The organism is Hymenobacter roseosalivarius DSM 11622 (assembly GCF_900176135.1).
GTDB classification, from domain to species: domain Bacteria; phylum Bacteroidota; class Bacteroidia; order Cytophagales; family Hymenobacteraceae; genus Hymenobacter; species Hymenobacter roseosalivarius.
Genome location: NZ_FWWW01000074.1, coordinates 1 through 56,080 on the forward strand (window position 1 = coordinate 1; position 56,080 = coordinate 56,080).

At 56.9% G+C, this 56,080-nt stretch carries 41 protein-coding genes and 1 tRNA gene; 21 read left to right on the forward strand and 21 right to left on the reverse strand.

The annotated features are described in order from the left end of the window. Window positions 1-39: 39 nt before the first annotated feature. The 3 genes from B9A24_RS12425 to B9A24_RS12435 form a co-directional block, all read right to left on the reverse strand. The gene (locus B9A24_RS12425; protein ID WP_084446328.1) at window positions 40-921 is read right to left on the reverse strand and encodes an SDR family oxidoreductase; all 882 of its coding nucleotides are present in this window, start codon (window positions 919-921) and stop codon (window positions 40-42) included. Between the two features lie 76 nt (window positions 922-997). After that, window positions 998-1,867, reverse strand: coding sequence for a hypothetical protein (locus tag B9A24_RS12430; RefSeq protein ID WP_084446330.1), 870 nt, complete (start codon window positions 1,865-1,867; stop codon window positions 998-1,000). Between the two features lie 216 nt (window positions 1,868-2,083). Then, window positions 2,084-3,079, reverse strand: coding sequence for a ComEA family DNA-binding protein (locus tag B9A24_RS12435; RefSeq protein WP_084446332.1), 996 nt, complete (start codon window positions 3,077-3,079; stop codon window positions 2,084-2,086). A 238-nt stretch (window positions 3,080-3,317) separates the two neighbouring features. Here B9A24_RS12435 and B9A24_RS12440 point away from each other — a divergent pair, with 238 nt between their 5' ends. From B9A24_RS12440 to B9A24_RS12455, 4 genes are all read left to right on the forward strand, one after another. Then, window positions 3,318-3,926, forward strand: a complete 609-nt coding sequence (locus B9A24_RS12440; protein ID WP_084446334.1) for a DinB family protein — start codon at window positions 3,318-3,320, stop codon at window positions 3,924-3,926. A 288-nt stretch (window positions 3,927-4,214) separates the two neighbouring features. Then, window positions 4,215-9,980 (forward strand): alpha-2-macroglobulin family protein, encoded by a 5,766-nt coding sequence (locus B9A24_RS12445; protein ID WP_084446336.1) that lies wholly within the window; start codon window positions 4,215-4,217, stop codon window positions 9,978-9,980. Between the two features lie 23 nt (window positions 9,981-10,003). Beyond that, a complete protein-coding gene (locus tag B9A24_RS22340; RefSeq protein ID WP_262490596.1) occupies window positions 10,004-10,420 on the forward strand; it encodes an alpha-2-macroglobulin family protein in 417 nt (138 codons plus the stop codon). 151 nt (window positions 10,421-10,571) lie between these two features. After that, window positions 10,572-10,988 carry a hypothetical protein gene (locus B9A24_RS12455; RefSeq protein ID WP_143434922.1) on the forward strand — a complete coding sequence of 139 codons (417 nt, stop codon included), beginning with the start codon at window positions 10,572-10,574 and terminating at the stop codon, window positions 10,986-10,988. Between the two features lie 137 nt (window positions 10,989-11,125). On the opposite strand, the gene B9A24_RS12460 is transcribed toward B9A24_RS12455, so the two are convergent. From B9A24_RS12460 to B9A24_RS12485, 6 genes are all read right to left on the reverse strand, one after another. Continuing rightward, entirely contained in the window at window positions 11,126-11,455 is a 330-nt protein-coding gene (locus B9A24_RS12460; RefSeq protein ID WP_084446342.1) for a 2Fe-2S iron-sulfur cluster-binding protein, read from the reverse strand. Between the two features lie 194 nt (window positions 11,456-11,649). Further along, window positions 11,650-12,666, reverse strand: coding sequence for an NAD(P)/FAD-dependent oxidoreductase (locus B9A24_RS12465; RefSeq protein WP_084446345.1), 1,017 nt, complete (start codon window positions 12,664-12,666; stop codon window positions 11,650-11,652). Window positions 12,667-12,866: 200 nt separating this feature from the next. Beyond that, window positions 12,867-13,742, reverse strand: a complete 876-nt coding sequence (locus tag B9A24_RS12470; protein WP_084446347.1) for a hypothetical protein — start codon at window positions 13,740-13,742, stop codon at window positions 12,867-12,869. Between the two features lie 4 nt (window positions 13,743-13,746). Further along, window positions 13,747-15,150 carry an MBOAT family O-acyltransferase gene (locus B9A24_RS12475; protein ID WP_084446349.1) on the reverse strand — a complete coding sequence of 468 codons (1,404 nt, stop codon included), beginning with the start codon at window positions 15,148-15,150 and terminating at the stop codon, window positions 13,747-13,749. A 245-nt stretch (window positions 15,151-15,395) separates the two neighbouring features. Beyond that, window positions 15,396-15,469, reverse strand: a tRNA-Arg gene (locus B9A24_RS12480). A gap of 115 nt (window positions 15,470-15,584) precedes the next feature. Then, entirely contained in the window at window positions 15,585-16,304 is a 720-nt protein-coding gene (locus tag B9A24_RS12485) for a TVP38/TMEM64 family protein (RefSeq protein ID WP_084446351.1), read from the reverse strand. 228 nt (window positions 16,305-16,532) lie between these two features. Here B9A24_RS12485 and B9A24_RS12490 point away from each other — a divergent pair, with 228 nt between their 5' ends. From B9A24_RS12490 to B9A24_RS12500, 3 genes are all read left to right on the forward strand, one after another. Next, on the forward strand, window positions 16,533-17,708 hold the full coding sequence (locus B9A24_RS12490; protein WP_084446353.1) for a cystathionine gamma-synthase: 1,176 nt from the start codon (window positions 16,533-16,535) through the stop codon (window positions 17,706-17,708). A gap of 130 nt (window positions 17,709-17,838) precedes the next feature. Further along, entirely contained in the window at window positions 17,839-18,372 is a 534-nt protein-coding gene (locus B9A24_RS12495; RefSeq protein WP_084446355.1) for a superoxide dismutase family protein, read from the forward strand. A gap of 388 nt (window positions 18,373-18,760) precedes the next feature. Beyond that, window positions 18,761-21,586 (forward strand): TonB-dependent receptor, encoded by a 2,826-nt coding sequence (locus tag B9A24_RS12500; RefSeq protein ID WP_084446357.1) that lies wholly within the window; start codon window positions 18,761-18,763, stop codon window positions 21,584-21,586. A gap of 77 nt (window positions 21,587-21,663) precedes the next feature. On the opposite strand, the gene B9A24_RS12505 is transcribed toward B9A24_RS12500, so the two are convergent. Further along, entirely contained in the window at window positions 21,664-22,656 is a 993-nt protein-coding gene (locus B9A24_RS12505) for an OmpA/MotB family protein (RefSeq protein WP_200813919.1), read from the reverse strand. A gap of 173 nt (window positions 22,657-22,829) precedes the next feature. On the opposite strand from B9A24_RS12505, the gene B9A24_RS12510 reads away from it, so the two are divergent. The 7 genes from B9A24_RS12510 to B9A24_RS12540 all read left to right on the forward strand — a co-directional run bounded on the left by B9A24_RS12510 (window position 22,830) and on the right by B9A24_RS12540 (window position 29,246). Beyond that, window positions 22,830-23,879: a class I fructose-bisphosphate aldolase gene (locus B9A24_RS12510; RefSeq protein WP_084446358.1), complete on the forward strand. Its 1,050-nt coding sequence runs from the start codon at window positions 22,830-22,832 to the stop codon at window positions 23,877-23,879. A 131-nt stretch (window positions 23,880-24,010) separates the two neighbouring features. Next, entirely contained in the window at window positions 24,011-24,919 is a 909-nt protein-coding gene (gene accD, locus B9A24_RS12515; protein WP_084446359.1) for an acetyl-CoA carboxylase, carboxyltransferase subunit beta, read from the forward strand. A gap of 212 nt (window positions 24,920-25,131) precedes the next feature. Continuing rightward, the gene (locus B9A24_RS12520) at window positions 25,132-25,884 is read left to right on the forward strand and encodes a YiaD family glycine zipper/OmpA-like lipoprotein (protein WP_200813920.1); all 753 of its coding nucleotides are present in this window, start codon (window positions 25,132-25,134) and stop codon (window positions 25,882-25,884) included. Window positions 25,885-26,071: 187 nt separating this feature from the next. Continuing rightward, a complete protein-coding gene (locus B9A24_RS12525; RefSeq protein ID WP_084446360.1) occupies window positions 26,072-26,374 on the forward strand; it encodes a YMGG-like glycine zipper-containing protein in 303 nt (100 codons plus the stop codon). A 267-nt stretch (window positions 26,375-26,641) separates the two neighbouring features. Next, on the forward strand, window positions 26,642-27,346 hold the full coding sequence (locus B9A24_RS12530) for a YiaD family glycine zipper/OmpA-like lipoprotein (RefSeq protein WP_084446361.1): 705 nt from the start codon (window positions 26,642-26,644) through the stop codon (window positions 27,344-27,346). Between the two features lie 123 nt (window positions 27,347-27,469). Further along, window positions 27,470-28,231: an endonuclease III domain-containing protein gene (locus tag B9A24_RS12535; RefSeq protein ID WP_084446362.1), complete on the forward strand. Its 762-nt coding sequence runs from the start codon at window positions 27,470-27,472 to the stop codon at window positions 28,229-28,231. A gap of 31 nt (window positions 28,232-28,262) precedes the next feature. Then, complete coding sequence (locus B9A24_RS12540; RefSeq protein ID WP_084446363.1) at window positions 28,263-29,246, forward strand: radical SAM protein; 984 nt, start codon at window positions 28,263-28,265, stop codon at window positions 29,244-29,246. Between the two features lie 9 nt (window positions 29,247-29,255). Here the strand turns inward: B9A24_RS12540 and B9A24_RS12545 are convergent, their stop codons facing one another. Next, window positions 29,256-29,750 (reverse strand): hypothetical protein, encoded by a 495-nt coding sequence (locus B9A24_RS12545; RefSeq protein ID WP_084446364.1) that lies wholly within the window; start codon window positions 29,748-29,750, stop codon window positions 29,256-29,258. Between the two features lie 58 nt (window positions 29,751-29,808). Here B9A24_RS12545 and B9A24_RS12550 point away from each other — a divergent pair, with 58 nt between their 5' ends. Beyond that, complete coding sequence (locus tag B9A24_RS12550; protein ID WP_084446365.1) at window positions 29,809-30,324, forward strand: gamma carbonic anhydrase family protein; 516 nt, start codon at window positions 29,809-29,811, stop codon at window positions 30,322-30,324. A gap of 116 nt (window positions 30,325-30,440) precedes the next feature. Here B9A24_RS12550 and B9A24_RS12555 read toward each other — a convergent pair whose 3' ends face one another. Beyond that, window positions 30,441-31,775, reverse strand: coding sequence for a hemolysin family protein (locus B9A24_RS12555; protein ID WP_084446366.1), 1,335 nt, complete (start codon window positions 31,773-31,775; stop codon window positions 30,441-30,443). Between the two features lie 202 nt (window positions 31,776-31,977). Here B9A24_RS12555 and B9A24_RS12560 point away from each other — a divergent pair, with 202 nt between their 5' ends. From B9A24_RS12560 to B9A24_RS12570, 3 genes are all read left to right on the forward strand, one after another. Continuing rightward, a complete protein-coding gene (locus B9A24_RS12560) occupies window positions 31,978-34,191 on the forward strand; it encodes a protein-disulfide reductase DsbD family protein (RefSeq protein ID WP_084446367.1) in 2,214 nt (737 codons plus the stop codon). Between the two features lie 454 nt (window positions 34,192-34,645). Then, complete coding sequence (locus tag B9A24_RS12565; protein WP_084446368.1) at window positions 34,646-35,110, forward strand: Lrp/AsnC ligand binding domain-containing protein; 465 nt, start codon at window positions 34,646-34,648, stop codon at window positions 35,108-35,110. Window positions 35,111-35,234: 124 nt separating this feature from the next. Further along, window positions 35,235-36,197, forward strand: a complete 963-nt coding sequence (locus B9A24_RS12570) for an energy transducer TonB (RefSeq protein WP_084446369.1) — start codon at window positions 35,235-35,237, stop codon at window positions 36,195-36,197. An 81-nt stretch (window positions 36,198-36,278) separates the two neighbouring features. On the opposite strand, the gene trxA is transcribed toward B9A24_RS12570, so the two are convergent. Both trxA and dnaE read right to left on the reverse strand, forming a co-directional pair. Beyond that, the gene (gene trxA / locus B9A24_RS12575; RefSeq protein ID WP_084446370.1) at window positions 36,279-36,611 is read right to left on the reverse strand and encodes a thioredoxin; all 333 of its coding nucleotides are present in this window, start codon (window positions 36,609-36,611) and stop codon (window positions 36,279-36,281) included. A gap of 709 nt (window positions 36,612-37,320) precedes the next feature. Further along, entirely contained in the window at window positions 37,321-41,004 is a 3,684-nt protein-coding gene (gene dnaE / locus B9A24_RS12580; protein ID WP_084446371.1) for a DNA polymerase III subunit alpha, read from the reverse strand. 239 nt (window positions 41,005-41,243) lie between these two features. On the opposite strand from dnaE, the gene B9A24_RS12585 reads away from it, so the two are divergent. Further along, window positions 41,244-42,341 (forward strand): fatty acid desaturase family protein, encoded by a 1,098-nt coding sequence (locus B9A24_RS12585; RefSeq protein ID WP_084446372.1) that lies wholly within the window; start codon window positions 41,244-41,246, stop codon window positions 42,339-42,341. Between the two features lie 208 nt (window positions 42,342-42,549). Here the strand turns inward: B9A24_RS12585 and B9A24_RS12590 are convergent, their stop codons facing one another. The 7 genes from B9A24_RS12590 to B9A24_RS12620 all read right to left on the reverse strand — a co-directional run bounded on the left by B9A24_RS12590 (window position 42,550) and on the right by B9A24_RS12620 (window position 52,576). Continuing rightward, window positions 42,550-44,829 (reverse strand): LysM peptidoglycan-binding domain-containing protein, encoded by a 2,280-nt coding sequence (locus B9A24_RS12590; RefSeq protein WP_084446373.1) that lies wholly within the window; start codon window positions 44,827-44,829, stop codon window positions 42,550-42,552. A gap of 183 nt (window positions 44,830-45,012) precedes the next feature. Continuing rightward, entirely contained in the window at window positions 45,013-47,895 is a 2,883-nt protein-coding gene (locus B9A24_RS12595; protein WP_143434923.1) for an outer membrane beta-barrel protein, read from the reverse strand. Between the two features lie 237 nt (window positions 47,896-48,132). After that, window positions 48,133-48,777 (reverse strand): O-methyltransferase, encoded by a 645-nt coding sequence (locus tag B9A24_RS12600; protein ID WP_084446375.1) that lies wholly within the window; start codon window positions 48,775-48,777, stop codon window positions 48,133-48,135. Then, window positions 48,774-49,580 carry a DUF4184 family protein gene (locus tag B9A24_RS12605; protein ID WP_084446376.1) on the reverse strand — a complete coding sequence of 269 codons (807 nt, stop codon included), beginning with the start codon at window positions 49,578-49,580 and terminating at the stop codon, window positions 48,774-48,776. Before B9A24_RS12605 ends, B9A24_RS12600 begins: the two co-directional genes overlap by 4 nt. A 74-nt stretch (window positions 49,581-49,654) precedes the next feature. Continuing rightward, window positions 49,655-50,116 carry a YDG/SRA domain-containing protein gene (locus B9A24_RS12610; protein ID WP_084446377.1) on the reverse strand — a complete coding sequence of 154 codons (462 nt, stop codon included), beginning with the start codon at window positions 50,114-50,116 and terminating at the stop codon, window positions 49,655-49,657. A gap of 9 nt (window positions 50,117-50,125) precedes the next feature. Next, window positions 50,126-51,358: a M16 family metallopeptidase gene (locus tag B9A24_RS12615; protein ID WP_084446378.1), complete on the reverse strand. Its 1,233-nt coding sequence runs from the start codon at window positions 51,356-51,358 to the stop codon at window positions 50,126-50,128. Window positions 51,359-51,535: 177 nt separating this feature from the next. After that, window positions 51,536-52,576, reverse strand: coding sequence for a glycosyltransferase family 9 protein (locus B9A24_RS12620; protein ID WP_084446379.1), 1,041 nt, complete (start codon window positions 52,574-52,576; stop codon window positions 51,536-51,538). A 304-nt stretch (window positions 52,577-52,880) separates the two neighbouring features. Here B9A24_RS12620 and B9A24_RS12625 point away from each other — a divergent pair, with 304 nt between their 5' ends. Both B9A24_RS12625 and B9A24_RS12630 read left to right on the forward strand, forming a co-directional pair. Next, window positions 52,881-54,170, forward strand: coding sequence for an aminopeptidase P N-terminal domain-containing protein (locus B9A24_RS12625; RefSeq protein WP_084446380.1), 1,290 nt, complete (start codon window positions 52,881-52,883; stop codon window positions 54,168-54,170). Between the two features lie 317 nt (window positions 54,171-54,487). Continuing rightward, the gene (locus B9A24_RS12630) at window positions 54,488-55,975 is read left to right on the forward strand and encodes an OmpA family protein (protein ID WP_084446383.1); all 1,488 of its coding nucleotides are present in this window, start codon (window positions 54,488-54,490) and stop codon (window positions 55,973-55,975) included. Window positions 55,976-56,080 lie beyond the last annotated feature (105 nt).

Consider the following 56,080-nt stretch of genomic DNA (forward strand, 5'->3'; position numbering starts at 1 on the left):
GGGCTTTTTAGGCGGCCGAAGTAGTGGTTTTGAAGCGGCCTAAGAAGCAGGCTGAAAATGGCGTTGGTAGTCGTGGGCAAACTGCTCGATGGTGTGGGGCGCATGGCCTGTAAGTTCCTGCACCGTGGGAGTGGTATCGGCCGCGTAGCCGGCCTTGCTGATGGCGTGCAGCTCCAGCAAAGCATCGGTCATCCAGGCTGGTAGCTGGGCCATTGCCTGCCGGGCAGCGACTTCGGGTACATCCACGTATCCCACTGCTTGGCCTCTGGCCTGACCGATAGCCTGCGCCACTTCCTGCCCGCTCAAAGCCGCTGGTCCGGTCAGGGTGTAGGCTTGGCCATTGTACTGGTTTATGTCGGCCGTCAGAATGGTGGCGGCTACCGCGGCAATATCGCGCACATCAATGTAAGCGACTTTGGCCTCCCCCAGGGGCAGGTAAAACTTGCTCTCGTGCCGGATGGACTCGCTGTATTGCTCCACAAAATTCTGCATAAAGCTGCTCGGCCGTAAGATGCTGTAGGCCAGGCCGCTTTGCTCCAAGTGCTTTTCTATGTCGCGGTGCCAGCGCCCTAGCTGAATTCCCGGCTCGGCCTCGGCCCCAGCCGCCGATAGCCGCACGAGTTGGCGCACGCCCGTCTGCCGGGCAATATCAATGAATTGCTTGCTGATAGCCACCTGATCGTCGGTGAAGGGCGTAATCATAAATACGCGCTCTACGCCGGTAAGCGCGACGTGCAGGGTTTCGGGCTTATGAAAATCCATTTCCACCAGCTGCACGCCGGAGGTAATGTGGCTGAACCGGTCGCCTTTGATAATAGAATGCACGCCAGCGCGCACTGTCACGCCACGATTGGCCAGGGCCAGAACCAGCTCCGAGCCCACGGTGCCCGTTGCGCCAGTAACCAGAATTGTATGAGACATTTGATAGGTGTTGAGGGGATGAAGTTGAAAGTGCAGGTAGCGAGTTGAATGTACTGATTGCTGCCCTAAGCGTTTATTATTTCTCCTTATAAGTAGCCCGGAAGATTTTACCCTTCTCATTGCTCAGTAAAAAATCGTGGTCGTTAATAAACACGATGGCTTCGGCCTGGCCGGTTTGGGGCATTGGCAGGCAGCTTTTGGCGCCATCAAACAGCTTAGTGCCCGCCGTGCGCTCAATCAGGTAAGTAAAACCGTAGCCCAGCAAAGCCACCGTCCGTCCATCGGGGCTGATATCGGCGGCCGTAATCCAGGTATTGGTTTGCATGCTGTCCACGAGGCGGGCAGTGTAAGTACCAGGCTGCGCGGGCAGCACATAATACTTAACCCATTTACCCTCCCCACGGTTTTTGGTAAATAGGTGCAGGCTGTCCTGATAAAAGAAAAATGCCTCACAGTCGAAGTTGCGGGCAATTTTCTTGGGCGGAAACTGGCGTTGGTCGGGGTACTCAAACTGAATGGTATCGACTTCCCGCAACTCAGGGCCGCTGAGGCGATAAATGGCCAAGTTGCGGCGCTTATTCTGGTTGTTGCCAAAGTCACCGATGTAGATGCGCCCGTCCTCATCCCGCGCCAGGTCTTCCCAGTCGATATTGGTCAGCGGCGCCAGATTCAACGCTTGCAGCCGGTCGCCCTGCATGGTTACTTTGTAGAGCTTAGCAGTATTGCCGCCGTCGCCGTGGGTCCAGAGGTCACCTTCGTCATTGGCAATTTCCAGCCCGGAGCTTTCCACTACCTGGGCTTTCGGCATGCGGCCCACCTGTTTTACCTGATACGTCTGACTAACCCGCTCAAAGTCGCCGCGCCCTTTGTCATTGGCGCAGCCGCAGAGGACAGTCTGAAAAAAAACGAAGAGGGGGAAAAGCTTGTCGCGTAGCAGGAAGGTCATGAGATAGGGAGTTAGCAAAACGCTGCGCGCTTTGCGCCTGAACTGTTGGCGTCCGGCGTTGGCCACCCATACGAAAAGCCTACCCAAATGGGCGAAGTAAGGCGCGAAAGGGCACAGGATTGACGTAGGCTACACGCTCTGCTGGTTAGTATGAAACCCCATGGCGCGCCTCAGCAAAGCTTTTCTAATGACTGCGCTCCCGCACGAGCACTAAAGCTAAAACCGCAGGTAAGGCTGAAGTTTTTCAAACGTGGCGTCGTCGAGGATACGGATTTTGCGCAGGTCAGTGGCTTGCTGGTACGGGCCGTGCTGCTGCCGGTAGGCTACCAGCACGCGCCCCAGGCGCAAGCCCACGTACGGATGGTCTTTCAACTCGGCCAGCGTGGCGTTGTTTACGTCAATGGGAGTAGGCGCAAAGCCCGCCGCGACGAACGTGTACTTGCGCAGGCTATCCACGAGGTCGGGGGGCAAATTATAGATTTCGCCCAGCTGCTCTTCCCGCGAAAAGCCCCCCAGGCGCGCCCGATACGCCACCACCCGGCCCGACAGCCCCCGCCCGATACCGCGAATCTGCATGAGCTGGGTGGTGTCGGCCGCGTTCAGGTCGAAGGGCGCCAGGTTGGTCGGCTTACGCGGAAACTTGCTGGCCGGGAAGGGCGCAGACCGCTCCGGGTAGCGGTTTTTGGAGGTGGCGTAAGCGGCGCGGACTGGCAGCTCATCGGGGAGCCGCATGTAAGGCGCGAGGCGAGCGTACACTGAATCGGCGAGGCCGTAAGTGCGACGTATTTGCGCTTTGGCTTTGAAGCCCCGAATAATGTCACGGTACTTCACCATGCGCTGGGCCACGTAGCGGGGTACCCCCCGCGCCTCCCAGTCCGTTGCCGACAAGGCATTTGGGTCGAAAGGAGCTAGGGCTACCTGCGCTACGGCTGGCTGGGGGGCTTTTCGGCGCGGATAGCGACTGGCGTAGATGCGGGGCTGACGGGCAGCGGCCAGCTCAGCGGCTAGCGCATCGAGCTGCCGTTGGTCAGCTTTGGGGTCGTAGTGGGGGAGGGCCGGCCGAAGCAGCTGAGGCAGCACGAGCCAAAGCACGAGCAGGAGCAATAGCACTGCAAACCCGGATGTCTCGCGGCGCGAGAATCCAAAATACCGCCGTACCGCGTCGCGCAGGGCTATATACGGGGCTTTGCGGGGACGCTGATGCTTAAGCACGCAGAAAACAGAATATACCTAAAAATTGATACTAGCTACTCACGTAAATCAAGGTTCGCATTTGCATAAATCAAGCCTTAAAGCAATCTGACCCAATCAATATCTGCGAAGGCGAGTTACAATAGCTGAATTACAGGCTTAGTAAGGAGTTCGGGCGCTGGCTAAAAAATTGGCGGAAACCGTTGTAGCCCGTATCATTACGTATCCGTTTTTCGTTCTGCCGCTCATACCTACACCTATGTCTTCCGCCGTCGTTCGTACCACTGAGTATTTCGATCAACTCGCCGCCGCCATGCATTCGGCTCGCGAGGTAGTGACGCAGCGGTTACGGCAGTTGAGCGAAGACCAGCTGAATCAACGTCCTTCGCCCGATACCTGGAGCGTGGGCCAGTGCCTGGAGCATCTCACCATCGTTGGGGGGCATCATCTGCCTATTATGGTGCGGAAAATTAAAGCGGCTATGGAGCGGGGCTCCAAGCCAGCCGACATCGTAAAGTCAGGCTTTGTGGGCCGGTGGCTCGTGCAGTCTATGCGTATTCCGGTTAGCCAGAAGGCTCTCAAAACGCCTCAGCGCTACGCGCCCAGTGGTAGCCGCCTGCCGCGCACGGTAGTAGAAGTATTTGGCCGTCAGCTTGATGAGATGCTGCACCTGATTGACCAAGCCCGGACCATAAACGCCAACCGCGTGCGCATTCCCAATCCGCTGATTCCCCTGCTCCAGTTGCGGCTCACCGATGAGTTTGCCTTCCTGCTGGCGCACCTTGAGCGGCATATGGCGCAGATAGAGCGCGTGCTGCAAGCTACCAAGCGCCCCCAGGACGAAGCAGAGGCCAAACCAACAGAGTAGCAGGTAGTGATGATGCTCGTGCTCCGGCAGGGGAAGTAACTCAGCGGCCGCGCGGGGCAGAAATGCCGTGAGTACACGCGGATAATAATGGTGCACATGAAGAAACGCATATTTGCGTTTCTGCCGCGTTTGGGCTGCGCAAACAGTGTTTATAAGATCTCAATCTTAGTGGAAGACCACTTATAGATACATAGTCAGCAAAAAACAGATGGCTGCTTATGGAATCAGGGCAGTTCGCGCATCTGGTTTCTACCAACTTATCCCGCAGCTTTCCCTTATCGTGCCCGTATGCGCCTCCTCAGCTTATTGTCTCTGCTGTTACTTGTCGTATTTAGCCCCCCCTCCACCTCGGCGCCCGACCCTAAGAAGTGGCGGCAGATTGACGCTCTGCTAGCCAAAGACCAAACCGAGTCCGCCGCTAAGCTAATCAACGAAATCTATCAGCAGGTCCGGCAGCGGCAGGATACGCCGGAATATCTGCGGGCGGTGCTGTATAAGCTGCGCGTACTGCAAGCCAAAGAGGAAGAAGCGGACGAAAAGGCAATTGCCCTGGTGGAGGCCGACCTGAAAACGGCCAAGTTTCCGGCGCGCCCTATTCTGCATAGTCTGCTGGCCCAGCTCTACGCCACGTATTACGACGAACACCACTACCAGCTCTACGACCGCACCACCCAAGCCCCTTCTGACTCTGCCGACGCGGATATCCGCACTTGGGATGCGGCCCGCCTAGGCAGCGCCGTGGTGCGCCACTACCGCGCTTCCGTGGCCGACGAGCCCCAGCGCCAGCAGCAACTAACTTCGAAGGAGCTAGGCTACACCGTGCGCCTGGGCGATGCGGAAGGCCAAACGCGCCGCCCCACGCTCTACGATTTGCTGGCGCATCGGGCCGTAGATGGCTTAGGAAACGATGAGTTTTATATCACTAAGCCGGCTCAGCAGTTCGAATTGCAGGACAAAGCCCTGTTCAGCCCCGCCGCCGAGTTTGTTCGCCTCAAGCTGACCGTGCCGACTGCCGATTCTTTGAACGGGCAATTTCATGCGCTCCAAGTATTACAGGCGCTCACCGCGTGTCGGCTGCAGGAGGCCAAAAATCCGGCTGCCTTAGCCGATGTTGAATTAAAGCGCCTGCGCTATGTACACGAGCACACGGAGCTAGTCAACAACGACGAGCTGTACCGCGGTGCCCTGGCCCGTAGCGCGGAAACCTTCAAGGCCCTGCCGATATCAACGGAGTTTCTGGTTGCGCAGGCGGAGAGCCTCCAGGAAAGTCAGCCGGCTCAGGCTCGAAACCGAGCTTTGGAAGCCGAAAAACGCTTCCCCAAGTCGCGTGGGGGGCAAAATGCGCTGGCTTTGCGTCGGCGTATTGAGGCCGTGGAAGTTGCCTTCACCACGGAAGAGGTGCTGCTGCCCAAGCAGCCGTGGCTGCTGAAGCTGGAGGTGCGCAATGTCGCTACGCTCTACGCGAAGGCGTATCGGGTGAGCAACGCCTTGGCCATCCGCCAGCAGGAGCGACCCGAACTATATCAAAACCAATCGTTTCAGAAAATATATGCCCGTGCGCTGGCCGCTGCTCCTGCCGCCGCCTGGACGCTGAGCGTGCCTGGCCCGGCCGATTATAAGAACCACTCGGTACAATATTCAGGGCCGGCGCTGCCGCTGGGTCAGTACCTTATCGTGGTGAGTACGGCGGCTGAAAACCCTACGCAGAAGCGGGCCGGAGTTACGACCGTATTCACGGAGCTGAGCGTGAGTGAGCTAAGCCAGGTTCGGCGGAGCGCCGGCACTCAGGAAGGACCGGAGCTGCTGGTAATGCACCGCCAAAGCGGTCAGGCGCTGGCTGGGGTGCAGGTGCTGCCCTTTTTTCGTTATTACGACCAACCCAGCCGGGAATATAAGGGCCGTCGGGGGGCGGTGCTCACGACCACTGCCGAAGGCCTGACGCAGGTACCAATGGGAATGACGACGGGGCAGAATACCCAACTCGGCGCCATGCTGCTCACCAAAGGGGCCGACTCGCTGCTGGTACAGGAAAACAACTATTACTTCCCGCGCCGCAGCCGCAACTCGCAGCCCGAGCAGCCGCAGCGCCGCACGTTTCTGTACACTGACCGCGCCATTTACCGGCCCGGCCAGACGCTTTATTTCAAAGGCATTCTGACCGAAAGCACCGCTGGTAAATCCCGCCTGCTAACCCAACTGCCCATATCGGTGCGGCTGGAAGATGTGAATGGGCAAACTGTGCAGACCCTGCCTTTCACGACCTCCAGGTTTGGCTCTTTTCACGGTTCTATCGTGCTGCCTACGGGCCTCTTGAATGGCGAAATGAGCCTGCAAACCGAATACGGCAACGTTAGCTTTGCGGTAGAAGACTACAAGCGGCCCACTTTCCAGGTCACGTTTGAGCCGGTGCAGGGCACGCCCGTGCTGGGGCAGGAGGTAACGATGCGCGGCAAAGCCACTGCCTACGCCGGCCAACCAGTTGATGGGGCCGTGGTAAGCTACCGCGTTACGCGCCGCACGCTGTGGCCCATGTTTAGCCGGGAGTTTGGCGGTGGCCGGCACGAAATGGAAATCCTGAGCGGTACGGCTCAAACCGATTCGGCGGGGGGCTTTTTGCTGAAGTTCACCGCGAAAGGGGAGGAAGCCAGCCAGCAGAAGCGTGGCCCCTGGCAGCCCGGCTACGTTTTTGAGGTAACCGCCGACGTCACCGACGCGGCCGGCGAAACTCGTACCGGCACGCAACGGGTGAGCATCGGCAAGGAAGCGCTGACATTGCGCCTGGAGCTGCCCGAACTGCTGAACCGCGAAAAAATGCCCCCCATCCGCCTGTTCAGCACCAACGCTACGGGCGAGGCACTGCCCGTCCGCGGTACGCTCCAGCTTTACCGACTCACGCCACCCGCCCGCGCTTTGCGCCCCAGAGCCTGGGAGCGGCCCGAACGCGAAGCCCTTAGCTCGGAAGAATTCAAGCGCCTGTTTCCGCTGGATGCCTACGCCCAGGAAGACAACGACAGCACCTGGACCCGTACGCTGGTGCTAACCCAGCCGTTTGATACCGAAAAATCGGTGCTACTGCCTGCACTGGCCGCCCCGCTGGCCCAGCAGGCGCCCGGCCGCTACCTACTGGAAGCCACGGTCGCGGCCAACACAACCGGTCAGCCAGCTAAGACGGAGCAGCGGTTTACGCTGTATGCACCCTCGGCCAAAACACTGCCTATTCCTACGTCTGATTGGTTTATCTCGCTTCAGGATAGCGTAGCGCCCGGCCAGCCCGCTCGCTTTCTGGTAGGTAGCTCAGAAGCGGGGGCGCGCATTTTGCTGGAAGCGGAGGCAAAAGGCGAGACGTTGCGCCACCAATGGCTCACGCTGGCGGCTGGCGAACAGCGCTTGGTAGAAATCCCGGTGCCGACTAGCCTCGGCGAAACGCAGCTATACGTGCACACTACCCAAGTGCGCGACAACCGCCTGTACACCCATACAGCTACGATGCAGGTAGCTACGCTGCCCACGCCGCTGGTGCTCAGCATCGCCACTTTCCGCGACAAGCTGCAACCCGGCCAGCGGGAAACCTGGCGCATTACCGTTCAGCAAGCGAACGGTAAGCCGGCCGACGCGGAACTGCTCGCCACGCTGTATGACCAGTCGTTGGATGCATTCCGCTCGCATTCGTTTCGGGAGCTGGAGTTTCCGAAGCCCTATTATCCGGCTATGCTGGCGTGGCAAGGCCGGTTTGATATGCAGGAGTCAGAAGGTCTGATGAATCAGACCATGTACGGGCCGAACGTGCGAAGTATTATTTATCCGCATATCAACTTGTGGGGCTTTGGGGAGGGTATTCTTATGTTGTATGAGCACAGCAGTGGCCTCGCGGAAGTAGTCGTGGCTGACGCTCTCGAAATTCCTGATCAAGAGGAATTAAAGGATAAATCAGTTAGCTCTCGGCAAAGAGAAAATATGGCTGTATCAAGTGCTTCCAAACTAACCACTGTAAGATTCACAGCTCCAGTTGTGAAGAAGGATGAAGAAGTAATAGGAAACCAAGCCAAGTCTGATCAGAATAAGCAACCCAATCTAGTTGCCATCCAGGCCCGCAAAGACTTCCGCGAAACCACCTTCTGGATGCCCGAGCTACGCACCAATGCTCAAGGCGAAACCGTGCTGGAATTCCAGATGCCCGAAGCCGTGACGCGCTGGCAACTGCTGGCCCTGGCTCACGACCAGCAGCTCCACTCTGGCCTGTTGCGCCGGGAGCTGGTCACGCAGAAGCAGCTCCAGGTAACGCCTAATGCCCCACGCTTCTTCCGCGAAGGCGACCAGCTGCGCCTCACCGCCAAGCTCAGCAACCTCACCGACCAGCCCATGCAGGGCACGGCCCAGCTGTTTCTGCTCGATGCCCGCACCCAGCAGCCTCTAGAAGGCGCTGTTCTCAAAAGCGCGGCGAATATTACGTTTGACTTAAAGGCCAACCAAAGCAACGCCCTCGCTTGGGACCTCGCCATTCCGGAAACCGCCGAAGGCCGGGCGCCCCTAGAGGCCATTACCTACCGCGTAGTGGCCCAAACCAGTGCCCCAAAACAAGCTAAGCGCAAAGCCAAAAAAGCCCCCCAAGCCATTTACTCCGATGGGGAGGAAAACACGCTGCCCGTGCTGCCGAACCGCCTGCTCGTCACGGAAAGCCTGCCGCTGCCGATAGTGGGGCCGGCCACGCGGGAGTTTGAGCTAAAAAAGCTGACCACCACCACCTCGCCCACGCGCCGTAACTACTCGCTTACGCTGGAAATGACGCAGAATCCGGCCTGGTACGCGGTGCAGGCCCTGCCTTATTTGATGGAGTACCCGTACGAGTGCTCGGAGCAAATCTTTAGTCGGCTGTATGCCAATCTGTTGGCGGCCAAAATCCTGCAAAGCAATCCACGCTTCAAAATGACCCTGGAAGAGTGGAAGCGCGCCGCCCAATCCGGTGATAAGGTGGCGCTGGCCAGCAAGCTGGAGCAAAACCAGGAGCTGAAGAATCTGCTGCTGCAGGAAACGCCCTGGGTGCGCGATGCCCAGTCGGAAACGGAGCGGATGCGCCGCCTCACGGAGCTGTTCGACGAGCCCCGCCTGCAAGCGGAAACTGCCCGCGCCCTCACCAAACTGGCCCAGATGCAGCAGCCTAACGGCGCCTTCCCCTGGTTTGAGAAGATGCCCGAAGACCGCTACATCACCCAGTTCATCGTGGCCGGATTTGGCAAGCTGACCAAGCTGGGGGCTTTCGATGCCAGCCAAAACGCGGCTGGGGGACAAATTTTGCGCAACGCGCTGCGCTACCTTGATGAGCAAATGCAGCGCGACTACGACAACCTGCGTAAGCAGCCCAAGGTCGACTTAAAGCAAAACTACCTCGCTGACCTACATATTCAGGCGCTATACGCCCGCAGCTTCTGGCCCAATGAAACCGTTGCCAAAGCCGCACAGCCAGCCTACGACTATTATCGGCAGCAAGCCGGTACCTACTGGCCCGCCCAAACCCGCTACCTGCAAGCCCTTACGGCGCTGGCGTTGCACCGCGGCAAAACGGCCCCCACCGCCGTGCGCGACATCCTGCAAGCCCTCACCGAGAACGCCCTACATTCCCCGGAATTGGGTATGTATTGGAAGGAAGTGCGCGGCGGCTACTATTGGCGCGAGGCTCCCACCGAAACCCAGGCTACCTTAATCGAGGCCTTCGACGAAGTGCAAAACGACCAGAAGTCGGTGGATGAAATGAAGCTCTGGCTGCTCAAGCAAAAGCAAACTCAGAACTGGGAAAGCACCCGCGCCACCGCTGACGCCTGCTACGCCCTGCTCCTGCGCGGCTCCGACTGGCTACAGCCCACCCAGCCCATTCAGATAGCGGTAGGCGGAGCGCCCATCCAGCCCACCGCCCAGCAAACCGGCACTGGCTACTTCAAAACTACTTTCCCCGGCGTCAGCATCAAGCCGGCCCAGGGGAAAGTAACCGTGAAAAAGACCGATGTGGGCGTGGCCTGGGGGCACTTTACTGGCAGTACTTCGAACAGCTGGACAAAATAACGTCCGCCGCCACGCCGCTGCGCCTGGAGCGGCAGCTCTTTCGGGAGCGGCGCACGGCGGCTGGCCTGGTGCTGGAACCGCTTACTGCCGCCGCGCCGCTGCGGGTAGGAGAGGCCCTGATAGTCCGCCTGACGCTGCGCACCGACCGCGCCCTGGAGTACGTGCACTTGAAGGACCAACGGGCCGCCGGTTTGGAGTTGATCAGTCAGGTATCGGGCTACCGCTACCAAGGCGGACTAGGCTACTATGAGAGCCCGCGCGATGCGGCGACCAACTTTTTTATTGGCTCCTTGCCTAAGGGAACCCATGTGTTTGAGTACCGATTAAGGGCGGCTCAAAGCGGCGATTTTTCGGGTGGATTAAGCCAGATTCAGTGCCTCTACGCCCCCGAATTTACGAGCCATTCGGTAGGCCAAAGGCTCCGGATCGGGGCTAACTAAGCTTCTTAGTTAGCCAAGGTTTTTTACCCCTAAAAACGGGCTCGACAGTGCGGAAAGGCTGTTTCCAGTGAGTTAAAGCCTATGCAGTCTTGTCTGCGCACCATTTAGGCCTTACTTTTGCGTCCTCTTAGCCTCTTTTAAAGCGATGCTGATGCGTAAAATATATGTGTTTGCCGGGCTGCTTTTGTGTAGCGCGCCGGTGTTTGCCCAAGGCAAGAAAACAACCCAGGTTCCAAAGTCTTCCGGTCACTTTACGGTACCTATTACACCGGCTTTGCCCGGCGAGGAAAAGCTCTCCGCCCGGGAGCGCGTCGAGCGGGATTTGCTGATGCCCGTGCGTCGCAAGCAAGCCGCCCTGACTTTGGAGGAAGCCAAACAAGCATCCGCCGAAATTACCGCCCAAGGTGTGGCAACAGCCGAAGCCAACGCCGCTGAGGAAGCCAAAAAAGCCCCCCAGCCATCGGCGATGGAATCGCCAGTTATCTTGACTACCGCTCAGCCTAAAGAGGCACCCGCCGTTAAGCGGAAGTCACCTATTAGTCATAAAAAGTTTCGTCGCCGTCGGTAGGTAGTAAACCATCCTCATTGATAATGAGAAGGTTGACAAGCCTCCATTTCATCATGCATAAAAAAGCCCCCCAGAGTGAGTCTGAGGGGCTTTTTTATGCATGATGGTGAGCCGAAAGATATGCCGAGTATGTGGCTTTAAATAATGGGCATCAAGCGTACCACCAAGCCATCTAGGCGGGGCGTGATGCGAATCTGGCAGGAAAGGCGGCTGCCGGGGCTGAGTACGGGCAGCGTCTCAAGCATGTACATTTCTTCGTCGCCGGGCTCATCGAGGGCGGGGCCGGCGAGTACTTCCACATGGCAGGTAGCACACAGGGCCATGCCGCCGCAGGTAGCCTGAATATCGTAGCCGCTGGCCTTGAGCACTTCCATCAAGCTGAGGCTCATATCTGTAGGGGCCTCTATTTCGCGCCGCTGGCCCGGCGCCTCCTCCACATACACTCGAACTTCGGTAGCGTCAGTCATTTAGTTGTTGGTCCTTGGTTGTTGGCTTCAGTTACTATCAGAGGTCAATAGTATCAAATAAAATCGTTGCCCAATAAAAAACATTGTCATCCTGAGGCACGAAGGACCTTCTCACGTCAGCACAAGTCGTTGGCACGCTTGTCGTTCTGCGTTGAGAAGGTCCTTCGTGCCTCAGAATGACACTGGATTTCTAATTACATGGTAGGCACCCCGTTCACGGTCGTGTACTTAAGCACGTATTTCTTATCCGGGAACATATACTTGTAAGCGCCCTGAGCCATCAGCGCAGCCTCATGGAAACCGCACAGAATCAGCTTGAGCTTGCCCGGATAGGTGTTGATGTCACCAATGGCGTACACACCCGGCACGGAGGTCGAATAGTCCAGCGTATCTACCTGCACCGCATCATTGTCTAAGCCCAGATTCCATTCGCCGATAGGGCCAAGCTTAGGCGTGAGGCCAAACAGCGGAATAAACGCATCCACGGGCAGGCTCTCGGTGGTGCCGTCGTTAGCTGTGATGGTCACGGCTTCCAAGTCATCAATGCCGTGTACGTGACTCACGTTGGACGACAGTACGAGACGGGCACGACCAGCTTCGTGCAGGTTTTTTACCTTTTCCGCCGAGTCGGCCGCGCCACGGAACGTGGTACCGCGGTGTACAAGCGTGACCTCCTTGGCAATATCAGCCAGGAAAATAGTCCAGTCGAGGGCCGAGTCGCCACCGCCGGCAATTACGATACGCTTGTCGCGGAAAGTTTCGGGGTCGCGCACCATATAGTACACGCCGCGGCCCTGCTCAAAGCGCTCCAACTCGCCTATGGCGGGCTTACGTGGCTCAAACGAACCCAGACCGCCGGCAATAGCCACGGCCTTGCACAGCACCTCGGTTCCATCAGTAGTGAACAGCTGAAACGAGCCGTCGTCGAGCTTCGCGAAGCCCTCTACCCGTTCGCCGAGCGTGAACGTGGGGTGGAAGGGCTCAATCTGGCGCATCAGGTTGCGCACCAGGTCGCCGGCCAGCACCTCGGGGAAACCGGGAATGTCGTAGATGGGCTTCTTGGGATAAATCTCGGTCAATTGACCTCCAACGGCGGGCAGCGCATCCACCACATGGCAGCGCAACTTCAACAACCCAGCCTCAAACACCGCAAACAGCCCCACCGGGCCAGCTCCGATAATACAGATATCGGTCGAAATAGTATTCAGCATGCAATCAAGAATCAGCGAAAAACAAACAAACGGCCCTCGGCCGCCTGACTAACAAACAAAGCCCCGGAATCGTTGGGTCCGCCGTCACGAATGATGCACGGTTACCACGCGTAGGCGTTGCGGGTGCAAAGATAAGTTCAGCCGACCGCGTTTTTGGTATTGGGGGGCAAAATGTGCTAGAGACGGGTAAGGAGTCAGAACTAACGCTTATGTTTCGCAAGTTGCTCCTGTAAAAAGTAGCTATACTTCGTGACGCTTTGTGCGTCCAGGTGAATGCCGTCGGCGGTTTGATAGGCAGCGCACGCTGGCCGGGGCACGTAAGAATAGGTGGCTTGGGGAAAATACTGTCGGAAAGCTACGCGAACAGCCTTTGCTCTCGGGGAATCGTCTAGGCGGCAATCGACCGGCATTTCGAAGAATACAACCCTTGCTCCCTGCTGCTCTAGTAAAGAGACAGCCTGTCTGAGCTTTCCGAGCTGCTGTTCAAAAACGCCGGGCGCCGGTGCTTGCGCATAGCGCTCCAGCTGCTTGGTCAGCAGCTCAGTGTAGCGAGATGCTTGCTGAGCAGAAGTCGCGGAGCCAGGAACAGCAGGGTCTGGGATGATGAAAGGCGCACGCAGCCTATCCAGAGTCATCTGTAGCTGCTCCACTACCACTGACAGCGGCTGTTTGTCGGCCCGCATCGACATAAATAGCCGCTTCGCGGGCTTCAGAACCGGATTATTGACTAGTCCGGTAAAGCTGGTGTTCTCCTCCCGGTCGATAAAGTTTATCTCAATCAGCACTGTGCGTGGAGGGCTTTTCTGCTTCATCACAATGGCCAGCCCATCCAGGGAGCTCAGCCCGTCCAGGGCCAGGTTGTATATTCCGGGTAGATTGCCCAGGTGCGAAGAAAGCGAAGAGCCCACCACCACGCCGTGCTCCTGCCGGTAATCGTACAGATATTTTTCGGCCTTGATCTGGTTGTCCTGCTGCTCTTTATGATGGGATATACTCCAGTAAGGCTTTACCTGAGCAATGAACACCGCGTAAAGAGCAAATATTACCCCCATAACCATGAGCGCTTTGACAACCATAGTCCTAGAACTGGAAATAGATAAAGCTGCCTGGATTACCGCTATTCACCAGAATCAGAAAGAGGAGCAGCCCGTAGCCAATGTACTCCAGCCGCACCACAGGTCGCCAGGCAGCTCTGGGCCGCACTACGTAATATAGGTGGTAGATCACTACTGGCAGCGAGTAAACCAGAATGCTGGAATTGATGCGCGTGGTACTTAGTGCGCCACTATTCTTCGCTACGCTCCGCACGAAGCTGATGACGTCTGCGAAATTGGGAAGCTTAAATAGCAGCCAGGCTAGCGTAACGAAAATAAATACGAGCAGGCCCCGCACAAGTTGGATAGCAGTGCTTTGGCTGGGACGGTCATAGCCGGCCAGCTTTTCCAGAGCCAGAGCTAACCCGTGACAAAGCCCCCAGATAGCGTACGACCAAGCCGCACCGTGCCACAGGCCTCCCAGAAACATGGTGAGAATCAGGTGCAGGTACGTGCGCGCTCTGCCCTTGCGATTACCGCCCAGCGGAATATAGAGGTACTCTAGCAGGAAGGTGGAGAGCGAGATGTGCCACCGTTTCCAGAACTCCTTGAAGGAAGTTGAAATGTAGGGGAAGTTGAAATTTTCCTGTAGCGTGTAGCCAAAGAGCTTACCTAGCCCAAGCGCAATGGCCGAGTAGCCGGCAAAGTCAGCAAAGATTTGAATCGAATACCCGAACAGCATGGTAAGCAGAGTCAGGCTCGAATAGTACTGATGATAAGGGAAGTCAAGTAAAAGCGTGAAATCCTTCAGGTTGTCAGCTACTACCATTTTAAGGAAATAGCCCACCACCAGGCACTTAAAAGCCGCTTCCCACTCAATATTTCGAAAATACTTGCGACTAATCTGCGGCAGGAAATCGTGCGCCTTCAGAATGGGGCCGGCTACCAGGTGCGGAAAGAAGGAGATGAAAAACAACGTCCGCTCCGCGTGTTTAGTAAACGTGAGGCCCTCACCTTCCCGCTGGCTAAATGCTTTGTTTTTATACAGATCTATCGTAAGGCTGATGCCCTCGAAAGTGAAGAAGGAAATGCCAATGGGCAGCGGGATAGTGAGCAAAAACCTGCCGATATCATTGCCGGAAGGCAAAAATGTGCGCGCGAAGAGCGGCGAGTATTTAAAGAAGGCCAGTATCGCCAGATTCAGCCCTACGCCCAGGGTAGCCAGCGCCTTTTTGCTGGTAGCATTGCCAAATAATACCCAGTAGCTAACCCCGGTATTGATGCCTGCCGAAAGCAGCAACAGGACTACCAGGGCTGGCTGGTCGTACGCGTAAAAGAGCATGCTGGCAATAATCAGAAGCTTTACCTGCGCCCGCGAGAATAACGGTAAGTAATAGAGGAATAAGGTGATAAGGCACAGCCCCAGAAATGCGAAACTGTTAAAGAGCATTCAATAGCACGTTAGGATAAGGAGGTGCCAAATATAAAGCGCCGTGCAGGAACTGCTGCTTACTACCAGCAGCGGAGCTGGCCCGCATCTGCTATGCCTTCCGATTTTGCCGCGCCCACGCGTCGTCCCGCTAGGAAACCATGAGGTAAATAACCCGGATGATTGGCCCCGCAATGCCGCACTAGAAATCACATGCCAAATAGAAATAAAAAAGCCCCCCAGCAAACTGCTGGGGGGCTTTTTCGTGGTCGTGTAAGGAGTCGAACCTTAAACCTCCTGATTCGTAGTCAGGTGCTCTATCCAGTTGAGCTACACAACCAATTCCCCGCTTGGGGAGCGCAAAGATAAGGGCTAATTTTTCAGACGGCCAAGCTGGGGGGCTTTTTTAGCGTAAAAATTTGCTGGAAAACGCACAAACTGCTGAGAGTCAGATTTTATTTCTCAGCGGGTGCGGCCCCGCCGCGGCTCAGCGCCCGCTGCAAGGCCCGGTTGAAGAGATAATACAGCCCAAACACCGACACGATAATCAGCCCCACGACCAGCAGCTTGCCCGCCGTGCCCGTGTCAGGGTCACTCACGAGGCTGATAACATCCTGGGCTTTGGTGCCCAGCCAGTAGAAAAACAGGCTGCGCGGCAGCATCCCGACCACCGAGGCCAGCAGAAACTTGCGCCGCTCGATGCGCATGACGGCCAGCACGAAGGTCATCAGGGCGAAGGGCAGCACCGGCGAGATACGGGTAAGCACGATAAGCTGCCAGCTTTCAGCTTTCAGCTCCCGCATCACGGCATCGGCCTTGGGGAAGTGACGCAGGAAGCCAAGCATCCGGCCGTGGTCGAGGGAGGAGGCCACCTGGTAGCCCACCAGCGCGGCCAGCGCATAGGCTACCACCATGCCCACCAGGCCGGCCCAGCCAAAGTAAAACCCCGTGACCAGGGCCACGAACGTGGTCGGGGTCAGCGCAAAGGCCATCGTGAAGGCGATAACCACGAAGTAAAGCGCCGTTTGGACGGGCGTGAGTTGCTGCAACAGTTCCTGGTTGCGGTAGAACAGGTAAGTGAGCGTAGAGCTGCCCAGCACCGGCAGGGCCACCAGCAGAAACATGGAGACCAGCGTGGAAGCGTTTTTCTGGAAAAGCTCTTTAAACACAGACATAGGCAGTAATAAATAGGGCCGACTGTGTGCAGCCGGCCCGAAGGTAGAACGTAAATTGCTCAGCAAAGGCTACGCGCCGGACTGGGGCAAGGGAAGCGGTTAACGGTATAAGCCATTCCGGGGCTGTTGTTTACCAAAAAATAATCGCCCGTGCTGCTTTACCTTTGGCCCGTCTCTCCCTACCCCGTATACTTTGCTTTTCCATTTGCTTTTCCATTTGCTTCTCCTATGAAATTCGGCACTAAGACCATCCACGCCGGCGTACATCCCGACCCCGAGACCGGGGCCATCATGACGCCCATCTACCAGACTTCTACCTATGTGCAGCGCTCGCCCGGCGACCACCGTGGCTACGAGTACTCGCGGACGCACAACCCCACGCGTACTCAGCTTCAGGATGCCCTGGCCGCCCTCGAAAACGGGCAGCACGGCCTGGCCTTCGCCTCCGGTATGGCTGCCATCGACTGCATCGTGAAGCTGCTCCAGCCCGGCGACGAGGTGATTTCGACCAATGACCTGTACGGCGGCAGCTACCGCATTTTTACCAAGGTATTTGCCCCCCTGGGCATCAAATTCCACTTCGTGCCCATGCACGATATGGCCGCCGTGCGCGAGAAAGTGACCGAGCACACCAAACTGATCTGGGTGGAAACACCCACCAACCCGCTGCTGAACGTGATTGACATCGCGGCCGCCGCTGCCGTAGCCAAAGAAGCCGGTGCGTTGCTGGCCGTTGATAATACTTTTGCTACGCCCTACCTACAAACGCCCCTCGACCTGGGGGCCGACCTGGTGATGCACTCGCTCACCAAGTACATGGGCGGCCACTCCGACGTAGTAATGGGGGCCATTGTGGTGAAGGACGACGAGCTGCACGAGCGCCTGCGCTTCCTGCAAAACGCCTGCGGCGGCACGCCCGGCCCTCAGGACTGCTTCCTTGTACTGCGCGGCCTCAAAACCCTGCATATTCGGATGCAGCGCCACTCCGAAAATGGCCGCGCCATTGCCGAGTTCCTGAAAGCTCACCCCAAAGTAGAGAAGGTGTACTGGCCCGGCTTCGCCGATCATCCCAACCACGACATTGCTGCCAAGCAGATGAACGACTTTGGCGGTATGATTAGCTTCGTGCTCCAGGGCGACCGGAAGGAAGACGCCGTGGCCGTGCTCGAAAAGCTGGAGCTATTTGCCCTGGCCGAAAGCTTAGGCGGCGTGGAAAGCCTCTGCGGCCACCCCGCCACTATGACCCACGCCAGCATTCCGGCCGAAGAGCGTCGCAAAGCCGGCCTAAGTGACTCGCTGATTCGCCTCAGCGTAGGCATTGAGGACGTGGAGGATTTGATCGAGGATTTGGGGCAGGCGATTGGGCAGGAAGTAACGGAGGAGCTTGCGGTAGCCGGTAGATAAGTGTTCTGATAGTTAAGAAGATATAAAATAAAAAAAACGGCTAAACCGCCCGATCATAGGTAACTTGATCGGGCGGTTTGCTGTATAGAAAAGACACGCAAACCTATAACCTCACTCCAAAACCACTACTATGAAAAACTTACTCTACGCTGGCTCACTCGCAGCCCTGTGCGCCCTAACGGGTTGCAACGACGATACGGTTAATCTGGTGCGGTTGGCCCACGCTGATCTGGAAGCAAAAAGTGGCAGTTCGTTGATCGGTACCGCCAGCTTCAGCCAAATAAGCGGCCGGGGTGTACGGGTGTACATAGTGGTAAGCGGCGTAGCGCCTGGCCAGCACGCGGTCCATCTGCACCAGAACGGGGACTGCTCCGGGCCAACGGCCATGAACGCGGGCCCGCACTGGAACCCCACCAGCGAGCCGCACGGCCGCCGGGGTACGGCACCATACCATCGGGGCGACATTGGTAACATAACGGTAGGCACCGATGGCACCGGTGTTCTGGCAGTCACCGCCGAAGACTGGAACATTGGCGGCAGCGATGCCAGCCGAAATATTCTCAACAAAGCCCTCATCGTGCACGCCAATGCCGACGATTATGTCTCGCAGCCTTCGGGAAATTCCGGCGCCCATATTGGCTGCGGCGTGGTGATGGACCAATAGTGCGTAAAGTTCAATAAGCAGGAAAGCACTATATTATAAAAGTCCCCCAGAACAAATCTGGGGGGCTTTTTTGCGGCTAAGCGAGTTGATGTATAACGCATTAGAAATAAATCGTCTATACTAGAGTTAGAATTCAATTTCTTCAGGCGCTTCCGCATTTTCGTTTTCGAAGTAATGCCTCTTTTATCACCATCAACTTACGCTTTGCTCGCCGTCGTGGCCGACACGCGTTGTTGTTGCTGATTTTATTTTAAGCTGACGCTTTCTCTTATTGGATATTAGGTACGCAGTGCAAGCTGGCTCTAACTGCTTGTCCGACTGCGCGATACGCCGCTATTGTGGCTGTTAGCCGATTCTGCTTCATTCTTTCCTCCAAACTCGTGTTTTTATGAAAAAAATCCTACTTCTTGTGGTGCTCCTGCTGGCCTTGGTGCCGGCCTGGGCCCAAAACATTGCTGTAACCGGCCGCGTGACCGGCGGCAACGGCGCCGCCCAGCCGGGCGTGACGGTGCTCCAGCGCGGCACTACTAACGGCACCAGCACCGATAATGACGGCAGCTACCGCATTCAGGTGCCCGCCGACGCCGTGCTTACCTTTTCGGCCATCGGCTCAGCCACCCAGCAGATTAGCGTGAACGGCCGCACCAGCATCGACGTGCGCCTGCAGGATGCTACCACGGACCTGAATGAAGTGGTGGTAACCGGCTCGCGGGCTACCGAAGGCCGCTCGAACATCCTGACTACTTCGCCGGTCGATGTTATTTCGGCCCGTGAAATCAAAGCCTTCGCTCAGGTCGACGTGGCGCAGATTCTGACGTACATAGCCCCGTCGTTTCAGTCGTCGCGCCAGTCCATCTCCGACGGCACCGACCACGTCGATCCCGCTTCGTTGCGCGGGCTCGGTCCTGACCAGGTACTGGTGCTCGTGAACGGCAAGCGCCGCCACAGCTCGGCGCTGGTGAACATCAACGGTACGGTCGGCCGGGGCTCGGTGGGCACCGACCTGAACACGATTCCCAACGCTTCCATCAAGCGCATTGAAGTGCTGCGCGATGGAGCCGCCGCTCAGTACGGCTCCGATGCCATTGCCGGCGTGATCAACATTCAGCTCAAAGACGACACCACCGGCCTGCAGGCCACCAGTACCGTGGGCGAGACCTACGAGGGGGACGGCCGCCTGTACCAAGCCGATGCCAACGTAGGCGTCGGTCTGAACGGCCGCGGCTACCTGGATCTGAGCGGACAGTTCAGCAACCGGGGCTACACGAACCGCACCGGCACCGATACCGCTCCGCTGATCTATCTGGGTGCGAATGGCGGCTACCCCGGCAGCGCCAACACCGAGCAGGCCCGCCGCGATCTGAAGGCCCAGGACGACGCCCTGGTAGCTCGCAACGGCTACAACCGCGACAACCTGCGCCTCGGGCAGTCGGAAGCCCGCAACTACGGTGGGTTCATGAATTTTGGCTATAAGCTGGTGCCGGCCCTCGGACTGGAGGCCTACGTTACGGCCGGAGCCACGCGACGGACCGGCAAAGCAGCCGGCTTCTACCGCCTCCCCAACCAGGTTACGCAGGTAGACCTGACCCTCTATCCCAATGGCTTTCTGCCTTTTATCAACACGACCATCGTTGATCAGTCGATTATCTCGGGGCTGCGCGGCCAGGTACTGGGGTTCGATGTGGACCTGAGCAACACCTTCGGGCGCAACGAGATTCGGTTCGACATCAGCAATACGCTCAACGCTTCGCTGCCTATTGGCCTTAGCCCCACCAACTTCTACGCCGGTGATATTGCCTTTCGGCAGAATACGTCCAACCTGAACTTCACGCGGCGCTTCACCAACGTAGCGGCTCTGAGCACCCTGAACGTGGCCTTTGGCGCGGAGTATCGCTACGATAATTACCAGATTAAGGCTGGTGAGCGTGGCTCGTACGAGAACTACGGCCGCCTCGTGTCGCCGGGTACGTTCGCCGCTGCCGGAGCCCAGGTGTTTCCTGGCTACCAGCCTTCCGATGCCGTGGACCGCTCGCGCACCAACACGGCCGGCTACATTGACCTGGAAAGCGACCTGACCGACAAGCTGCTGGTAAGCGTGGCCGGTCGGGCTGAGCGCTACAGTGATTTTGGCAATAACGTGAGTGGCAAGGTGGCCGCCCGCTACAGCGTACTACCGGATGTGGCCGTGCGCGGTGCCATCAGCAATGGCTTTCGGGCCCCTTCGTTGCAGCAGCGCTACTTCACCAATACCAGCACCCAGTTTGTGCAGGGCGCACCTCAGCAGGTGCTTACCGTTAATAATGATAACCCCATCGTGCGCAACGGCTTTTCGGCTACTGGTACGGGCCAGCAAGGATTCGGGATTCCGGCCCTGAAGCAGGAGAAGTCAGTAAACTACAGCCTGGGCCTCACCGCGCGGATTCTGAAAACCGCCACCCTGACTGCCGATGCCTACCAGATTGACATTCGGGACCGGATTGTGCTCTCCTCGCAGTTCAGCCGGGCCAACGCCACAGTAACCTCTATTTTGGGCACGCTGCCGGTGAGCCAGGTGCAGTTTTTCGCCAATGCTATCAACACCCGCACCCGCGGCATTGATATAGTGGCCAATGAGCGGGTGGAGGTTGGGCCGGGACGCCTGAGCCTGACGGTAGCCGCCAACTTCAACCAAACCAGAGTGCGCAAAATCAACAGCTCAGCTACTATCGACGCCGACCAGACGGGCCTGCAAAACACCTTGTTTGACCGGCAGCAGCGCAACCGCATCGAATCGGCGCAGCCGCGCAGCAAAATCAACCTGACGGCTGGCTACGCCCTGGGTATGTTCAGCGTGGAGGCCCGCACGGTGCGCTTTGGAGCCGTGGAGTACAAAGATGCCCGCCTGGGCAGCCCCGCCGGCAATCCTAACTTTCTCTATTCGTCCATCGATCAGACCTTCAGCGCCAAATGGATAACCGATCTGACGGTGGGCGCGCAGCTGACCAAGATGATCGGGCTGACGGTCGGTGCCAACAACATCTTCAACGTGTACCCCGACCAGTATAAGGTGAACCCCCGCAACAGCACCACGAACTTCTCCGTCGATCCGCTGCTCAACTACAACTCGACGCTCGATAACACCAACCGGGGCCGCACGATTTATAACCCCAACCAGTTCGGCTACAACGGCGGCTTCTACTTCGCTCGCCTGAATGTGACCTTGCCCACCAACTAAGGCTGGGTATCAAATCTTTATGCATAAAAAAGCCCCCCAGTAATGTCTGGGGGGCTTTTTTAGTGCTGCTGATTCTGTTACTTGGCCGTTGCGCTGGAACTGGCGTCCAGAATCTGAAACAGCTCGTCCAGCTTGGGCGTGAGGATAATCTCGGTGCGCCGGTTTTTCTGGCGGGCCACCGGCGTTTTGGCCACGTCCAGGGGCACGTACTTGGAGCGACCCGAGGCCGTGACACGCTCCGGCGTGACGCCGCTGGTAGTCAGCAGGCGGGCAATTTCGGTGGCGCGCAGTACGCTCAGGTCCCAGTTGTCCTGCATGCCGGCGGTGCCTTTCGTGATGGGCACGTCGTCGGTGTGGCCTTCCACTACCACGTTCACGTCGCGCTGCTCCTGGAGCACGGTGGCCAGCTTTTTCAGGGCGTCCTGGCCTTTGGGGTCTACTTTGGTCGAGCCTGATTTGAACAGCAGCTGCTCGGAAAGCGACACGTATACCTTGCCGTCCTTGAGCTGTACTTGCAGGTCGCTGTCATTGAAGCTAAGCAGGGCTTTGCTCACCTTAGCGCGCAGGTCGTTTACGGCCTTGTCTTTCTCGGCCAGGGCCTGCTGGAGCTCGGTCAGGCGGGCTTCGCGGGTTTTCAGGTCGGCGGTTAGCTTGTCGATTTCCGTCTGGCTTTTGCCCAAATCCGCCTCGCGGCGGGCCAGATCCTGGGCTACTTTGCTGTAGTCGGCGGATTTGTCGGCCAGGGCGCGGTCGGTGTTTTTGAGCAGCTTCTCGAAGCTGCTGTTCAGCTCACCGTAGAGGTTCTGGGTTTTGCGCAGCACGTTGCCGGTCTGGGTCGAGTCGGCCACCAAGCGTTTGTTGTCGAGGCGAAGCTGGGCCAGCTCGTCGCTGGCTTTCTGCAGCTCAGCTACGGCCTGGCGCTGCTGGCGCTCCAGATCGGTTTTGGCTTGCTCGGTAGCCGTTTGGCGGGCGCGCAGGTCATCGTATTTTTTGGAGGCAACGCAGCCGGGCAGTAACGTGGCAGCCGTCAGGCTTATAGCCCCAAGGAGTAGCGTAGAAGATTTTTTCACGATAGAGCGGTGAGTAACAAAGGGCTGGGGGGCAAATTTAACTGAGCGCAACACCCTGCGGCAAGGTAGCCATAGCGGACCCCAACTTCCAACCAGCCAACCTTGCGAAGCGATTTTCGACTTATATTTGCCCCCCGTACTTTTCCGCTCCCGTCTCACCTAAGAAATCACGCATGGCCTCCTATTCTGACCACAGCGCCGACACGCGGGCCCTGCTCCGGCACGAGTGCAAGACGATAGATAAAGGACTGCTGCACCAGCCTGGCCCCGATTTTCTGGACCGCTGCTTTGTGCCCTCCAACCGGACGCCGCAGGTACTGCGCTCGTTGGGGCAGCTGTATCATCATGGGCGGCTGAGTGGCACGGGCTACCTGTCTATTCTGCCCGTCGATCAGGGCATTGAGCACACGGCCGGCTCCTCTTTCGGACCGAACCCGATGTATTTCGACCCCGAAAACATCATTAAGCTGGCTGTGGAAGGCGGCTGCAACGCGGTGGCCACCACCTTTGGTACCTTCGGTACGGTGGCCCGCAAATACGCCCACAAGATTCCGTTTCTGGTTAAAATCAACCACAACGAGCTGCTGACTTATCCTAATAAGTTCGACCAGATCATGTTCGGGTCGGTGGAGGAAGCCTGGAACCTGGGCGCAACGGCCGTGGGAGCTACCATTTACTTCGGCTCCGAGGAGTCGAACCGGCAGATTGTGGAGGTGAGCCAGGCCTTTGAGCGTGCCCATGAGTTAGGCATGGCTACCGTGCTGTGGTGCTACACTCGCAACAACGCCTTCAAAACCGCCGACAAAGACTACCACGTAGCCACCGACCTCACGGGCCAGGCCAACCACCTGGGCGTCACCATTCAGGCCGACATCATCAAGCAGAAACTGCCCGAAACCAACGGCGGCTTCCGCGACCTGAAATTTGGCAAAACCCACAAGGCCATGTACGAGAGCCTGTCGGCCGATAACCCGATCGACCTCACGCGCTACCAAGTGGCCAACTGCTACATGGGCCGCATCGGCCTGATCAACTCGGGGGGCGAAAGCCTGGGCGACACCGACCGCGAAACAGCCGTCAAGACGGCCATCGTGAATAAGCGGGCCGGCGGCCAGGGCCTGATTTCGGGCCGCAAAGCCTTTCAGCGCCCCTTCGCCGAAGGCGTACAATTACTTCATACCATCCAGGATGTATACCTGGACAGTGAGGTAACGCTGGCTTAGTGCCTCAATGAGCAATTAATAATGACTAATGAGCAACTGCTGTTCGTTGTTACGCATTACTCATTAGTCATCTGTTGAAAAGCGTAAATTGCTCATTATTAACTGCTCATTACTAATTTCTCATTGAAGATATGTCCTGGTTTAAGCGCGTAGAGAAAGGCATCGTCACCCCGACGGAGCAGAAGAAGGAGACCCCGGACGGCCTGTGGTATAAGTGCCCGGAGTGCAAGACCGTGTCGCCCATGGTGGAGCACAAGCGCCTGCAGTTTACCTGCGCCAAGTGCAACCACCACGCCCGTATCGATTCGGCCGAATATTTTGAGGTGTTGTTTGATAATAATCAGTTCACGGAGCTCGATGCCGAGCTGAGCTCGGCCGACCCGCTGCACTTCGTGGATACGAAAGCGTATCCGCAGCGCATCGTGGCTACGCAGCACCAAACGGGCCTGCGCGACGCGGTGCGCACGGCCCACGGGCAGCTTAATGGCCTTGACCTAGTAGTAGCTTGCATGGACTTTAAATTTATCGGCGGCTCGATGGGCTCGGTGGTGGGCGAAAAGATTGCCCGCGCCATCGACTACGCCCGCCAGCACCGTGTACCCTTTCTCATGATTTCCAAGTCGGGTGGGGCGCGCATGATGGAGGCGGGCTACTCGCTGATGCAGATGGCCAAAACCTCGGCCAAGCTGGCGATGCTATCGGAGGCGGGTATACCGTACATTTCCCTGCTCACTGACCCCACTACGGGCGGCGTGACGGCTTCCTACGCCATGCTCGGCGACTTTAATATCTCGGAGCCCGGCGCGCTGATTGGGTTTGCCGGCCCGCGGGTAATTAAGGAGACTATTGGTAAAGACCTGCCCAAAGACTTTCAAAGCGCTGAGTTTGTGCTTGAACATGGCTTCCTCGACTTCATCGTGGACCGCAAAAACCTCAAGGCCCAACTTACTGACTTGCTGACTATGCTGCGTCCCGCATCGGAGGTTTTGATAGAGACGTTGCCTTTACAACGTAGCTTGCGAACAGCCGGCACGGCCTAGAAACTTAAGGCATTAACCATAAAAAGCCCGCCAGACACGCAATAGCACTACCTGGGGGGCTTTTTTAGCTGTTAGATCCGCTCATTTGGTTTCAGCAAGGTTTTTGATAGAGCCAGTAATATATTCCACGAACTTTTTCGGGCAAAATGCAGTAAGCAGCACTGAAAATCATTCCTTCCACGTTTAGTTTCTGTTCCACCAAGTACACTTCCATGAAATCCTCCAACTCAATTTTTTCTCTTTTCCTGGCCTTTACGCTGTTCCTAGGCTCATGCGCCACGTCGCAGCAGGGCTCGGGCAACATCCCGCAGGGCAATGATACCACAGGTAATGGAACTGGCCCTCGCAAGACTGGCACTAGCCGCACAGTGAAGGGTGGTGCTATTGGTGCCGGTGCCGGTGCCATTACTGGCGCTGTCTTAGGTCGCGTGATTGGTGGTAAGTCGGGTACGGCAGCGGGCGCCATTATCGGTGCGGCCGTAGGCGGTACGGGCGGCGCCCTCATTGGCCGCCGCATGGACAAGCAGGCCGAAGAGTTGCAGCGCGATATGCAGAACGCCAAAGTAGAGCGCGTAGGCGAAGGCATCAAAATCACCTTCGATTCGGGTATTCTCTTCGATACCAACGCTGCTACACTACGTCCGGCTTCGATGACGGAAATTGACAAAATGGCCACTACGCTCCAGAAGTATCCCGATACCAACATTCTGGTGGAAGGCCACACGGATGCCAGCGGCTCCGACGCTATCAACCAGCCACTTTCGGAGCGTCGCGCGCAGGCGGTAGCCACTTATACCACCTCCAAGGGTGTAGAGGCTTCGCGTGTTCAGACCCGTGGCTACGGTTCTTCGCAGCCCATTGCCGACAACACCACCGAAGCTGGTAAGCAGGCTAACCGCCGGGTAGAAATTGCCATCTACGCCAACGAGAAGATGAAGAAGGCTGCCGAAGAAGGCCGCTTGTAAGCATTACCTGTCGACTGAAAGACTTAAAAAGGCCGCCCACTTGGGCGGCCTTTTTCGTGTTGAAAAAGCCATATTCGTTCTCCTTTTAAGTTCGCCTAAAACCCGGCGAAGTCAACCTAAGCGCCATACTTATCGTTTAGGGCTCAGATTGTCATAGGTTTAATCGTGTCACCTAACGAGAGAAATCATGAAAAATATTCGTTTGTATTTCGCTGTGGCTGCAGCCATATTGTTCTTGGGGAGTAATACTGCCTTGGCACAGAGCACCACGCAGCCTGAGAAAAAAGGCTGGAGTCGGAAAGGCAAGGGCGCTGTCATCGGCGCTGGTACTGGCGCGGCGGCTGGGGCCATTATCGCGGGTAAAGGCGACCGGGGCAAGGGTGCCGTTATTGGCGCTGGTGCCGGTGCCGTGAGTGGTGCCCTGATTGGGCGTAGGCAGGACAAGAAAAAAGACCCGGTTCGGCACCGGGAGTATACCAAGAAAGACTAGGTTTTGCTAGTCGAAAAGTTGTTCTGACAAAAGGCTGCCGCTTATTGAGGCAGCCTTTTTTGGTTTACGGTTAGAAACTAACTCAAGTATATAGGCAGCTAGTAAAAAGCCATTTACAGGCGCGGAAGGGTATTTTTTTGTTGGTAAATAGGATGGGAGCAGGAGTTTGGCAAGGTGGTTGCCTTTCGATTAGTCATGGGAGGGAATTCATTCCTTTAGTTTGCTTCCCGCCAACGAATACCAAAACAAACCCCTTCATAGTATATCATGAAAACCTCTCGTTCGTACTTCGCCTTTATCCTAGCCCTGTTGCTGCTAGGCAGTAATTTCGCTCAAGCACAAACCACGACTACCAGGAAACCAATGAGCAGAACTGCTAAAGGCGGTTTGATCGGGGCTGGTGCTGGTGCCGTAGCTGGTGGCGTACTGGGCCGCGTGCTTGGTGGCAAAAACAGCACCGCCGGTGGTGCTATTATCGGTGCGGCCGTAGGTGGTGCCGGTGGTGCCCTCATCGGCCGCCGCATGGATAAGCAAGCTGCTGAGCTACAGCGCGAAATGGCTGGTGCCAAAGTAGAACGCGTAGGCGAAGGCATCAAAATCACCTTCGACTCGGGCATTCTATTCGCCAAGAACTCGTCTAACCTGACTTCTACTGCCCAAAGCAACATTGCTGAGCTGGCTGCTACGCTGAAAAAATACGGCGACACCAACGTGCTGATCGAAGGTCACACCGATACCAGCGGCAACGACGCCATCAACGATCCTTTGTCGCAGCGTCGGGCTCAGGCAGTGGCCAATTATGCCCAGAACCAGGGCGTAGAGGCTTCGCGCTTCCAGACCCAGGGGTACGGTTCGCGTCAGCCCATCGCCGACAACTCGACTGAGGCTGGCCGCACGGCTAACCGTCGGGTAGAGGTCGCCATCTATGCCAACGAAAAGCTGAAGAAGGCTGCTGAGCGCGGCACCATCTAAGCTTCGCTGTCAAAAGTTCTTAAAAAGCCCCCCGGAAATATTCCGGGGGGCTTTTTTATGCGTTTCTGAATCGTTGTTGACGTAAGGCGTAACCTGGGGTTCGCCCAGTCGGTACAACCGGCTATGCCAACGACCTACGACTCGCCAGCCGCTGAGAAAACGCGGCAGAACCATGAGATTCTGCACGGATTTTATCCTCCGCTGACCCTGGAAACTCCGCGCCGCTCGCCCATGCGCGAGCTGATATCCACGCTGTTGTCGCATCGGACTACCCACCACGATGAGGAACTGGCCTACGATAGAATGCTGGAGGCCTACGGGGATTGGGAAGGCGTGATGGCCGCGCCAACCGCTGACTTGGCCCACGCCATTCGGACCACGCGCTGGCCCGATACCCAGGCTCCGCGCATTCAGGAGATACTGCGCCGTATAAAGGCCGAGCATGGCGAGATTACACTAGACTTTTTGATGGACTGGTCCACTGAGAAGGGCCTGGCCTGGCTAATGGATATGCCCGGCATTGGCCTCAAAACCGCTTCGCTAGTGCTGCTTTTTAACTTTCATAAGCCCGTGCTGCCCGTTGATACGCACGTGCACCGCATCGCTCAGCGCGTAGGCATGATTCCGCCCAAAGCCTCGGCTGATAAGGCGCACCAGTTGTTGTTGGCCCAGCTTCCGGCTGATGCGTTAGTGTTGCTCAATTTTCATAAACACAACTATTGGCATGGTCAGAAGATTTGTCTTTTCTCAAAGCCAGATTGTCCGAAATGCCCCCTGAAGGGCTTCTGCAACTATTATCGGGAGCACTACGGACCCGCCACCCACGAAGCGCTGGCCGCCACGCCAAAACGGTGGGAGGAAGACTGGGGAAAGCTGCCGCATTAGTCAGCGGCCATAATGGGCTACCTTTGCTGCTATGCGCCTTGTTCGTCATCCGGTATTGTGTAATTATTATGTCACCTACCGGTGTAATGCGCGTTGCTCCTTCTGCGACATCTGGGAAAAACCCTCGCCATACATCCAGCTCGAAGACGTAGCCCAAAACCTGCGCGATTTGCAGCGCCTGGGGGTAAACGTGGTTGATTTTACCGGTGGCGAGCCGCTGCTGCACCGCCAGATTCATGAGTTTGTGGGCCTCGCTCACGACATGGGCTTTATCACTACGCTCACAACCAATTGCCTGCTCTATCCAAAATACGCCGAGCGGCTGCGGGCCAAGGTCGATATGCTGCACTTCTCCCTCGACTCGTCGGAGAAGGAGGTGCACGATAAAGGCCGCGGCGTGGCCTGCTTTGATTTTGTGCTGGAAAGCATTCGGGTAGCTAAAGAGCTGGGCGAACGGCCGGATATATTGTTCACCGTATTTCGCGAAAACCTGTCGCAGCTGGAGGCGGTGTACCGTGATATTACCCAGCCCAACGGCTTGGTCCTCATCATTAATCCGGCCTTCGAGTACAACAGCGTAGCCACCGGCGAGCAACTGATCACGGCCGAGCTGGATTATTTGTCGGCTTTCGGGCTGCGTAAGGGCGTATATCTCAACGAAGCGTTTATTCAGCTGCGCAAAGACGGCGGTAACCACGTAGCTAAGCCCGTGTGTCGGGCGGCCAGCACTACGCTGGTTATTTCGCCCAGCAATGAGCTGGTGCTGCCCTGCTACCATTTGGGAGAGAAGAAATTCCCTATTAATGGGCAGCTTTATGAGCTGCACCGCTCGGCGGAAGTGCAGCAGTTAGCCGCGCTGGAAGGCCGTCTGCCGGCTTGCGAGGGCTGTACTATTAACTGCTATATGCAGCCCAGCTTCGCGGTTGAGACCAGCAAATACTTCTGGCAAGCCTTGCCCAGCACCCTGCGCTACAACCTGGCGAAAGGCACCTGGAAGCGCATGCTGACCCGCTAATATACTTGCTTAGATTGTCGGTAGCTGCTCAGGCCGTAGCTGCGCTATGACTTGGCGCAAAGCCTTGGGCTGTTGGGTGCCCAACAATACCCGGTTGCCATTGTGTAGCTCCAGCTGCAAGCCATAGGAGCCGGCCATGTTGTATGCACGGTTAGAAATAACCCCTTTGATGCCCCAACCACCGTACTCGCCCAGCGGATCGTACTCCCGTACGTAGGCGCGGCTAACCTCCGCCCAATCGATATGCTGCCATTGTAAGTGGATCGGGGTCATGCGGTAGTGAAGTCCGGTAGAGTCTAGGCGGGTATGGAGTCGTAAGGTGATGAGCAGGAAGGCAGCTAGTATGGCTAGGGCCACCCCAATCCAAGAAAACTCTTTTTGAGGCAGCTTTCCGCTGTATTGGAGCACAGCCACGCCTACCATCAGGCAAATTGGCAGCAATAACAACGCCCACCAGTGTTTTATAAACGACTGCTGTTCGCTGAAGATTGGTAAAGAGACCATGAGTAGAGCAGGTAAATGTACTTTCACGTATTGTTCCGTTAAAGATATAATTTCTGCTATGCCTGCCCTACTTCTGCCCGTCAACGGAATTGCCCCCCAGCTGGGCGCTGACTGCTTTGTGGCTGGTAATGCCACCATCGTGGGCGACGTGGTGCTGGGCAGTAACTGTACGGTGTGGTTCAATGCCGTGCTGCGGGGCGACGTGAACAGCATCCGCATTGGGGAGCAAACCAATATCCAGGATGGCGCCGTTATTCACTGCACCTACCAGAAGGCGGCTACCGACATCGGGGCGCGGGTGAGTATAGGGCACCGCGCTATCGTGCACGGCTGCACCGTGGAGGACGATGTGCTCATTGGCATGGGTGCCATCGTGATGGACCATGCGGTAGTGGGGGCGGGCTGCATAATAGCGGCGGGCGCGGTGGTACTGGAGAATACCCAATGCGAACCGGGCTATCTGTACGCTGGGATTCCGGCTCGCAAAATCAAGCCTATAACCGAAGAGCAGCGCGCGATGATTGCCCGCACGGCTGATAACTATGTGCTGTACGCTAGTTGGTTTAAGCAATAGATTTGCTGCCCGTACCAATAGCTGCCGGAGATTTCAGGCATAAAAAAGCCCCCAGTCCAGCACGGTGGGGGCTTTTTTATGCCTGAAATCTCAGATGGTGAAGCGACGATACCTTCTTACAGATTCAGGGCTTCGCCGGCTTCGGCCTCCCGCTCGGCGGTGGTAATTACGCGCAACTGCACCAGCTCAACGGCCCGGCGGGAGCGTTTGAGCACCCGGAATTCATAGTTGTCGACCACGGCCACGTCGTTTACTTCCGGGATGTTGCCATAAATCATGTTCAGCAGGCCACCCACGGTTTCGTAGTCGTCGCCCTCGGGCAACGGGAAGGGCAGGTACTCGTTGGCGTCGGAGATGGCCGTGGAGGTGTTGACGCGGTATTCCGCCTCCGACACTTTCTCCACCACGGGCACTTCGTTATCGTACTCGTCCTGAATCTCGCCCACCAGCTCCTCAATAATATCCTCGATGGTAACGATGCCCGATACGCCGCCAAACTCGTCGGAAACGATGGCGAAGTGCATGTGCTTGCGCTGAAACTGCCGCAGCAGCCGGTTGATCTTCTTGGTTTCGGGCACGAAGTAAGCCGGACGCATGATTTTGATCAGCTCCACCGGCTCGTTGCGCCGAATCAGCTGGAGCAAGTCCTTCACGTAGAGAATGCCCACGATATTATCGATGGAGCTTTCGTACACCGGAATGCGCGAATAACCCTCACTGTACACGGTTTCGAGTACTTGGTCCTGGGGAGCGTTTACGTCGATGGCAGCGATCTTGGTGCGGGGTACCATAATCTGCTTCACCATACGGTCGTTGAACTGAAAGACGTTTTCGATCAGCTCGTGCTCCGAGTCCTGAATTTCGCCGCTTTGCTTGCTCTGGTCAAGGAGTAGCCGCAGTTCTTCCGCGGAGTGCGCATCCGATCCGTGCGTGGCAGTACCGCCAAAGAGACCCGCTACCATATTGGAGAGCTTATTCAGTACCCAGATAAGCGGAAACGTAACAATATAGAACACCCGCAGGGGCGCTGCTATAGCAAAACTAATCGTCTCAGGTTTCTGAATCGCCAGCACTTTGGGAGCCTGCTCACCAATAACGATGTGCAACGAGGTGATAATGATAAAGGACACCGCCACCACCGAGAAAGTGTGCACTGTTACTGTGCTTACGCCAATATTAAACTTGTGCAATACGGCGAGCACAATTTCTGACACTACGCTTTCTCCGACCCAGCCAAGGGCCAGCGAGGCTAGTGTAATGCCAAGCTGGGTGGCGGAGAGGTAAGCGTCCAGATTCTGTAACATGCTAAGGGTCAGCTTAGCGAGGCGGTTGCCACTGTGGGCACGCAATTCTACTTGCGAGCTGCGAACCTTAACTAACGCAAATTCTGCCGCCACAAAAAAACCATTCAGCAATACCAGCAGAACAGTGAGAAGAATATTTAAGATCATAGTGTCGGAAACTTCGGCTCACGCGGCCAAGTCTCCTTTGTAACTACAAAAGTACGAGATTCCGCCCAAGCGGTTCCGACTAAGGTCACATTGATCCATGGGGGGCAAATAGAGGCCGTGGAACTGGCTGCTGCAACCCCCATTCGCCAAAGTGTGACACTTCCTGCCGAACTTTGTTTGCCTTCGAACTGATTATCATCTTATGCTGCCCTCCCGAATTCTGCTTTCCTTGTTCCTCCTCGTGCTCACTGGCGCGAGTTCGATGGCCCAGGTGCTCACGCCTACCAAGCTTTCTGCGGCCATCAGCCAGCCGACCGCGAAAGTAGGCGACGAAATAGAGCTGATCGTAAATGCCCGCATGAGCGACACCTGGCACCTTTACGCTACCGACTTTGACCCCGACCTCGGCCCGACGGTTTTCGCGTTTACCTTTCCCAAAAGCGCGGCTTACACGATAGTTGGCAAACCAAAGTCGGTTGGCGCTAAAAAGAAGTACGACGAGGTGTTTGGGGGCGACATTACCTATTTTGAAAAAACTGGTCAGATCCGCCAGCGCATTAAAGTGCTCCAGCCTGGTCCGCTCACCATCAAGGCCGAGGTAGAATACCAGACCTGCACCGACGTAGACGGCCGCTGCATCCCCGGCGATGAAACCCTTTCGTTTGGCCCCATCAACGTGGCTGCTGCTCCGGCCGGTACCGGCGCCGTAGCTCCCCCGGCTCGGCTCCCATCGGCTACATCATCTGCCTCCGCTGCCCCGAACGGGGGGGGCAAAACAGCGGTGAGGCCAGCTCTCGCGTCCGCGGAAAATGTTGAGGTTGCCGCTGATCTGGCACCCACGCCGCCCGCCACGGCTGCTCAGGCGGCCGTCGTAGCACCAGCCGCTTCCGTGACCACGGCGACGGTAGGCTCTGCTTCGGCCGCGGCGGGTGCCTCGGGCACGGGTAGTCTGTGGGGATTTGGCGTTTTGGCCTTCTTCTCGGGGCTGGCCGCACTTATTACCCCCTGCGTATTCCCGATGGTGCCCATGACGGTCTCCTTCTTCACCGGTGGCACCGACAGCCGGGCGCGGGGCATCCTGAAAGCGTTGGTCTACGGCCTGTCCATTATTCTGATTTATACCATTATCGGCGTTATTGTAGCGCGGCTGCTGGGCGAGGACGGCCCCAATTTCATGGCCACGCATTGGCTGCCCAACCTGCTGTTTTTCGCGGTGTTCGTGGTATTCGGGCTCTCGTTTCTGGGCCTGTTCGAAATTACATTGCCCAACGCTTTAGTGAATAAAGCCGATGCCCAAGCCGATAAAGGTGGCTGGCTGGGCGTGTTCTTTATGGCTTTTACGTTGGTGCTGGTGTCGTTTTCCTGTACGGGCCCCATTGTAGCCACGGTACTTGGCTTGGCGGCTCGGGGTGAAACCATTATGCCGGTAGTCGGTATGTTTGGCTTCTCGCTGGCTTTTGCGCTGCCGTTTACGCTGTTTGCCGTTTTTCCTTCCTGGCTCAAAAGCCTGCCTCGCTCCGGCGGCTGGCTGAACACGGTGAAAGTTGTGTTAGGCTTTGTTGAGTTGATGCTGGCCCTCAAGTTTCTAAGCATGGCCGATTTAGCGTACCACTGGGACCTGCTCAACCGCGACGTGTACCTGGTGCTCTGGATTGTGCTTTCGGCTTTGCTAGGGCTGTATTTGCTGGGCAAGTTCAAGCTCTCCCACGACAGCGAAATCACGCACCTGAGCGTACCGCGCCTGCTGCTGGCTATCCTGGCATTCAGCTTTATGACTTATCTGGTGCCCGGCTTATTTGGGGCTCCGCTGCCATTGCTGGCTGGCTACCTGCCCCCCCAATCCACCCGCGACTTTACGCTGGCAGCGCCGGGGGGCAATTCTGCCGCTCCACCGGCTACCGCCGCCAACGAACTCTGTGAGACGCCTCGCTACGCCGATTTTCTGGAACTGCCCCACGGACTGTCTGGCTTCTTCGACCTGGAGCAGGCCAAGCGCTGCGCCATTGCCCAGCAGAAGCCTGTCTTCATTGATTTCACGGGTCACGCCTGCGTCAATTGCCGCAAGATGGAAGCCACCGTCTGGAGCGACCCGCAGGTGCTCAAGCGCCTCCGCGAAGACTACGTGATAGTAGCCCTATACGTGGATGATAAAAAGGAACTGCCCCAAAATGAATGGTACACCTCCCGGCGCGACAATAAGAAGAAAAGCACGCTGGGTAAGCAAAACGCCGACTTCCAAATAGTGGAGTACGGCGTAAACGCGCAGCCTTACTATGTGTTGCTCAACGCCGAGGCGGGCAATCAGCCCTTGGTGCCTCCTATCGCCTACGAGCCCGATGTAGCCGGGTTCCTGAAGTTTCTGGATGCTGGCCTGGCGCAATACCGGCGGCAAACGCAACCAATGGCCGCTCGCTAAGCGGTAAGTATTTCACTAACAAGCCCCCCATAGTTGCTTTGGGGGGCTTTTTTGATGTATGTAGAATTGAAAAAACGACCGGAGGAAAATAAAAAAGGCTGCACCCACCCAGATGCAGCCTCTCAATTAAGAACGTACCCACCCAGATACGTCCCGGTACTTTCCTTCCCACTTTATTTCCCCAATCAGCTGTAGAAGGAGGGTTCGAACCTCCACAGAGTAGTTAGCCGGCCGCCGGACCAGTTTTTCCCGAATCTCTACCCCCGAGAGAGGAGGGCATGTCTACCAGTTCCATCATCCTACAAGATGCTCAACCACCTTTCGTGTTTGATTATGACAAATGTAGCAGAAGCATCTGAAAAGTAAAAATATGGTAAGCTTTATTGATAAAATTTACACTATTTTTAATAAATGAGTACTTTTGTTGCAATCCAATAAATGAAAACCCGCAAAAATGGCCCGTGATTACGAACTTGACGATGTAGACCGCAAAATTCTCGCGCTACTCATCGCCGACGCGAAAATGCCCTACACTGAAATTGCCCGCAAAGTCCACGTATCCGGCGGTACGGTGCATGTGCGCATGACCCGGATGGAGGAACTCGGTATCGTGCTAGGTTCCACCTTACGCGTTGATTACCAGAAACTAGGCTATGGCGTTAGTGCTTTTCTGGGTATTTATCTGACCAAAAGCTCCGTGTCGGATAGCGTGGCCAAGCTGCTCAGTAAGATCCCCGAAGTCATCAGCATACATTACACTACCGGCAACTATGGCTTCTTCGCCCGCATCGTGTGCCGCGACACGCAGCACCTGCGCGACGTGCTCCACGACCAGGTTCAGCTCATCGAGGGCATCGAGCGCACCGAGACGCTCATCTCTTTAGAAGAGAATTTGAACCGTTCTATTCAACTACTTTGAAGCTCGGTAACAGAGAGAATAAAGGAGACTACGATTCAAAGCTGGATTGGATTGATCCTTGCCAAATAGGGCCGAGTAGCTATGGTTAACAGCTCTGTTTTTTACTTCGCCATGATTAGTGTGTATGAAAGGTCTCTTGGTCGCTGTGCTCTTGACCGCGTGGATGGGACTGCCCGTGTGGGCGCATGGACAAAGCCTGCCCGCCGTATACCTGAATGCCCGCGACGAGGAAACCGTACCCGATAGCGCCACGCACTACCGCGTGGTAGACTTGCTTAGTGATACGGAGTTTGGGGTGCGGGAATATTCGCTGGTGGGTATGCTGCTGCTGCGCGGTACGCTTTCGGCCATTGAGCCGCCAGTTCGCAATGGCGTGTTTACCTGGCTTTACCCCACGGGTGCTAAAGCCAGCGAGGTGCCTTTTCGGGATAATAAAGCCCACGGCTTGTTCGTGGCCTGGTACGAAGACGGCCGCGTGCGTAGTCGCGGCGAATACGAGCTGGGACAGCGCGTGGGGCCTTGGCTCAGTGTGCATCGCAATGGGCAAAAGCGCTCCGAAGGCCGCTATCAGCAGGGCCACCCCCACGGTGAGTGGCGCTATTACTACGACACCGGCCAGCTCAGCGCCATTGAGCGCCTATACACTGGCCGTACGCTTAACCTGACGTATTACCTGCCCGATGGCGCGGCGTTGGCGGGCATCTCGCAAAAGCGGGAGCCGCCGAAGTTTCCAGGCGGCAACGCGGCTTTATTACGCCACATCGACCAAGCAACGGTATATCCCAAAGAAGCGCGTCGCCGCAATCTGACGGGGCAGGTATTCGTGAACTATACCGTGGGCGAAGACGGCCGCGTCGGCGATGTGCGCGTGGTACGCGGCCTCTCGCCTGAGCTCGACAACGAAGCCCGGCGCGTAGTAGCTGGCCTGCCTGCTTTTCAGCCCGGCCGCGAATATAACTTGCCCACGGCCATGACTTTCACGCTAGCCATCAACTTCACGCCCACTTTCACGCTTTTGGGCAACACGCTTCCGCCCCAAGGACCACCCATTGAAGCGCGCGCCAGCAATCCTGACGCAAACTTTTGAGCACGAAGCTTATACTAAAATCAAGAAAAAGCCCCCCAGAATTAGCCTGGGGGGCTTTTTTAATCTAAAAATGGTAGAGCTCTAAGCCACAGTTACCTGCGCGTCCAGCTTTTGGGCCAATACGTGCTTGGGCACGGCACCTACCTGCTTATCTACGATCTGGCCGTTTTTGAACACGAGCAGCGTCGGGATGCTGCGAATGCCAAACTTGGCGGAAGTCTGCGGATTCGAGTCAACATCGACTTTGCCGATAATGACGCGGCCTTCGTACTCGCCGGCCAGCTCCTCTACTACGGGGCCTACCATGCGGCAGGGTCCGCACCACTCGGCCCAGAAGTCCACGAGCACGGGCTTATCGGAGTTGATTATTTCTTCAAAATTGGAATCGGTGATTTCAATTGCTTTGTGTCCCATGATAGTAGGGGTTGAATGGTGTAGTTATCTGAGTGCTTACGAGCAAACGGGCCGCAAGGTAGCAGATTGCAGTTCAACAAGCCACGATAAGGAAAGTTCAATGGCGCCACCATGGGGCGGGGGCGGACAGCAGGAAAAGGTGTTCCTTCCCTCCGGTGTATGATTACCTCTCATCGGCGCTCCCGCGAGTAAGCATTTTGTCTCCTCGGATAAAGTTTTTTCTGCCCTGAGTAAAGACTGCCCACGGCACAGCTTATCCCGGTAAGTCACGGCCGGCTGCCCGGGGCCAAAACGAGTCAAAAGGCTGTTTCCAGACCCTTTTACCTCGTTGGGCTAAATGGGTTTTTTCCGCCGGCCGGCCAGACAAAACCGCGGTCATCCGGCTTGCATAATGCCTGTTGTGCTATATATATTATTCGTAATAAATAGATCAGCTGGTTATTTTGGGGTCGTAGATCAGGGAAAGCAACCACCGCTAACTCCCATCGGGCAATGATCTACGACTAGGCGACGCCGTTTCTTTTGCCTCCGTTGCCGCGTCCGCGGCCGTCATCAAGAGCAGCCGGAGCCGGTATTGATGACGGCCATAATCGGCCCGCTAGGGCGCGGAGCTCGGTATGGGGGCTCCGACCTTGTAATGCATTTAGCTCAGCTGACGCGGCTGAAAGGATGAGATCCAGCCCTAGGGGGCAATTCGCCCGGACTTACTTTATATCAGCTGACAAGCATCCATTTCCAGTTCCCGCATCTTATCAATAAATGCCTTAGGCTCAATCTGAAAGCGGCGCGAGAACATATCTACGGCCAACTGCTCGTGGGGCTCGGCAAACTGAATTTCGAGGCGCTTCTTGCCGGGCGCGGCGGCAATGGCTTCTTCCAGGCGGTCAATCATGGGGCCGGTGACGGTGCGCAAATCCAGGCGGACGCGCACGCCTTTGCTCATCTTCTCGGCAATGTCGGCCAGGGGCTGCATCGAGATAATGCGCAGGTCCCACTGGTCCTGGGTGTGGCGGCGCAGCTCCTGCTTGAGGCGCACGTACATGGGCGGCACCTGCTCGTTAGGGTAATTGCGAGGATTAATGAGGGGGGCAAATTTGGTGTAGTCGTCGCGGAACAGGGCCGGGCTGATGCTCGTCTCGTAGTCTTCCAGGGTGAAGGTGCAGAAGGGCTGGCCCATTTTCGTGGTCTTGAACAAGACGTTATTGATGAGACCAGCTACGGCGATTTCCTTGTTCTTGTGGTTGTCAAGCACGTCCAGACCGCAGGTGCAGTAGGCGTCCAGTTCCAGCTTGTAGGAGTCGAGTGGGTGGCCGGAGAGGTAAAAGCCTACCACCTCCTTTTCGCGGCGCAGCTGCTCGGTTTTGCTCCAGGGCTCCATCTCGTGTATCTTGGGTAGCGGCGCTGCCACCGCCCCGAAGGCCGAAGCCCCGAACAGGCTGTGCTGGCTGCTCTCGCGGGCGGCGGCGGCCTGCTGACCCAGCCGCATGGCCTTATCGATGAGGGGCTGGTCGCCGGTCGGGGCGTCGAGGTAGAGGCGGCGGTGCTTGCCAAAATCATCGAATGCGCCGGCCTGGGCCAGGCTTTCAAAGGTTTTCTTGTTCACCGTACGCAGGTTCACGCGCTTGGCAAAGTCGAAGATATCGGAGTACGGCCCGCCTTTTTCCCGCTCCTCCACCATGCTTTCCACGGCCAGCTCGCCCGCGCCCTTCACGGCGGCCATCCCGAAGCGGATAGCACCTTCCTGGTTCACGTTAAACTTGAGCAGGCTCTCGTTCACGTCGGGCCCCAGCACGGCCACGCCCTGCTTGCGAGCCTCTTCGATAAAGAAGGTCACCTTCTTGATGTCGCCCATGTTGTTGGTGAGCACGGCGGCCATGTACTCGGCCGGGTAGTTGGCCTTGAGGTAGCCAGTCTGGTAGGCCACCACGGAGTAAGCGGCCGAATGCGAGCGGTTAAACCCATACTCGGCGAATTTCTCCATCACGTCGAAAACTTCATTGGCCTTTTTGGCCACGATGCCGTGCAGATTCTTGGCACCCTCGATGAACTTGTCGCGCTCCAGGGCCATCTTTTTCAGGTCTTTCTTGCCCATGGCGCGGCGCAGCAAATCGGCACCGCCGAGCGAGTAGCCGGCCAGAATCTGAGCCGTCTGCATAATCTGCTCCTGGTACACCATAATGCCCTGGCTGTACTCCAGAATGGGTTGCAACAGCTCATGCGGGTACACTACTTCTTCCCGGCCGTGCTTGCGGTTGATGAAGTTGGGAATGAACTGCATCGGGCCGGGCCGGTACAGGGCGTTCATGGCAATCAAATCCTCAATATTTGTCGGTCTCAGGTCCTTCAGATACTGCCGCATACCTTCACTTTCAAACTGGAAGGTGCCGATGGTATCGCCGCGCTGGTAGAGAGCGTAGGTCTTTTCATCGTCGAGCGGGATGTCGTCGATGTCGATTTTTACGCCGTGGTTGCGCTCAATCAGGCGCAGGGCATCCACGATGATAGTCAGGGTTTTGAGGCCCAGAAAGTCCATCTTCAGCATCCCGGCGCTCTCGATGACCTTGCCGTCGAATTGGGTGATGAGCAGCTCCGATTCTTTGGAGGTGGAAACGGGGATGTACTTGGTGATGTCGTCGGGAGCGATGATGATGCCCGCGGCGTGAATGCCGGTGTTGCGCACCGAGCCTTCGAGCTGGGTGGCCAGGCGCAGAATCTGGCCCTTGAGGTTGTCGGGGCTTTCGTCGCGCCGGATGCTGTCCAGCTCCTGGTTTTCGGCAAAGGCACCGGCCAGGGTGGTGCCGGGCTTGTCGGGCACCATCTTGGTGAGGTCGTTGGTCTGGGGCAGGGCCAGCTCCATGGCCCGCGCCACGTCCTTGATGCTGCTTTTGGCGGCCATCGTACCGAAGGTGATAATCTGGGCCACCTGGGTTTTGCCGTACTTGCCCACCACGTAGTCGATGACCTTCTGGCGGTTCACGTCGTCGAAGTCGATGTCGATGTCGGGCATCGACACCCGCTCCGGGTTCAGGAAGCGCTCGAACAGCAGCGAGTACTTAATTGGGTCGATGTTGGTGATGCCCACGCAGTAGGCCACGGCCGAGCCGGCCGCCGAGCCCCGGCCCGGCCCCACAGCCACGCCCACCGAGCGGCCGTGGTTGATGAAGTCCTGGGTGATGAGGAAGTAGCCCGCAAACCCCATCGTCTGGATGATGCGCAGCTCGTAGTCGAGGCGCTCCTCGATTTCGGGCGTCCGCTCGGAGTAGCGCGGCTTCGCGCCCTCGAACGCGCCCTGATAGGTGAGGTGGCGCAGGAAGTCGTCGGCGTTGGCGAACTGGGGTGGCAGCGGGAAGTTGGGCAGCAGAATGTCGCGCTGGAGCTTGGGGGGCGTAATTTTGTCGACAATCTCGTTCGTGTTGTCCACGCTCTCGGGCACGTCGGCAAACAGCGCGTTCATCTCGGCCTGGGTCTTGAAGAAGAACTGGTCGTTGGCGAAGCCGAAGCGGGTGTGGGGCTTGGGCTTCTGCAATTCCTCATCAATGCGGCGCAGCTGCTTCTGGGCGCGCTCGTCGCGCGAGTGGTCGCGGCGCAGGTTGTCGAGCAGGTCGTATTTGACCTCGCCCTTGCCCGTCATCAGGGTGTAGTAGTTGGTTTGAATGTCGCCCACGGGGTTGCTGTGCTCCTCGCCCGTGTTCACGCACAGCAGCAGGTCGTGGGCGGCGTAGTCGGTCTGGTTGACGTAGTGCGAGTCGTTGGTGCAGATGACCTTCACGCCGTGCTTCCGGGCCAAACCCAGGAGCACCTGGTTCACGTCTTCCTGGCTTTTGCCGGTGCCGTCGAAGTTCATCAGCCCGTGCCGCTGAATCTCGATGTAGTAGTCGTCGCCGAACATATCCAGCCACCACTTCAGCTTTTCCTCGGCTTCGGCCTCGGAGCGGAACAGGATGGTTTGCGGAATCTCGGCCCCGATGCAGCAGCTGGTGGCAATCAGTCCTTCGTGGTACTGTTCGAGCAATTCTTTGTCGATACGCGGAAACTTGGAATACACGCCCTCGATGAAGCTCAGCGAGCAAAGCTTGCTCAGGTTGTGGTAGCCGGCCTGGTCCTTGGCCAGCAGCAGCTGGTGGTAGCGCTTGTCCTTCTCGCCTTTCTCCTTGCTGAAGGTCTTTTTGTGGCGGTCTTCTACCATATAAAACTCGCAGCCCACGATGGGCTTCACGTTGTACTTATTGGCTTCGGCTACGAAGTTGAAGGCCCCGAACATATTGCCGTGGTCGGTGAGGGCCACGGCGGGCATCCCGTCGGCCTGGGCCTTTTTCATCAGGTTCGTGATGCTGGCCTGGCCGTCGAGCAGAGAATATTGGGTGTGGCTGTGAAGGTGCGAGAAGATCGGCATGGTAAGGAATGTAAGCAGCGGAGAAGTAGTAAAGATACCCAGACCCGCCCGGAGTTGGAAGCTAAAAGAGCCGTCCGGCTGAGTATCAACCAGATAAATTGCCCCCCGGCCAACCCCGCCGTCCGCTTCCGGCGTATAGGTTGTAACTAATCAGTCGGGAAGCGGGTTGGCATAGCTAACTTGCCCTCGGGGAGCAAAAAAGCTTCGATTTTTACTTAGACGCCCGATCATTTTACCATATGAAAGCACTGCCCGCCGTCCTGACCGACCCGGTTTATCACAAGCCTGCTACTTATTCCTGGCTGGACACGCAGCTGCTGAAGGTTTGCCAGGATGAGCGCGACCTGCCTTTCGCCCGGCTGTTGGTGAATATTAGCCTGACGCTCATTCCGCTGGCCTTGCTGCTCTACGTGCCGGGCCTGCCGGGCTGGCTGTGGTGGTCGGCAGCCGTGCTGTTTCACTTCCTGAATAACATCCGCTTCAAAGGGCCGTTTGGGCTGATGCTGCACTGCGTGTGCCACCGGCCGCTGTTTAAGAAGGAGCACGACTGGCTGAATATGGGCATTCCGTGGGTGATTGGGCCGCTGTTCGGGCAGACGCCCGAAACCTACTACACCCACCACATGGGCATGCACCACGCCGAGAATAACATGCCCGAAGACACCAGCTCGACCATGCGCTACCAGCGCGACTCGCTGGGGAGCTTTTTGCAGTACCTGGGCGACTTTATTGCGGTGGGTATTTTTCGGCTGCTGTCTTATTTTAAGCGGAAGAAAAAGCAGAAATTCCTGTTTAAATCTATTCGTGGGGAGGCGGCGTTCTTTGCGCTGTGCGTGGGCCTGAGCTTCGTGAACTGGCCGGCCACGTTTACCGTGTTTATTCTGCCCTTCCTGATTTCGCGGGTGATAATGATGCTCGGCAACTGGACCCAGCACGCCTTCGTGAACCCGATTGACCCGGCCAACGCCTACCATAACAGCGTGACGTGCCTGAACACCAAGTACAACCATAAGTGCTGGAACGACGGCTACCACACCAGCCACCACGTGCGCCCCGCCCTGCACTGGACCGAGCACCCCAATCATTTCCTGAAAACGTTGCCCAAATACGTGCAGCACGAGGCCATCGTCTTCGATGGTATCCACTGGCTCCACCTCTTCGCCTGGCTCATGACCAAGCGCTACGACCTGATGGCCCGGCATTTCGTGAACGTGGGCGAACGGTACACGAGCGATGAGGAAGTCATCGAGCTGCTCAAATCACGCACCCGCCGCTTCGCCGAAACAACGCCTTATGCACCCGTTCCCAGCTCCCGCCTGGTGAGCCACGGAGTGTAGCGCGAACTTTTAGTTCGCGTTTCGTGGAACATGAACGCCTGGGGGGCATTTTCCCGCAGCTTGTTCACCCAAACAACGATACGCGAAGCAGAAGCCTGGCTCTGCCGTCCCGCAGGTCGCGCTACACCCCAACGATTTCTGTTATAACCAAAAGAGGACGGTACTGAGCCGTCCTCTTTTGGTTATAACAGAAATAAATGTCCAAACGCTACTTCGCGGCCCTGATAGTCAGTACCTCACCCGGCCGCACGTTGAAATCGGGCTTGCTATTCCATTCCATAATCTGCTTGATCGTGACGCCGTACTTGCGCGAGATGGCGTACATCGACTCGCCCGCCGCTACCGTGTGGCGTACGGGGCCAGGGGCGGCGGCTGGTGCCGGCGTACCTGCTGTTGCGGGCTTCGCCGGTGTCGTAGCTGGCCGCGGTGCCGATGGGCTGGGCGCGGGCATAGCAGTCGGCTTTGGTGTGGGTGTAGGCGTGGAGGGTGCCACGCGCAATACCTGACCTAGACTTAGGGCCGCGCTGGGGGGCAAATTATTCCACGCCGCCAGGTCAGCGGGGCGCAGACCGTAGCGCCGGGCTATACTATACAGCGACTCGCTTTTTTGCACGATATGCTGCCCAGTGACGGGCACATCCAAAACTTCGGTGGCTTCGGGAGCTGCTGGACTGGCAGGGGCAGGGCGGGGTGGAGTTGTAGTCGCGGCCGGTGTTGATGTAGCGGGTGCTGTTTTAGTCGGTGCTGTTTTGGCGGAAGCGGGCAAATCGCGGAGCACTACCTGACCAGGATTTTTTACCACGGGCTCGGTGGCACCGGCCGTGTCGGCAGCCGAAGTACGCGTCGTGTCCTGAGTCTGGTCGGGGGGCAAATTTTGGCTGGAAACCTGAATTGTGTCGGCAGCAGCTTTGGCAGGAATCTTTGCTTGCGGCTTCACTTGGCTCGTATCAGACGCGGCCGCGGTGGGCAACGTGGGGGGCAAATCCGTCTCTTCCTTAACGGCAGAAGTTACAACTGGTGCTGTCGAGGCGGCCGCAACAGTAAGGCTATCTGCTTCTGCCTCTTCTATGATGGGAGTCTGCTCGACGGGTTCGGTTGGAGCAGACCCGGCCGGGGTTTTCGCTTTTGGCGTAAGTATTCGACGCGGAGTAGCGGGCGTAGGTTGTGACGCCGTTGCTGAACCACTTGTAGGACGCTCAAAAGCAGCTAAGGCCTTGGGATTCTGGCTGTCGACGTATTCAACGGCTACTTCGCGCGGCCGCGTAAACTGGAGCCAGAGCATACGGCCCGGCCGCAGCTCTTCGTTGCGGCGCATGCGGTTTTTGGCTAAGATGGCGCGGGTCCGCATCCCATATTTCTGCCCCACGGTAGTTGCCGTCTCGCCGGGCTGGGCGACGTGGTATTGCACCGAGGACTTATCCCGCTTCTTCTGCACGAAATAAGGCTGCCCGACTACGATGTTATCAAAGGCATACAAGTCATTGTATTGCATGAAGCGCCGCATCTTCAGATTAGCGCGCCGCGCCAGGCTTTCCTTGGTATCACCGGGCAGGGCTACGAGGGCCTGCAACCCATTGATGCGCACGAAATCCGCGTTTTCCGGGTCAATTTCGGGCGGGGTGAGGAGCTGACCGGCCGTAGCAGTGCGCTGCTGGGCCGCTAAGGCTGTGCGCTGCAACTCATCCATGATGGGCACCAGCACGGTGTAGGCTTTACCGGCCGGTACGGCGCTGCCGGGCAGCAGCCAGTGGTTGTGGCGGGCCAGCTCGGCGGGGTCGGTTTGCAGGGTCTGGGCTAAAGCTGAAAGCTGCTGGCCGGGCTGCACCGGAAACTCCTGCAGCAGCATCGGCGGTTGCGGATTCTGGCCCACGGCGGACTCATACGCCACTTTATGCGCCAGGAAGGTGAGAATATAGGGATGCGTCTTTTCGGAAATTTCCATTTCCGTCGCGTCCACGTCGGTGGGCAGCGTGTAGGGCCTGGCTCCGCTCAGGCCCAGGTTGTAGCTAAGCAGCGTGTTGAGCCAGTTGTGAAACGTGGCGTTGTTGCGCTTGAAATACAGCGCTGCCCCCCGCGAGGAGGCCACAATGTGCTTGCGCTCGTCCACGGTGCCATCTACCTGCACGCCCAGCTCCGTCGCCGACTCGCGCTTGAACTGCCAGTAGCCCACCGCATCATGAATGGATTGGGCTTCGCCTTGCAAGCCGCTTTCCTGCAAGGCCAGGTAGCGGAAATCCAGCGGAATACCCTCGGCCTGAAACGTGCGGTCAATCAGCGGAAAGTAAGCGTCGGCCAGATCGACGCGGGCCTGAAACGAGGGCTGGTAGCGGCGCAGGGCATCGGCTTTTTGCTGCACCGCCCGCCGGCCGCCGTCCGTCAGGCGCAGGCGCAGACCGCCGAAAGTAAGCTCCGTGGGTACCGTTACGCTCTGGGCCCCGGCCAGCAGCGGCAGCACCCACAACAGGAGCAGGAATATTCTTTTCTTCATCAGATAAGCAGATAACACGATTAGTAACGCTCGGCTACGGAGTTTATCTTACAAAGAAGGTAAATCTGTGGCTAAAATATACCTTTGGCTTCTTTCAGCTGGGCTTTAGAAGCAGGGGTTAAGGCACAAAAAAGCCCCCCAGCAGCCATTGTCTACCGGGGGGCTTTTTTGTTAAAAATAGGACTAGCGGGGCGCGCCATCACCGCCCGGGCCGCGGCGCTCCGGCCGCTCGCCGGCGCCACCGGTGCTGCTCAGCACGCTGCCGTTGCGCAGGTTATAAGTGAACATCACCATAAAATAGCGCTGCAAAATGTCTGTGCGGGTGTCCTCAATGTAAGCTTCCGTGACGTTGCGCTGAATGCTGCGGTTCTGACCCAACATATCGAAGGCGTAGAGGCGAATTTCGCCGCGCTGCTTCTCGAATATCTTCTTGCCGATGCTGGCATTCCAGAGTGCGTATTGCTGGTTGAAGCCCACCGCCAGCCCACCGTTGTAGCGGTGCGTGAGGTCAGTTTGCAGCGTAAAGCCATTGCCCACACTCCAGTTGAAGCGGAGCTGACTGTTTTGGGTGAAGTAGTTGGTATTAAGCTGGGTACGAGCCGTATTGCGGGCCCGGCTGAAGTTGGAGTTAGAAGAAACCGTGAAATCCAGCCGCTCGCTGATATTGCTGCTCACCACCGCGCCCAGGCCCAGCGTAGGCGTTTGTGAGTAGTTCACCACATCGTTGATGAGGCCCGGAGTACGGCTATAGCCGGCCGTGGCATTCAGATTCAAGTTCGACTTGAGTAAGCCCACCGGCAACCCGTAGCTTAGTACGCCACGCATGGTATACTGCTGCCCCAGGTTAATGGGCCGCGTTAATTGCCCCCCGGCCGGTAGGCGCACCACGCCGCCGTTTAGCTCCAGATTCGTGTCCTCGGTGGCAATGAAGGTGCTGTTGGTAATGTAGTTGTCGGTGAAATTGCCGAGCAACAACGCGAAAAATGTAGTTGACTTCTCGGGTTTCGCGGCCGAGTAGCGAATAGTGGCTGAGTGCTGGGTTTGCTGCTCCAGCGCGGGATTACCGGTTGTGAGTTGCAAGGGGTTGGCATTGTTCACTACTTCCTGTAGCTGGCCAATGGATGGCGGGGGCGTACTGGAACGGTAGAAAAAGCGCAGATTTTTTTCCCGCGAAAAGTTATAGCGCAACATAGCGTTGGGCAGGAAATTATAAAACGAGCGGTTCAGGCTGCTAGTCAGTGGAAAGTCCTGGTCGCTGCACAAATCGGCTTTCTGACCAGCTGCGCCTACCATTACCTGCAAGTCTTTCGTTTGGTGGCGGAAGCTGACGCCTACGCCCTGCGTGAGGTACGTATTGGTGAAAACGTTGCTTAAAGCCGGATTAAGCTCGGCGTATTCGCCAATATCGTCCACAAAATCGAAGGTGCGCTTGTCGGAGTTGTTGGGCGTGTAAGCCAGGGTATAGTTGAATTGCAACTGGTCCTCCTTACTCAGCGGCTCGGTGTACTCCAGGCGGCTGCCCAGGTTCCAGCCATCCTGATTCAAGGTCGAAAACTGGTTGAGCGAATCCGTTTCGGAGAGCGTGCGCAGGTTGTTATCGCCCTGCTTTTGGTTGTAGTTGATGGTGGCATTAGCCGACATCATGCGCCCAGCCTTACCAAAGCGGTGGCGATAGAGGAAGTCGTTGCTGGAGTTAAGACCCGTGAGCGCGGAGCGGTAGTCGCTGAGAACGTTGCTACTGCTGATGTCATCGGCGGCCGTGAAGCCATTGAGGTTGCTGTTGCCCTCGTTTTGCTGCAACGACAGGCGCGGCCGGAAAAGAATGGAATTGGCCGAATCGATCTTGTGCTCCAGGCGCAGATTGAAGCGGTGATTAATGTTACGGCTCGTCGCCAGCGAATTTTCCGAATACGTCTGGTTAGCCGCAACGTCGGATAAGGCAAATTGGCGGAACAGATTAGTGTTGGCCCGGTTCTCCGACAAATTAAAAAAGTAGCTGCCTGTTACCTGCGTTTTCTTGTTCCACACATCGGAGTAGTTCAGGCCGATGGCATGGGTGGTTGAGATGCCGCCGCTGGGACTCACCAGAAAGTCGCCGGCGTTGTTGTCGCTCCCACCGGGCCGCCCGCCGCCCCCGCCACCGGGTCGCCCACCGCCGCCCGGTCGTCCGCCGCCGCGGTTGCCACCACCGCCGGAGCTGCTGGTGACGCCTAGCAAGTCGTCGGTGGCGAAGTTTTGCTCATTTATGTTGTTCGATTGCGCGACCACCGACAAGCGCCGGTCGCCCTCGAAGGAGTTATAGTTGCCGCTTACCCGGTAGCGCTCAGGGCCTGCGCCGGCCACAAAACGGCCAAATTGACCAGTCCGAAACTCGGGTTTGGTAATGATGTTGATCGTTTTTTCTGTGTTGCCGTCGTTAAAACCCGAAAACTGCGACTGCTCGCTCTGGCGGTCCAGTACCTGAATTTTGTCAATCATCTCGGCCGGGATATTTTTCATCACCGCGTCGGGGTCGTCGCCGAAGAAGGGCTTGCCATCGACCAGCACGCGCTGCACATTCTCGCCCTGAGCCTGCACACGGCCATCCTGCACGGTTACGCCGGGCATTTTGGTGACGAGGTCCTGGGCGTTGGCGTCGGGGTTGGTTTTGAAAGCGCGGGCGTTGAACTCGGCCGTGTCGCCGCGCTGCACGGCGGCCGCGGCCCGGCCCGTTACTTCCACTTCGCCCAACTTTATTTGGTTAGAACCCAATAAAATGCCCCCTAGCACCACTGGCTGATTGGCTACCGTGAGTGGCCGGCGCTGAGTCTGGTAGCTGACAAAGGAAATAGTGAGCAGATACCGCCCCGGCGCTACTTCAGTGAAGGAAAAATTGCCCCCCGCATCAGTGGCGACGCCTTGCTTGGCCGAGTCGGGCAGGTGAATGAGCAGGACGTTGGCGCCGGGTAGCCCCGATTGGTCGGTAGCATCCAGCACGCGGCCACTCACGGGTTGGTTTTGGGCAAAAACGTTGGTCGCGGCAACGGTCAGCCAGAAGCCGAGCAGCAGGCGTAGCGCTTTTCTCATAATCAATAGATCAAGGGTAATGCGGGCGTAGATGCTTGGAAAGCGGGAAGGTTTAATCCGAAACACGGATTTAGCGGATGAGCCGGATGTCAGGGATTTTGTGGCCGGCCCATTTTAGACTAAAAAAGCCCCCCAGAAGTGCTTGAGGCCTTTTTCTTGTCAAAGGGATAGACAGTAAGCGACAAACTATGTGTCGACAAAATCCCTGACATCCGGCTCATCCGCTAAATCCGTGGTTCAGACCTTCCGCACCACTAGTAATCCGTCGCGCAAGGGCAGAAACACGTTTTCTACGCGCGGGTCGGCCTGGATTTTCCCGTTGAAGTCCCGGACAGCGTGGGTGTCTTTATCGGCAGGCTTTACAGCGTAGGAGGGCAGGACTTTGTCGCCCCACAATACATTGTCTATCAATAAAAAGCCCCCCGGCCGCACCTGGCGAATAACCAACTCGAAGTAGGCGTCATTGTTGATTTTGTCGGCGTCGATGAACACCAGATCCCAGTTTTCGGTGAGCGTGGGCAGCACCTGCCGGGCGTCGCCGATATGCAAATGAACACGCTCTGTAAGTCCGGCAGCGGCTACATAGCGACGTATGCGGGTTTCAAGCTCTGGGTTTTGCTCAATGGTATGCAGTTCGCCGTCGGGGGTGAGGCCTTCGGCCAGACAAAGGGCCGAGTAGCCCGTGAACGTACCGATTTCGAGGATGCGCCGGGGCCGAATCATGTGGCTGATCATGCTCAGCAGGCGGCCCTGCAAGTGCCCCGATAGCATACGGGGAGCCAGCACCTGCACATGGGTTTCACGGTTGAGGCGGCGCAGCAGCTCCGCCTCGGGCGTAGTGTGGGCTTCGGCGTACTGGTGGCGTGCGTCGTCGGGGGTCACGAGTGGGGCTGCTTATCGACGAATTCGTGGGCAATTTCGCGTTTCAGGGCGCGAGCGGCGCGGGCTTGCTTTGAGGGGTGAAAATAGCGCCACATCACAGCAGAAGTAAGTATCTGGGCTAAGCTAAAAGCGCTGATGCCCGTCACGATAGAGGCTACCAACAAGCTACGTCCGTAGCTCTCGTGCACAAATAAAAATAGCAGCCAGAAGATAGTTGTCAGAACGCCGTTGAGGGTCCAGAACAAACGCTGAATTTTGCTGGTCGCCTTCACTAAGCGAGAATGCTTTGGCAGCCTCCAGACAAACCAAGCAACAGCCAGCAAGCCTACTACCGAAGAAATATATTGTAGCCACCGATACAGCGTGAACGGTCCTACCCATAGCTCTAACCCCTTGATGTTAACTGAAATAACTGTATCGCTGTGCGTAAACGCATCCCAGAACACATGCGACACGCTTCCTATAATAATCCCCAGCAGCATTCGGCTGCTCCACAGGTTGCGTAAAGACCAGGGCTTTTCGGCCAGCCAGCTTAGTCGTGCCCGAAGAAATAAGGGAAGGCAACGTACTAGCGGCCGTTTTACTAACCCATGAAATAACCCGGCTATCAATAGGCTTGTGGGTAAATTAAACCAAAGCATACCTAGCCAGGTGTGCCCGTAAGAGCCATAAGCCTGCAGGCGAAAGAAGTACTCAAAATCGGGGGCCATAGCACCCAGTACCAGCCCTGACATGGATAGCCAGCGGCGGGTTCGGAAAAGAAGTGGCAATACAATAGCCGGATGTGCAAGGGTAAAGGGCATTCTGAAGAAAAATAATTAGCTAACGAAAAGCATATTCCTGTAGAATACTTACATAATGACTGAGGAGTTGGCGGCTATCGGGTCGACAGAATTCTTTCCAGCTTAAATCGCCAGATGCGGAATCCCGATTTCCCCGTTTCCTGCCAGTACGCCGTGATGCGGTACAACCCATCATAACGATAGAAAAAAAGCCCCCCAGTGCCCTGAATACGGCGTACTACCCGCACGGGCTGGTCGGTGGCTTGGCTGCGGGCTAGTTCGAGGTTGGCACCAGTCATCGTTTGATCGGCTACTTGTTGGCCCGAGGAGCTGCTGCGCCCGCCCTGGCCCGTGTACAGGATAACGTGGCCCAAGTCCACATCATCCTCATAGCATTCGGCCAATACAATGGATTCGGCGCCTAAGCCGCTTCTCGCTCCAATGCCGGCACGGGTAGGCCGGTGTACGCCGGAAGCGCTCAGCTCCAGTCGATTCAGAAACTCGTGCCCTTCCTGAATACCGGCAATTTCTCCAAAAATGGCAGGCTGCCTGGCCATCGGTGCGCCTTACTCCGGCACGTATTGCAGCACGCTCAGATTGTCGTCGCGCAGCACGTCATTGGCTAGCTCACTCAGCTCGGAAGCGGTGATAGCGCGGATACGATCGAAAATCTCGGTGAGCGGCTCCACCCGGCCAATGTCGAGGGTGCTTTTGCCGAGGAGCTGCATCAGGCCGCTGTTGCTTTCCTCCGACATGGCTAGCTGGCCCATCAGCTGCTCCTTGGCCGTGTGCAGCTGCAGGGAGCCCAGGGGTTTTTCGCGCAGGGTTTTCAGCTCTTTCTGCACCAGCGCCACGGTGCGCTTCACTTGCTTTTTCTCCGTGCCGAAATAAATGCCAAACATACCCGTGTCGGTGTAGGGCGAGTAGGTGGCGTCGATGGTGTACACCAGGCCATATTTTTCGCGCACTCCTAAGTTCAGGCGCGAATTCATGCCCGGACCGCCCAGGATGTTGGTCAGCATGAAAAACGGGATGCGGCGCGGATCTTCAATGGCGTAGGCCGGGCCGCCAATCAGGCAATGCGCCTGCGTTATGGGCTTGCGCTCCAGCTGCTCCATGCGCTGATAAGACGAGAACGGCGTGCGCGGACGCTCACCCAGACGAGCGGGCAGCGGCGCCAGGTATTTCTCGGCCAAGCGCTTCACTTCCGTAAACGGTAGGTTGCTCACCGAACTAAATACGAGCCGGTCCGTGCGAATATTATCGGCCAGGAACTGCCGGAAATCCTGCTGTTGAAAGCCCGATACGCTCTGGCGGGTGCCCAGAATGTTGTGGCCCAGGGCATGATTACCAAAAATAACGGCGTCGAAGTCGTCGATAATGGCGTCCTCGGGGGCGTCGTGGTACATGGCCATTTCCTCCAGAATCACGCCGCGCTCCTTCTCAATTTCGCGCTCCGGGAATACGGAGTGGAAGGTGAGGTCGGTGAGCAGTTCGAAGGCGCGCTCGAAGTGCGTGCTGAGCAGCGACGCGTAAAAGCAGATTTTCTCTTTCGTGGTGTAGGCGTTCAATTCGCCCCCCACGGTTTCGAGGCGGTTGAGGATATGGAAGGAGCGACGCTTTTCGGTGCCTTTAAATGCCATGTGCTCCCAGAAGTGGGCCAGGCCTAATTGGTGCAGGCCCTCGTCGCGCGAGCCAATGTCGAGCAGGAAGCCACAATGCGCGATTTTGGTGTGTAGTACTTGTTTGTGCAGCACGCGGATGCCGTTGGGCAGCTCGTGCAAATCGTAATCGGCCATTTAATATGGGCTTGGAGTCGTGAAAACAGGCGGGGCAAAGGGGCTAAACGTAACCAAAATTTTGCCCCCTGACTAGTAATAACCAGCTTGTGGCTTGACTGGTTTCCTTCTGTTTTTTGAAGAATCAGAAAGGGTGCAAAGGTACAAAAAAGCCCCCCGCCACAATATTCCTTCGCCTTAGTGCTGGGCCGAGGCCCAGGCTTCGGCCTCGCTTAGCGCATCAATAAGCTGCTGCGTTTGGATGCCGCGGGCGCAGTAAAAATGACCCAGGGGGCATTTCTTGTGCCCGTGCAAGCCGCAGGGCTGACAATCCAGCTGTTCTTCAACCTGCACTACCCGCGAGAACGGACTTAGCGGTCCGAAGCCAAAAAACGGCACCGTAGAACAAAAGACCGCGCACGTAGGAGCCCCTATAGCGGAGCACAGGTGCAAAGGGGCTGAGTCGTTCACGTAATTAAGGACCGCCCCGCGCATTAGCGCCGCCGACGCCAGCAGGGGAAGCCTACCCGCCAAGTTTACGACCCCGGCCCGCCCGCCTTCCTGGCGCAGCCGCTCGCACACGGCGCTGTCGGCAGGGGCACCCAGCAGATATACGCTGTAATGAGGCGGTAGTGCCCGTAGCAGTTTCAGCCATTGCTCCTCCGGGAATTGCTTCGTAAACCAGACCGACGTGGGCGCGATGCAGACATAAGGGCCCCGATTAACATACGACGCGACGGTGGACTCGTCGGCAGGCGTGGGAAAAAGGCGGGGCGGCGTAAGCGGGGCTTCGGTTTCAGGGTAAAGCAGATGCAGATTGCGTGTCACCTCATGAATTCCCTGGCCCATGAGGTGGGGCGTAACCTGCGTAAACGCAAACGAAAGCGGGTTTTTGTCGAAGCCAATGCGCTTGGGTGCGCCCGAAAAAGCAGTAAGAAAGCCCGTGGAGGCAAAGCGCTGCAGATTGATCACCCGCTCGTAGTCGCCGGCCCGAATACTGCGCAGCAAGCGCCACAGGTCGCGGTACTTATGGTTTTTCTTGTCCCAGATCAGCACATCGCGCACATGCGGGTGTTGCTCTATCAGGCCCTCGTTGCCTTTGCGGACCAAGAAATCGACGGGCGTGTTCGGCTCAGTCTGGCGCAGGCGTTCCAGCAAGGCCGTAGCCAGAATAACATCGCCAATAAAAGCGGTTTGAATGAGCAGAATGGCGCGGCGCGGGTGCGACTTGGGCGGCATCAGAAACGAAAAGGAGCGAGCAGAGCGGGGGGCGAAAATACCTAAGCTACCATAGGATACAAGCTTATGGCAACCCCAAAAAGCTCATATTTTTGATTTTAAAGCAATAACACCAAATAGCCTGCTTAAAGTGCAGCCAAAGTCAGAATGTGCGGAGCTGCCAACATAACGAATGAATAAGAGGGAGGCCATTCGTCCTGAAGCGCCGCGTGGTACTTGTGGAAGTATGCGGCCTTAGGCTCATTCTTCTAACTTGCAACCGCGCCCCGGTGCGTATTTCTTTCTCCCAAACCCAGCCCGTCTTATGCGTTACGGACCCCTTGATCCCCAGCTTTTTATTGAAAACCGCCGCAATTTCGTTCAGCAGCTGCTGCCGGCGTCGTTGGCCATTTTTCACGCCAACGACACCATGCCCACCAATGCGGACGGCACGATGGCGTTTCGGCAAAATAATGACCTGTTCTACCTTTCCGGTGTAGATCAGGAAGAGAGCATGCTGCTTTTATTTCCCGATGCCAAGCTACCCCAGCACCGCGAAATCCTGTTTTTGAAGGAAACCAGCGAGCATATTCTCATTTGGGAAGGCTATAAGCTGACCAAAGACGAAGCCCGCGCCAACTCCGGTATTCGCACCATTCTGTGGCTCGACAGCTTCCAGCAGGTGCTGCATGCGCTGATGAATGAGGCGGAAAACGTGTACCTCAATACCAACGAGCACATTCGGGCCGTGGTAGAGGTAGAGACCCGCGATGCGCGCTTTATTAAAGATATTCAGGCGAAATACCCGCTGCATCAGTACCGCCGCGCCGCGCCGCTGCTGCACCATCTGCGGGCCATCAAGAGTAAGGAGGAAATCCGGCTGATGCGCGAGGCGGCGAATATTACGGAGAAGGCATTTCGTCGTTTGTTGGGCTTCGTAAAGCCGGGCGTGTGGGAATACGAGATTGAGGCCGAGATTCTGCATGAGTTTGTGCGTAACCGCTCCCGCGGTCCGGCTTACGGCAGTATTATCGCCTCGGGCGCCAGCGCCTGTATTCTGCACTATGTGAGCAACGACCGCCAATGTCAGGATGGCGACGTGCTGCTACTCGACTTTGGGGCCGAATACGGCAACTACGCCGCCGACCTGTCGCGCAGCATCCCTGTGAATGGCACGTTCACCAAGCGCCAGCGCGATGTATACGAGGCCGTGCTGTCCGTCATGAAGTTTGCCACCTCGCACTTAGTAGCTGGCAACAATATAGAAGACTACCACGCCGCCGTGGGCCAGCACATGGAGCAGGAGCTGATTAAGCTGGACTTGCTCAAGGAAGCGGATGTTCGCAACCAGGACCCGGCCGCGCCTCTCTATAAAAAATACTTCATGCACGGCACCTCTCACTACTTAGGCCTAGATGTGCATGATGTGGGGGGCAAATACCGTACGTTTGAGCCGGGCATGGTATATACCTGTGAGCCGGGTATATACATTCGGGAAGAGGGCCTGGGCATCCGGCTGGAGAACGATATTCTCATCACCCGCAGCCAGCCCGAGGATCTGATGGCCACCATTCCGCTGGAACTAGCCGACATCGAGCGCCTCATGGCTCAGTAAGGGCAGCAGGTACCAGACAGGCCTAAAAAAGGGGCGCTCCACCAAAGAGCGCCCCTTTTTTAGGCCTGTCTGAACAAAAAAACTGTTTTTTTTGAAAATTAAAAAAGATAAATATTTCTTTGCACTCCCATAGGCAAGCCTGAAAATCAGGCCGAAACGCTGTTTTGGTGGAAATAAGTTCAGAAAAATGCCCCCTATTTGAGTCCGCAACAACAACCTTATTCGTAATGGAAAGTATAGGCAGTCAGTTAAGGCTCTTATTCAACCCCGAAAAGCTGCTAAAACCAAAGAAAATGTTTTCACCTAACCTGTATGCTATGAGACACCTTCTAGCAAAATCTGCGGTCTTGGGATTAGCGCTGCTAGCGGCGGCCCCCGAGGGTCACGCGCAAAGCGCGGACCGCAAGACCGGCATTAGCCTTTACGGCAGCACCCTGCAATACCACGGCGACCTGGGCTCGGAGTGGTTCAAGTCCAACAAGATCGAGTACGGCGGGGGCATCACCCTCTCGCGCTATATCACACCGGGCATCGACATCGGCATCGCCGCCAACTACGGGGACATGAAGTTCTCCACCAAGGTGCTCAAAGGCATTGAGGATTTGCCCCCCGCTATCCGCCGCTTCGACGCGAACGTGACCACGATTGGGGTGCCCATCAAGTTTAAGCTCAACAACGGCTGGGCTTTGAAAGAAGATGCCGTATTCGCCCCCTACCTGAGCTTAGCGCCAGGCCTGATGATTGCTTCCTCAGATAAGTTCTCTAATGTGGGTGGCGGCGAGCAGAACCTCGGCAACCGCGACCACTACGCGGCTTACATCCAGGGCAATGCTGGTATTGCTCTGAATTTCTCGCCTTCGTTCGGCATCTTCGTGCAGACGGGCCAGATTTATGCCGCTACCAACACGATTGACAACGTAGACAAAGGCGACCTGAATGACCGCTACCTGCAACACTCGGCTGGTATCACCTACAACTTTGGCAAGCCCAAAGATGAGGACATGGACGGTGTACCGGATCGGAAAGACAAATGCCCTGCTACTCCAGCCGGCGTAGCCGTGGATGAAGCTGGCTGCCCACTTGACGGCGACGGCGACGGCGTACCTGATTATCAAGATAAGTGCCCCACCGAGAAAGGCCTGGCTAACCTCGAAGGTTGCCCAGACCGTGATAACGACGGTGTACGTGATTCCGAAGATGAGTGCCCAGACCAAGCTGGTACGGCTGCTCTCCGTGGTTGCCCCGATGCTGATGGCGACGGTGTAGCTGACAAGAACGATACCTGCCCTGATACTCCTGCCGGTACGCAGGTTGATGCTACGGGCTGCCCCGTAAACCTCGACCAGGACGGTGATGGTGTGAAGGACGACATGGATAAGTGCCCCGGTACTCCGGCTGGTGCTACGGTAGACTCTACTGGCTGCCGCGTGATTGAACCAGCGTTGATGCAGAAAGTACGTCCCGTACAGTTCGAGACCAACAGCACGGTGATTCGTCGCCAGTCGTATGGCACGCTTGACAACATGATCAAGATTCTGGAGCAATACCCTGAGTATAGCCTCCGCATCGCTGGTCACGCTGACAGCCGCGGTACGAATGAGTACAACCAGGGTCTGTCGGAGCGCCGTGCGGCCTCGGCCAAGCGCTACTTCACGGGCAAGACAGTTGATCCGAACCGTATCACTACGGTAGGCTTCGGCGAAGATCAGCCCGCTGCACCGAACACTTCGGCTGCTGGTATGGCTAAGAACCGCCGTGTAGAATTCACCTTCGAGTTCTACATTCCAAGCCAGCCTCAGCCTTAATCGTTGACCGGCTTTAGCCCCAAAAGCGGCGGACCTATCTGGTCCGCCGCTTTTTTTGCCCTGATGTTGGAATGAATAGCATTGCTTCACAAAAAAGACCGACCG

Bases quoted from the DNA above. Each gene is read 5' to 3' on its own strand.
- B9A24_RS12560 (WP_084446367.1), top strand. From the start codon at position 31,978: ATGCTGCCCTCCCGAATTCTGCTTTCCTTGTTCCTCCTCGTGCTCACT.
- B9A24_RS12485 (WP_084446351.1), bottom strand. From the start codon at position 16,304: ATGTCTGTGTTTAAAGAGCTTTTCCAGAAAAACGCTTCCACGCTGGTC.
- B9A24_RS12540 (WP_084446363.1), top strand. From the start codon at position 28,263: ATGCGCCTTGTTCGTCATCCGGTATTGTGTAATTATTATGTCACCTAC.
- B9A24_RS12550 (WP_084446365.1), top strand. From the start codon at position 29,809: ATGCCTGCCCTACTTCTGCCCGTCAACGGAATTGCCCCCCAGCTGGGC.
- B9A24_RS12570 (WP_084446369.1), top strand. From the start codon at position 35,235: ATGAAAGGTCTCTTGGTCGCTGTGCTCTTGACCGCGTGGATGGGACTG.
- B9A24_RS12585 (WP_084446372.1), top strand. From the start codon at position 41,244: ATGAAAGCACTGCCCGCCGTCCTGACCGACCCGGTTTATCACAAGCCT.
- B9A24_RS12440 (WP_084446334.1), top strand. From the start codon at position 3,318: ATGTCTTCCGCCGTCGTTCGTACCACTGAGTATTTCGATCAACTCGCC.
- accD (WP_084446359.1), top strand. From the start codon at position 24,011: ATGTCCTGGTTTAAGCGCGTAGAGAAAGGCATCGTCACCCCGACGGAG.
- B9A24_RS12500 (WP_084446357.1), top strand. From the start codon at position 18,761: ATGAAAAAAATCCTACTTCTTGTGGTGCTCCTGCTGGCCTTGGTGCCG.
- B9A24_RS12495 (WP_084446355.1), top strand. From the start codon at position 17,839: ATGAAAAACTTACTCTACGCTGGCTCACTCGCAGCCCTGTGCGCCCTA.
- B9A24_RS12425 (WP_084446328.1), bottom strand. From the start codon at position 921: ATGTCTCATACAATTCTGGTTACTGGCGCAACGGGCACCGTGGGCTCG.
- B9A24_RS12460 (WP_084446342.1), bottom strand. From the start codon at position 11,455: ATGACTGACGCTACCGAAGTTCGAGTGTATGTGGAGGAGGCGCCGGGC.
- B9A24_RS12630 (WP_084446383.1), top strand. From the start codon at position 54,488: ATGAGACACCTTCTAGCAAAATCTGCGGTCTTGGGATTAGCGCTGCTA.
- B9A24_RS12535 (WP_084446362.1), top strand. From the start codon at position 27,470: ATGCCAACGACCTACGACTCGCCAGCCGCTGAGAAAACGCGGCAGAAC.
- B9A24_RS12430 (WP_084446330.1), bottom strand. From the start codon at position 1,867: ATGACCTTCCTGCTACGCGACAAGCTTTTCCCCCTCTTCGTTTTTTTT.
- B9A24_RS12565 (WP_084446368.1), top strand. From the start codon at position 34,646: ATGGCCCGTGATTACGAACTTGACGATGTAGACCGCAAAATTCTCGCG.
- B9A24_RS12455 (WP_143434922.1), top strand. From the start codon at position 10,572: ATGCGTAAAATATATGTGTTTGCCGGGCTGCTTTTGTGTAGCGCGCCG.
- B9A24_RS12510 (WP_084446358.1), top strand. From the start codon at position 22,830: ATGGCCTCCTATTCTGACCACAGCGCCGACACGCGGGCCCTGCTCCGG.
- B9A24_RS12490 (WP_084446353.1), top strand. From the start codon at position 16,533: ATGAAATTCGGCACTAAGACCATCCACGCCGGCGTACATCCCGACCCC.
- B9A24_RS12445 (WP_084446336.1), top strand. From the start codon at position 4,215: ATGCGCCTCCTCAGCTTATTGTCTCTGCTGTTACTTGTCGTATTTAGC.
- B9A24_RS12595 (WP_143434923.1), bottom strand. From the start codon at position 47,895: ATGAGAAAAGCGCTACGCCTGCTGCTCGGCTTCTGGCTGACCGTTGCC.
- dnaE (WP_084446371.1), bottom strand. From the start codon at position 41,004: ATGCCGATCTTCTCGCACCTTCACAGCCACACCCAATATTCTCTGCTC.
- trxA (WP_084446370.1), bottom strand. From the start codon at position 36,611: ATGGGACACAAAGCAATTGAAATCACCGATTCCAATTTTGAAGAAATA.
- B9A24_RS12520 (WP_200813920.1), top strand. From the start codon at position 25,132: ATGAAATCCTCCAACTCAATTTTTTCTCTTTTCCTGGCCTTTACGCTG.
- B9A24_RS12590 (WP_084446373.1), bottom strand. From the start codon at position 44,829: ATGAAGAAAAGAATATTCCTGCTCCTGTTGTGGGTGCTGCCGCTGCTG.
- B9A24_RS12625 (WP_084446380.1), top strand. From the start codon at position 52,881: ATGCGTTACGGACCCCTTGATCCCCAGCTTTTTATTGAAAACCGCCGC.
- B9A24_RS12615 (WP_084446378.1), bottom strand. From the start codon at position 51,358: ATGGCCGATTACGATTTGCACGAGCTGCCCAACGGCATCCGCGTGCTG.
- B9A24_RS12530 (WP_084446361.1), top strand. From the start codon at position 26,642: ATGAAAACCTCTCGTTCGTACTTCGCCTTTATCCTAGCCCTGTTGCTG.
- B9A24_RS12525 (WP_084446360.1), top strand. From the start codon at position 26,072: ATGAAAAATATTCGTTTGTATTTCGCTGTGGCTGCAGCCATATTGTTC.
- B9A24_RS12470 (WP_084446347.1), bottom strand. From the start codon at position 13,742: ATGGTTGTCAAAGCGCTCATGGTTATGGGGGTAATATTTGCTCTTTAC.
- B9A24_RS12545 (WP_084446364.1), bottom strand. From the start codon at position 29,750: ATGGTCTCTTTACCAATCTTCAGCGAACAGCAGTCGTTTATAAAACAC.
- B9A24_RS12610 (WP_084446377.1), bottom strand. From the start codon at position 50,116: ATGGCCAGGCAGCCTGCCATTTTTGGAGAAATTGCCGGTATTCAGGAA.
- B9A24_RS12475 (WP_084446349.1), bottom strand. From the start codon at position 15,150: ATGCTCTTTAACAGTTTCGCATTTCTGGGGCTGTGCCTTATCACCTTA.
- B9A24_RS12465 (WP_084446345.1), bottom strand. From the start codon at position 12,666: ATGCTGAATACTATTTCGACCGATATCTGTATTATCGGAGCTGGCCCG.
- B9A24_RS12620 (WP_084446379.1), bottom strand. From the start codon at position 52,576: ATGCCGCCCAAGTCGCACCCGCGCCGCGCCATTCTGCTCATTCAAACC.
- B9A24_RS12555 (WP_084446366.1), bottom strand. From the start codon at position 31,775: ATGATCTTAAATATTCTTCTCACTGTTCTGCTGGTATTGCTGAATGGT.
- B9A24_RS12605 (WP_084446376.1), bottom strand. From the start codon at position 49,580: ATGCCCTTTACCCTTGCACATCCGGCTATTGTATTGCCACTTCTTTTC.